Origin of the sequence: Acinetobacter sp. UBA3461 (assembly GCF_002381195.1) — a bacterium.
Lineage (GTDB): Bacteria > Pseudomonadota > Gammaproteobacteria > Pseudomonadales > Moraxellaceae > Acinetobacter > Acinetobacter schindleri.
Map to the genome: position 1 here is coordinate 1 of NZ_DFRO01000014.1, position 57,671 is coordinate 57,671.

At 43.3% G+C, this 57,671-nt stretch carries 44 protein-coding genes and 1 pseudogene (1 of these 45 running past the window's edge); 19 read left to right on the forward strand and 26 right to left on the reverse strand.

The genetic code is table 11. The features are described 5' to 3' along the window. The 5 genes and pseudogenes from rpoB to B3D47_RS02195 all read left to right on the forward strand — a co-directional run. Window positions 1-861 (forward strand): annotated as a pseudogene (gene rpoB / locus B3D47_RS02175) (DNA-directed RNA polymerase subunit beta); the annotation flags it as partial. Between the two features lie 158 nt (window positions 862-1,019). Continuing rightward, window positions 1,020-5,219, forward strand: coding sequence for a DNA-directed RNA polymerase subunit beta' (gene rpoC, locus B3D47_RS02180; RefSeq protein WP_004890573.1), 4,200 nt, complete (start codon window positions 1,020-1,022; stop codon window positions 5,217-5,219). A gap of 154 nt (window positions 5,220-5,373) precedes the next feature. Further along, entirely contained in the window at window positions 5,374-5,589 is a 216-nt protein-coding gene (locus B3D47_RS02185; protein ID WP_004890570.1) for a hypothetical protein, read from the forward strand. A gap of 128 nt (window positions 5,590-5,717) precedes the next feature. After that, window positions 5,718-6,260, forward strand: coding sequence for a hypothetical protein (locus B3D47_RS02190; protein WP_312442406.1), 543 nt, complete (start codon window positions 5,718-5,720; stop codon window positions 6,258-6,260). 140 nt (window positions 6,261-6,400) lie between these two features. Then, window positions 6,401-6,757: a DNA transfer protein p32 gene (locus tag B3D47_RS02195; protein ID WP_163172355.1), complete on the forward strand. Its 357-nt coding sequence runs from the start codon at window positions 6,401-6,403 to the stop codon at window positions 6,755-6,757. A 69-nt stretch (window positions 6,758-6,826) separates the two neighbouring features. Here the strand turns inward: B3D47_RS02195 and B3D47_RS02200 are convergent, their stop codons facing one another. Further along, on the reverse strand, window positions 6,827-7,318 hold the full coding sequence (locus B3D47_RS02200) for a DUF4442 domain-containing protein (protein WP_216073839.1): 492 nt from the start codon (window positions 7,316-7,318) through the stop codon (window positions 6,827-6,829). Window positions 7,319-7,434: 116 nt separating this feature from the next. On the opposite strand from B3D47_RS02200, the gene B3D47_RS02205 reads away from it, so the two are divergent. The 5 genes from B3D47_RS02205 to htpG all read left to right on the forward strand — a co-directional run bounded on the left by B3D47_RS02205 (window position 7,435) and on the right by htpG (window position 13,186). Beyond that, window positions 7,435-8,301 (forward strand): alpha/beta fold hydrolase, encoded by an 867-nt coding sequence (locus B3D47_RS02205; RefSeq protein WP_286859698.1) that lies wholly within the window; start codon window positions 7,435-7,437, stop codon window positions 8,299-8,301. 99 nt (window positions 8,302-8,400) lie between these two features. Beyond that, window positions 8,401-9,768 carry a Na+/H+ antiporter family protein gene (locus B3D47_RS02210; RefSeq protein ID WP_004813546.1) on the forward strand — a complete coding sequence of 456 codons (1,368 nt, stop codon included), beginning with the start codon at window positions 8,401-8,403 and terminating at the stop codon, window positions 9,766-9,768. Between the two features lie 272 nt (window positions 9,769-10,040). Continuing rightward, on the forward strand, window positions 10,041-10,643 hold the full coding sequence (locus tag B3D47_RS02215) for an OmpW/AlkL family protein (RefSeq protein WP_286859701.1): 603 nt from the start codon (window positions 10,041-10,043) through the stop codon (window positions 10,641-10,643). 166 nt (window positions 10,644-10,809) lie between these two features. Next, window positions 10,810-11,154 (forward strand): lysozyme inhibitor LprI family protein, encoded by a 345-nt coding sequence (locus tag B3D47_RS02220; protein WP_004890554.1) that lies wholly within the window; start codon window positions 10,810-10,812, stop codon window positions 11,152-11,154. 112 nt (window positions 11,155-11,266) lie between these two features. After that, window positions 11,267-13,186 (forward strand): molecular chaperone HtpG, encoded by a 1,920-nt coding sequence (gene htpG / locus B3D47_RS02225; RefSeq protein WP_286859702.1) that lies wholly within the window; start codon window positions 11,267-11,269, stop codon window positions 13,184-13,186. A gap of 529 nt (window positions 13,187-13,715) precedes the next feature. Here htpG and B3D47_RS02230 read toward each other — a convergent pair. The 4 genes from B3D47_RS02230 to B3D47_RS02245 all read right to left on the reverse strand — a co-directional run bounded on the left by B3D47_RS02230 (window position 13,716) and on the right by B3D47_RS02245 (window position 16,967). After that, window positions 13,716-14,831, reverse strand: coding sequence for a hypothetical protein (locus B3D47_RS02230; protein ID WP_376747622.1), 1,116 nt, complete (start codon window positions 14,829-14,831; stop codon window positions 13,716-13,718). A 98-nt stretch (window positions 14,832-14,929) separates the two neighbouring features. Beyond that, on the reverse strand, window positions 14,930-16,348 hold the full coding sequence (locus B3D47_RS02235) for a hypothetical protein (RefSeq protein WP_286859706.1): 1,419 nt from the start codon (window positions 16,346-16,348) through the stop codon (window positions 14,930-14,932). A gap of 9 nt (window positions 16,349-16,357) precedes the next feature. Further along, complete coding sequence (locus B3D47_RS02240) at window positions 16,358-16,537, reverse strand: hypothetical protein (protein WP_004813533.1); 180 nt, start codon at window positions 16,535-16,537, stop codon at window positions 16,358-16,360. Between the two features lie 274 nt (window positions 16,538-16,811). Beyond that, window positions 16,812-16,967: a hypothetical protein gene (locus tag B3D47_RS02245; RefSeq protein WP_004890542.1), complete on the reverse strand. Its 156-nt coding sequence runs from the start codon at window positions 16,965-16,967 to the stop codon at window positions 16,812-16,814. A gap of 404 nt (window positions 16,968-17,371) precedes the next feature. Here B3D47_RS02245 and B3D47_RS02250 point away from each other — a divergent pair, with 404 nt between their 5' ends. Further along, the gene (locus tag B3D47_RS02250; RefSeq protein WP_004813529.1) at window positions 17,372-17,572 is read left to right on the forward strand and encodes a dodecin family protein; all 201 of its coding nucleotides are present in this window, start codon (window positions 17,372-17,374) and stop codon (window positions 17,570-17,572) included. Window positions 17,573-17,626: 54 nt separating this feature from the next. Here the strand turns inward: B3D47_RS02250 and B3D47_RS02255 are convergent, their stop codons facing one another. Then, the gene (locus B3D47_RS02255) at window positions 17,627-18,313 is read right to left on the reverse strand and encodes a DsbA family oxidoreductase (RefSeq protein WP_004813526.1); all 687 of its coding nucleotides are present in this window, start codon (window positions 18,311-18,313) and stop codon (window positions 17,627-17,629) included. A 326-nt stretch (window positions 18,314-18,639) separates the two neighbouring features. On the opposite strand from B3D47_RS02255, the gene B3D47_RS02260 reads away from it, so the two are divergent. Then, entirely contained in the window at window positions 18,640-18,999 is a 360-nt protein-coding gene (locus tag B3D47_RS02260) for a hypothetical protein (protein ID WP_227499351.1), read from the forward strand. Window positions 19,000-19,047: 48 nt separating this feature from the next. On the opposite strand, the gene B3D47_RS02265 is transcribed toward B3D47_RS02260, so the two are convergent. The 3 genes from B3D47_RS02265 to ompR form a co-directional block, all read right to left on the reverse strand. Next, window positions 19,048-20,565: an acetyl-CoA hydrolase/transferase family protein gene (locus B3D47_RS02265; protein WP_048881201.1), complete on the reverse strand. Its 1,518-nt coding sequence runs from the start codon at window positions 20,563-20,565 to the stop codon at window positions 19,048-19,050. Between the two features lie 205 nt (window positions 20,566-20,770). Then, the gene (locus B3D47_RS02270) at window positions 20,771-22,231 is read right to left on the reverse strand and encodes an ATP-binding protein (RefSeq protein ID WP_004813519.1); all 1,461 of its coding nucleotides are present in this window, start codon (window positions 22,229-22,231) and stop codon (window positions 20,771-20,773) included. 242 nt (window positions 22,232-22,473) lie between these two features. Continuing rightward, a complete protein-coding gene (ompR, locus tag B3D47_RS02275) occupies window positions 22,474-23,238 on the reverse strand; it encodes a two-component system response regulator OmpR (RefSeq protein WP_004890528.1) in 765 nt (254 codons plus the stop codon). A 326-nt stretch (window positions 23,239-23,564) separates the two neighbouring features. On the opposite strand from ompR, the gene B3D47_RS02280 reads away from it, so the two are divergent. Continuing rightward, on the forward strand, window positions 23,565-25,919 hold the full coding sequence (locus tag B3D47_RS02280; RefSeq protein ID WP_286859708.1) for a Tex family protein: 2,355 nt from the start codon (window positions 23,565-23,567) through the stop codon (window positions 25,917-25,919). Window positions 25,920-25,981: 62 nt separating this feature from the next. Here the strand turns inward: B3D47_RS02280 and B3D47_RS02285 are convergent, their stop codons facing one another. From B3D47_RS02285 to B3D47_RS02325, 9 genes are all read right to left on the reverse strand, one after another. Continuing rightward, window positions 25,982-26,299: a hypothetical protein gene (locus B3D47_RS02285; protein ID WP_004890522.1), complete on the reverse strand. Its 318-nt coding sequence runs from the start codon at window positions 26,297-26,299 to the stop codon at window positions 25,982-25,984. 60 nt (window positions 26,300-26,359) lie between these two features. Beyond that, window positions 26,360-27,436, reverse strand: coding sequence for a patatin-like phospholipase family protein (locus B3D47_RS02290; protein WP_286859710.1), 1,077 nt, complete (start codon window positions 27,434-27,436; stop codon window positions 26,360-26,362). Between the two features lie 145 nt (window positions 27,437-27,581). Next, window positions 27,582-28,688 carry a hypothetical protein gene (locus B3D47_RS02295; RefSeq protein ID WP_286859712.1) on the reverse strand — a complete coding sequence of 369 codons (1,107 nt, stop codon included), beginning with the start codon at window positions 28,686-28,688 and terminating at the stop codon, window positions 27,582-27,584. 67 nt (window positions 28,689-28,755) lie between these two features. Continuing rightward, a complete protein-coding gene (locus B3D47_RS02300) occupies window positions 28,756-30,240 on the reverse strand; it encodes a hypothetical protein (RefSeq protein ID WP_286859714.1) in 1,485 nt (494 codons plus the stop codon). Between the two features lie 202 nt (window positions 30,241-30,442). After that, window positions 30,443-32,062, reverse strand: coding sequence for an ABC1 kinase family protein (locus tag B3D47_RS02305; protein ID WP_286859716.1), 1,620 nt, complete (start codon window positions 32,060-32,062; stop codon window positions 30,443-30,445). A gap of 12 nt (window positions 32,063-32,074) precedes the next feature. Beyond that, window positions 32,075-32,752, reverse strand: a complete 678-nt coding sequence (locus B3D47_RS02310; protein ID WP_286859718.1) for a ubiquinone biosynthesis accessory factor UbiJ — start codon at window positions 32,750-32,752, stop codon at window positions 32,075-32,077. Window positions 32,753-32,763: 11 nt separating this feature from the next. After that, complete coding sequence (gene ubiE, locus B3D47_RS02315; protein WP_004890506.1) at window positions 32,764-33,708, reverse strand: bifunctional demethylmenaquinone methyltransferase/2-methoxy-6-polyprenyl-1,4-benzoquinol methylase UbiE; 945 nt, start codon at window positions 33,706-33,708, stop codon at window positions 32,764-32,766. 483 nt (window positions 33,709-34,191) lie between these two features. Further along, window positions 34,192-34,515, reverse strand: coding sequence for a hypothetical protein (locus B3D47_RS02320; protein ID WP_004813497.1), 324 nt, complete (start codon window positions 34,513-34,515; stop codon window positions 34,192-34,194). Between the two features lie 338 nt (window positions 34,516-34,853). Further along, window positions 34,854-35,558 (reverse strand): FFLEELY motif protein, encoded by a 705-nt coding sequence (locus B3D47_RS02325; RefSeq protein WP_286859720.1) that lies wholly within the window; start codon window positions 35,556-35,558, stop codon window positions 34,854-34,856. Between the two features lie 207 nt (window positions 35,559-35,765). On the opposite strand from B3D47_RS02325, the gene B3D47_RS02330 reads away from it, so the two are divergent. Then, window positions 35,766-37,184: a polyphosphate:AMP phosphotransferase gene (locus tag B3D47_RS02330; protein WP_004890497.1), complete on the forward strand. Its 1,419-nt coding sequence runs from the start codon at window positions 35,766-35,768 to the stop codon at window positions 37,182-37,184. Window positions 37,185-37,226: 42 nt separating this feature from the next. On the opposite strand, the gene B3D47_RS02335 is transcribed toward B3D47_RS02330, so the two are convergent. Further along, window positions 37,227-37,730 (reverse strand): hypothetical protein, encoded by a 504-nt coding sequence (locus B3D47_RS02335; protein WP_004890494.1) that lies wholly within the window; start codon window positions 37,728-37,730, stop codon window positions 37,227-37,229. Window positions 37,731-37,906: 176 nt separating this feature from the next. On the opposite strand from B3D47_RS02335, the gene B3D47_RS02340 reads away from it, so the two are divergent. The 5 genes from B3D47_RS02340 to pnp all read left to right on the forward strand — a co-directional run bounded on the left by B3D47_RS02340 (window position 37,907) and on the right by pnp (window position 51,110). Continuing rightward, complete coding sequence (locus tag B3D47_RS02340) at window positions 37,907-41,614, forward strand: exodeoxyribonuclease V subunit gamma (protein WP_286859725.1); 3,708 nt, start codon at window positions 37,907-37,909, stop codon at window positions 41,612-41,614. Then, entirely contained in the window at window positions 41,615-45,733 is a 4,119-nt protein-coding gene (locus B3D47_RS02345) for a UvrD-helicase domain-containing protein (RefSeq protein WP_286859727.1), read from the forward strand. It begins immediately after the preceding gene. Window positions 45,734-45,804: 71 nt separating this feature from the next. Beyond that, window positions 45,805-47,577, forward strand: a complete 1,773-nt coding sequence (gene recD, locus B3D47_RS02350; RefSeq protein ID WP_286859731.1) for an exodeoxyribonuclease V subunit alpha — start codon at window positions 45,805-45,807, stop codon at window positions 47,575-47,577. A gap of 914 nt (window positions 47,578-48,491) precedes the next feature. Then, window positions 48,492-48,761: a 30S ribosomal protein S15 gene (rpsO, locus tag B3D47_RS02355; RefSeq protein ID WP_004637724.1), complete on the forward strand. Its 270-nt coding sequence runs from the start codon at window positions 48,492-48,494 to the stop codon at window positions 48,759-48,761. A gap of 261 nt (window positions 48,762-49,022) precedes the next feature. Next, window positions 49,023-51,110, forward strand: coding sequence for a polyribonucleotide nucleotidyltransferase (pnp, locus tag B3D47_RS02360; protein ID WP_171056640.1), 2,088 nt, complete (start codon window positions 49,023-49,025; stop codon window positions 51,108-51,110). Between the two features lie 444 nt (window positions 51,111-51,554). Here pnp and B3D47_RS02365 read toward each other — a convergent pair whose 3' ends face one another. The 7 genes from B3D47_RS02365 to B3D47_RS02395 all read right to left on the reverse strand — a co-directional run. Beyond that, on the reverse strand, window positions 51,555-51,818 hold the full coding sequence (locus B3D47_RS02365) for a YdcH family protein (RefSeq protein ID WP_008303905.1): 264 nt from the start codon (window positions 51,816-51,818) through the stop codon (window positions 51,555-51,557). Window positions 51,819-51,900: 82 nt separating this feature from the next. After that, window positions 51,901-52,230, reverse strand: coding sequence for a chaperone modulator CbpM (locus B3D47_RS02370; RefSeq protein WP_008303908.1), 330 nt, complete (start codon window positions 52,228-52,230; stop codon window positions 51,901-51,903). 506 nt (window positions 52,231-52,736) lie between these two features. Beyond that, on the reverse strand, window positions 52,737-53,198 hold the full coding sequence (locus tag B3D47_RS02375) for a DUF2147 domain-containing protein (RefSeq protein ID WP_286859734.1): 462 nt from the start codon (window positions 53,196-53,198) through the stop codon (window positions 52,737-52,739). Between the two features lie 193 nt (window positions 53,199-53,391). Then, on the reverse strand, window positions 53,392-53,856 hold the full coding sequence (locus tag B3D47_RS02380; protein ID WP_286859737.1) for a DUF2147 domain-containing protein: 465 nt from the start codon (window positions 53,854-53,856) through the stop codon (window positions 53,392-53,394). A 461-nt stretch (window positions 53,857-54,317) separates the two neighbouring features. Continuing rightward, the gene (hslO, locus tag B3D47_RS02385; RefSeq protein ID WP_004813475.1) at window positions 54,318-55,193 is read right to left on the reverse strand and encodes an Hsp33 family molecular chaperone HslO; all 876 of its coding nucleotides are present in this window, start codon (window positions 55,191-55,193) and stop codon (window positions 54,318-54,320) included. 50 nt (window positions 55,194-55,243) lie between these two features. Next, window positions 55,244-57,097: a cation:proton antiporter gene (locus B3D47_RS02390; protein ID WP_286859740.1), complete on the reverse strand. Its 1,854-nt coding sequence runs from the start codon at window positions 57,095-57,097 to the stop codon at window positions 55,244-55,246. Window positions 57,098-57,138: 41 nt separating this feature from the next. Further along, a protein-coding gene (locus B3D47_RS02395; RefSeq protein ID WP_414631720.1) for a primosomal protein N' crosses the window boundary here: on the reverse strand, window positions 57,139-57,671 show its final stretch. Its footprint extends 1,702 nt past the window's final position; the window shows 533 of its 2,235 coding nt (coding positions 1,703-2,235); the start codon falls outside the window, past its right edge; its stop codon occupies window positions 57,139-57,141.

Here is a 57,671-nt window from a genome sequence, read left to right on the forward strand (position 1 = left end):
GTTAAACGTCGTATCCAGCCTGGTGATAAGATGGCGGGTCGTCACGGTAACAAGGGTGTTGTATCTAACATCTTGCCGGTAGAAGACATGCCACACGATGCTAACGGTGTACCAGTTGATATCGTTCTTAACCCGCTAGGCGTACCGTCACGTATGAACGTGGGTCAGATTCTTGAAACTCACTTGGGTATGGCCGCCAAAGGTCTTGGCGACAAAATCGACAAGATGCTTCAAGAGCAACGTACGGTACTTGAGCTTCGTGAATTCTTAGACAAGATTTACAACAAAGTTGGTGGCGAGCAAGAAGATCTTGATAGCCTGACTGATGATGAAATCTTGGCATTGTCTGGTAACTTGCGTAAAGGTGTTCCTTTGGCAACTCCAGTATTCGACGGTGCTGAAGAATCGCAAATCAAAGAATTGTTAGAGCTTGGTGGCATTTCACGTACTGGTCAAACAGTATTGTATGATGGCCGTACTGGTGAACGTTTCGACCGTCCGGTAACTGTAGGTTACATGTACATGCTGAAACTGAACCACTTGGTTGACGACAAGATGCATGCGCGTTCTACTGGTTCTTACTCTCTAGTAACGCAACAGCCGCTTGGTGGTAAAGCACAATTCGGTGGTCAGCGTTTCGGTGAGATGGAAGTATGGGCACTGGAAGCATACGGTGCAGCATATACACTCCAGGAAATGCTTACTGTGAAATCGGATGACGTTGAAGGTCGTACCCGTATCTATAAGAATATTGTAGATGGTAACCATTACATGGACCCAGGTATGCCTGAATCGTTCAACGTATTGACCAAAGAGATCCGTTCTTTAGGTATCAACATTGAACTGAAAAATGGTGACTAAGAAATCTCCCCTGACCCCTCTTTGAGAAAGAGGGGAGAAGTCCCCCCTTTTTTAAAGGGGGATTTAGGGGGATTCTTAAAATTCCCAAATTTCAGTAAAAAACAATATTTGTGACCCAGTTGTTGAGTGAAAATCTCCACAACACACGGAGAAAAAAATTGAAAGACTTGCTCGATATCATGCGCAAAAAGACGGATTCAGACGGTCATGCTCCAGTAGAGTTTGATCGCATCCGTATTGGTCTTGCGTCACCAGAAATGATTAAGTCGTGGTCTCATGGTGAAGTTAAAAAGCCTGAAACCATCAACTACCGTACATTCAAGCCAGAACGTGATGGTTTATTCTGTGCCAAAATCTTTGGTCCAGTAAAAGATTACGAATGCTTGTGTGGTAAATATAAGCGTATGAAATACAAAGGCGTCATTTGTGAAAAATGTGGCGTTGAAGTAACAACTGCAAAAGTTCGTCGTGAGCGTATGGGTCACATCGAGCTGGCATCTCCAGTTGCACACATCTGGTTCCTGAAATCATTGCCTAGCCGTATCGGTCTTTTATTAGACATGACGCTACGTGATATCGAACGCGTATTGTATTTCGAATCTTATGTCGTTACCGATCCTGGTATGACTCCATTTGAGAAATACCAGCTTCTAAACGATGAAGAATACTTCAATGCCTTAGAAGAACACGGTGACGAATTCACAGCGAAAATGGGCGCGGAAGCAGTTCAGGACTTGTTGAAAGACATCGATCTTGAAGCCGAGATTTCTCGCCTGCGTGAAGAGATTCCTGTAACAACTTCTGAAACTAAGTTGAAAAAAGCGTCTAAGCGTTTGAAACTTATGGAAGCGTTCAAAGAATCGAACAACAAGCCAGAATGGATGGTAATGAACGTACTTCCAGTACTTCCACCAGATCTTCGCCCGCTTGTGCCACTTGAAGGTGGTCGTTTCGCGACTTCTGATTTGAACGACCTTTACCGTCGTGTGATCAACCGTAACAACCGTTTGAAGCGTCTTCTTGACCTTGCAGCGCCAGACATTATCGTACGTAACGAAAAACGTATGTTACAAGAGTCTGTAGATGCATTGTTAGACAACGGTCGTCGTGGTCGTGCAATTACCGGTTCGAACAAACGTCCTCTTAAATCTTTGGCAGACATGATCAAAGGTAAACAGGGTCGTTTCCGTCAAAACTTACTTGGTAAGCGTGTTGACTACTCAGGTCGTTCGGTAATTACTGTAGGTCCAAACTTACGTCTTCACCAATGTGGTCTTCCGAAGAAAATGGCACTTGAGTTATTCAAGCCGTTCATCTTTGCGAAACTACAAGCATCTGGCCAAGCAACCACCATTAAAGCTGCGAAGAAAATGGTTGAGCGCGAAACTCCAGAAGTTTGGGACGTACTTGCATCTGTGATCCGTCAGCATCCAGTCATGTTGAACCGTGCACCAACACTTCACCGTCTAGGTCTTCAAGCATTTGAACCTATTCTGATTGAAGGTAAAGCGATCCGTCTTCACCCGTTAGTTTGTGCGGCATTTAACGCTGACTTCGACGGTGACCAAATGGCGGTACACGTACCATTAACACTTGAAGCTCAGTTAGAAGCTCGTGCGTTAATGATGTCAACCAACAACATCTTGTCTCCAGCGAACGGTGAACCAATCATCGTACCGTCTCAGGACGTTGTGTTGGGCTTGTATTACATCACACGTGATGCAATCAATGCCAAAGGTGAAGGTATGGTGTTCGCGGATACTCACGAAGTAAACCGTGCACTTGCAACTGGTCAGGTTGATCTACACGCTCGCGTGAAAGCACGTGTACACCAAACTGTGATTGATGAAGATGGTAACCGTCGTCAAGAAACAATCATTGTTGATACAACCCCTGGTCGCTGCTTGCTTTGGGAAGTTGTTCCTGAAGGTATGGACTTCCAGCAAATTAACGTTGAGATGACCAAAAAGAACATCTCGAAGTTAATCAACTCTTGCTACCGTAAACTGGGTCTGAAAGATACTGTTATCTTCGCTGACCAGTTGATGTACCTAGGCTTCCGTCAAGCGACGCGTTCAGGTGTATCTGTTGGTATGGAAGACATGCTGATTCCACCAAACAAACAGGCAATTATTGGTAAAGCGGAAGCTGAAGTTCGTGAAATCGAACAACAGTTCGAACAAGGTTTCGTAACTGCCGGCGAACGTTATAACAAAGTTGTCGATATCTGGGCACGTACCAACGACCAGGTAGCGAAAGCGATGATGGACAACTTGTCTTACACGACTGTTAAGAACAAACAGGGTGAAGACGAGAAGCAAAAATCATTCAACAGCATCTACATGATGTCTGACTCCGGTGCCCGTGGTTCCGCAGCTCAGATTCGTCAGTTGGCTGGTATGCGTGGTCTGATGGCGAAACCGGATGGCTCGATCATTGAAACGCCAATTAAAGCGAACTTCCGTGAAGGTCTGACAGTACTTCAGTACTTCATTTCAACACACGGTGCGCGTAAAGGTTTGGCCGATACAGCACTGAAAACAGCGAACTCTGGTTACCTGACTCGTCGTCTGGTAGACGTTGCGCAAGACTTGGTCATCACTGAGCCAGATTGTGGTACTTATGATGGTCTTGTAATGACGCCGTTCATTCAAGGCGGTGACGTGATCGAGAACCTGGGTACTCGAGTACTGGGTCGTGTCGTTGCTGAAGACGTTAAGAAAGTGGGTACAGACGAAGTTCTTCTTCCTCGTAATACCTTAATTGACGAGAAACTGGCTACGTTTATTGAAAACGCGGGTATTGACGAAATCAAAGTACGTTCAGTTGTAAACTGTGCCTCTACTTTCGGTGTATGTGCGAAATGTTACGGTCGTGACTTGGCACGTGGTCATCAAGTGAACCCTGGTGAATCTGTGGGTGTAATGGCTGCTCAATCAATTGGTGAGCCAGGTACACAGTTAACCATGCGTACGTTCCACGTGGGTGGTGCTGCGAGCCGAACTTCTGCTGCAAACAGCGTACAAGTTCGTAACAAAGGTACTGTACGTTTCCACAATGTGAAAACTGTACAACACGCAAAAGGTCACTTGGTATCAACTTCACGTTCAGGTGAAATCGGTATTGCAGATGATCTAGGTCGTGAGCGTGAACGTTACAAGATCCCTTACGGTGCGTCTATTCTGCTGAAAGATGGCGAATCTGTAGAGGCTGGCGGTATCGTGGCGACTTGGGATCCGCATACACATCCACTGGTAACAGAAGTAGCTGGTAAAGTTCGCTTCAGCCAGATTGCTGATGGTGTAACTGCAACATCGAAAACTGATGATGCAACTGGTATGACGACTGTTGAGATCTTGCCTGTTACAGCGCGTCCTGCTTCTGGTAAAGATTTACGTCCTGCTGTTGTGCTTGACACAGTAGATGGTGGCGAACAGTTCTACTTCTTGCCACAAAACACAATTCTTTCTGTCCGTGATGGCGAAACAATTGGTGTGGGTGATGTAATCGGTCGTGTACCACAAGAATCTTCACGTACGCGTGATATTACCGGTGGTCTGCCGCGTGTAGCTGACTTGTTTGAAGCACGTAAGCCTAAAGAGCATGCGATCCTTGCAGAAGTTTCTGGTATCGTAAGCTTCGGTAAAGAGACCAAAGGTAAGAACCGTCTGGTAATTACTCCGGATGATGGTTCAGAGATCTACGAAGAACTGATTCCGAAATGGCGTACCATCAACGTGTTCGAAGGCGAACATGTGAACCGTGGTGAAACTATTTCTGATGGTCCACAGAACCCGCATGACATCTTACGTCTGAAAGGTGAAGTGGCGTTGACGAACTACATCGTGAATGAAGTTCAGGACGTTTACCGTCTGCAAGGTGTAAAAATCAACGATAAGCACATCGAAGTGATCGTACGTCAAATGTTGCGTAAAGTTGAAATCACTGATGGTGGTGATTCTAGCTTCATTAAAGGCGAACAGGTGGATTACATCCGCGTTGCTCAAGAGAACCAAGCATTGCTTGCTCAGAACAAGTTCCCTGCGAAGTTTGAACGTCAATTGATGGGTATTACCAAAGCGTCACTTTCTACTGACTCGTTCATCTCTGCTGCATCGTTCCAGGAAACAACTCGTGTGTTAACTGAAGCGGCTGTAACAGGTAAAGAAGATGATCTACGCGGTCTGAAAGAAAACGTAGTTGTAGGTCGTCTGATCCCAGCGGGTACAGGTCTGGCTTACCACTTGGAGCGTCGTCGTCAAGAAGCAGAAGCTGCAGAATTTGAACTGCACAATGACTTCTCTGATGTAGACCAAGCGCTTAGCCAAGCATTTAATGATGAGTTTAACGGTCTGTAATCAGACACTTTAAATCAGAAAAAGCCACCTTCGGGTGGCTTTTTTTATTGCTGCATGTTGTCAAGTCAGCGACTTTAAACAATGATTTGAAATCAGACCCTAAAATATGCCAGTATTTCTGAGGAAAACATAAACTTAAAATGGGAACAATAAGATGAAAAATTTAGTAATCTCAGTTGTACTACTGTTAGCACTCGGTTTGACAGCGTGTTCTAAAGATCAAGCAGAAAATACAGCACCTGGCGATACTACAGCCGCGAATGAAACTGAAGTTGTAGATCAAGCAGCTGCAAATGAAGAAGCTCAACCTTTGGATGCGGCACCATTAGAAACAGATGACGTTGCAACATCAGAAGCTGTTACTCAATAAAGTAAAACAAGCTTTACATCTATTTAGGCACTGATCATTGCTACTTATTAATCCTAATCCATACCGATGATCTGTAGTACAAGCGCCGCTTGTTAAGCTCGGTGCTTATTTTTTATTGAGAGGGAAAAATGCGTTCTATAAGTAAAAAATTAGCGGTTACCACATTATTCGTAGTCTCAACTGTTTCATTTGCAGCGCCCATGCCCAATACCATCATGGTTGAAGATACAGCTGTGGTTCCTGTACTAAAAACTGAAGTGCTGCGTCGGGTAGAAGGACAACAACCTGTACGTCATGTTGAAGCCACGATTCTGGAAATCACCAATAAAGGCAAGGATATTGTTGCTAAAGAAGTGGTATTTGATGACACTCTGGGGCAGTTCTCGGATAAAAAACTGTCAATTCCAGTGATTCAAAAGGGGGGTGTGATTGTTCCCACCTCTAAAATTGAATTCAATACGACATTGAAGCAGGACGGTGAAATCCTCCAGCAAACCAGAACTATTGATGCTGAAGGGATCGAGTTTAAAAAAGATCAGGCTGAACCTGTAAAACGTACTCTACAATTGCAGCAACATACTGGTACGGATAAAACCAAGGTAACGCATACTGTGATAACTGAAGATGGTGCAACCTCTCGTGATTTGCTTATGGTAGATACTGCGGAATAAACTTAAAAGATCCAATTTCATGTGCTATTTACAAAATAGCGTAGGGGAGTTTCAAGATTTAACATCTTGTTATAAATCGCTCCTTAAATTCCGGTTACTCTTAACTCATAAGACAGAGGAATCGAACAGGGAGCTGGATCATGAAAAAGTTAATTGGCGTACTGGCTGCGGTGACAGTTTCAACCTTTATGTTAGCAGGTTGTGAAAATATGTCTGCCCGTGATCAACGTGTAGGTGCTGCAGCACTTGGTGGCGCAGTTGGTGGTGGTGTGGGTAATAGTGTCGGCGGCGGCTGGGGTTCTGCTATTGGTGGTGGTGCTGGTGCCGCTGTCGGAAGTAAAACCCAAGGTGGCTCTAACCGCAATGCAACCTACAGTGGTGTAGGCGGCGCTGTTGGCTCAGCCGTTGGTAAGAGTATTTTTGGTGGTAACGCTGGTGCAGCAATCGGTGGTGCGATCGGTGGTGGTGCAGGCGCGGCGATTGAGCAACGCCGTTAATCACAGCACTATCTGGTATTAATAAATAAAAGCGCCTGTACAGGCGCTTTTATTTTGTTGATCTAATTTCTATTTATCTTGAAAGAGAGTCTTAGGTTTTTTACGACGGATATATACGGTCTTTTTTACTTCTGCAATACGCACACCTGAATCATCATAAATATCGATCTGATAGTTACGATAGACAGGAGCATGATCAGCCGCAAGATTCATAATAGTTTTCACTTCTTCAGCATCAATGCGTATGTCTGCATACACGGTTCCGCGGCCTGGAGAGAGAAATTGAATGGTCGCTTCTTTATCCCAGACAATATATTTTGGTCCCAGATGATGCATCAGGAGCAGCATATAAAAGGGATCGACCATGGAATACAGGCTACCCCCAAAATGTACGCCGACAATATTCTGGTTTTTACGAGTCAGTGGCATTTTCACGCGAATATGATAATTGGCATAATCCAGTTCATCAATTTCGATACCCGCTCCACGATAGGGTGCATAACGGTTTAAGATAAATTTAGTGACCAAAGGCAGGCTTTGAATTTTACGTAATAGGCTCATACTGACATTCTTTTTTCTTGTATAGCTATGCATACTAGAACAACAAAATTGTGATGGCATTGATAAATCATGCCGAGTTATAAAATAAACGGTCAATAACAATAAAGGAAGACCAGATGGAAACACAAAATCAATGGGTGGCAACCAGTGATCAGCAGCGTCTTGCAGTAAGAACCTTTGGTGATATCAGCAAGCCTGCTTTGGTTTTGGTGCATGGCTATCCGGATCATCAGGAGGTCTGGAAAAATGTAATTGTCTATCTGCCGGATTATTTTATCGTTACTTATGATGTGCGTGGCGCAGGGGATTCATCCATTCCCAAATATATCCGTGATTATCGTCTGGAGCGTCTGAGTATGGATCTGGAGGAAGTGGTGAATGCTGTTCTTCCAGGACAATCTTTTCATTTGGTCGCCCATGACTGGGGTTCGATTCAGTCCTGGGAATCGGTAACTGACCCAAGATTCGAAGGCCGTATTCTTTCCTTTACCACGATTTCAGGTCCCTGTCTGGACCATGCCGCCTTCTGGATGCGGAATCAGTTCAAGCACAACAGATCAAGATTTTTTAAACAATTAAGCAAGTCCTGGTATATCGCCATGTTTCAATTGCCTTGGCTGGCACCAACTGCATGGAATTTTTTCAATCCCGAGCGTTGGGGCAAAATTATTCGGGAACTGGAAGGCAAAGAAGGACTGCCATTGAACCAGAATATTGTCAAAGATGGAAAATATGGTGTTGGGCTGTATCGGGCCAATTTTATTCCAAGGTTGCTTAAACCCCGTGAACGCTATGCCATCTGTCCGGTACAGGCCATTGTGCTAAAGCGGGATAATTTCGTCAGTCCGCAACTAGTTGATGAAATGCCAAAATGGGTGCAAACCTTTTCCAGGGTAGAGCTAGATGCCAATCATTGGGCAATCTTAAGCCAGCCAAAACTTATTGCAGAGTCTATCCGTGAGTTTACTCAGCAGCATGCTTAAGCCAATCACAAAGATGGATTTGGATTGATAAAAATGTAGGGGAATTTTTATTCGCATTTTCTGATAAAATACCTCCCTTTCTCTCATTCCCAATTCATTATGTTTGCGATTCTTGCTGCTATCGGAGTCATGTGTGGACTCTCCTTGGCACGTGTACCTGTGGTTTTTGCCCTGGTCATTGGTGCTATTCTTGGTGGTTTGCTGGCGGGTCTAGGCCTCCAGGGAACTTTAGATGCATTTAACAATGGCCTGGGTGGTGGTGCTAAAATTGCCTTGGCTTACGGTATTTTAGGTGCATTTGCTTTAGCTTTGGCACGTTCAGGCCTGCCTGATCTTTTGGCTTATAAGATGATTAGTACCTTAAAAGGTGAGGCTGATATTAAAGCACAAAATCGTGTTAAATATATGATTTTTGCAACTGTTGCAATTGCAGCGGTCTTCTCTCAAAACGTGATTCCTGTGCATATTGCGTTTATACCTGTGTTGATTCCGCCTTTATTGATTGTATTTAATCACTTGCAGTTAGACCGCCGTCTGGTGGCCTGTTTGCTGACATTTGGTCTGGTTGCGACCTATATGCTGATTCCAGTTGGTTTTGGTGCAATCTTCCTTAATGATATTTTGGGTCAGAATATCAATACTTTTGGTAAAGCTTATGGCTTCCAGATCACCTATGACCAGATTCCAGCTGCCATGGCGCTTCCTGTATTTGGCATGTTTATCGGTTTGCTGGTTGCGATCTTTATCAGCTATCGTAAGCCACGTGTGTATAAAGATATCCAGGTCGAACAGCAGCAGAGTATTTCTGCCGAACTGGGCGTAGAACAGCAGGCAGCTCGACCTCAAATTGCCAAGTTCACCATCTGGATGGCAGTGATTGCAGTTGTAGCAACGCTGGCTGTGCAGCTGTATTCAGATTCTATGATTCTTGCAGGTTTGGTGGGCGTAGCAATTCTTAGCTGTGCCGGAATCTTTAAATGGAAAGAAGCAGATGATGTGATCATTACCGGTATGCGTATGATGGCACTGGTTGGTTTCATTATGATCGCTGCCCAAGGCTTCGCCTCAGTCATTGAAGCAACCAATCAGGTGCCAGCGCTGGTTCAGGCCTCTGTAGAATGGATTGGTCAAAGTAAAGCACTTGCAGCCTTCTTAATGCTCTTGATTGGTCTGCTGGTAACGCTTGGGATCGGTTCATCATTCTCGACTGTGCCAATTCTAGCCATCATTTATGTACCGTTATGCATTCAGTTTGGCTTTAGTCCTGAAGCAACTATTGCCATTATTGGTACTGCTGCGGCATTGGGGGATGCAGGTTCGCCAGCGTCAGATTCTACCCTTGGCCCAACCTCTGGCCTGAATATGGATGGTCAACATGACCATATGAAGGACAGTGTAATTCCAACTTTTATCCACTACAACATTCCATTGCTGATTTTTGGCTGGATTGCGGCAATGGTGCTTTGATTTTGTGATGTTTCACACATTTTATTTGAATCAGTGCCTATTAATTCTGACTTGTCTGCTTGGAATAAATAATAATTAAATCAGATTAACTTGGTTGGTATTTTAATCCAATCAGGTTGGTCGGATTAAAATAAATATATATTAATTACATATACTTAAATAATACTTATAATTTGATTTTATAATATCTATTGCATATTAATTTTAACCATGTTTATTATTAATTAAGGTATATTTTTCTTAATAATTATTCTTCCCGTGGGGTATTAAAAATGTTAAAGCAAGTTGCTCTAATTGCATTAATGGGTCTTTCAGTATCTGCGATGGCAGGCCAGTGGCAAGTTAAGGTAGGTGGCTCGGTTGTTTCTCCGACTGGTGAGTATCAGCTTGGCCCAGATGCTGAGCTAAAAGCTGCGGACGAATTAGCATTTACACCATCGGTTGAATATTTCTTTAATGACAACATCTCTGCAGAATTATTACTTGCAGCACCTATTAATCATGATGTTGAATTAAATGGTACGGATGTAGTGCGAATTAAACATTTACCACCAACACTGACTGCAAAGTATCATTTTAAAAACTCAACTCGCTTTACTCCATACATTGGTGTAGGTGGTACAGTATTTGTTGCTTGGGATGAACGTACAAAAGGTCTAGCCGATACTGACGTAGATGTAAAAGAAGATTTTGGCTTTGCTGGACAGGTAGGCTTCGGCTATCAACCAGCTGATGCGAAAAACTGGGGTGTTTACTTTGATGCACGTTATGCACAAATTAGCCCTGAAGTTACTTTGACTGGAGATGTACCAGCTAAATTTGATCTAGATATTGATCCTATGGTTTACACCATTGGCTATAGCTACAAATTCTAAGCTTTGAAATTATCCAAAAGCCTTATCTACGGATAGGGCTTTTTTTTGCAAAATAACAACGATTTATAACGTGATTTAATTGAGCAGATTCGCCCTGTTCAAATATATTGAATGCAATAAAGTTAAAGATAATCTGAATACAATAAAGAGAATAGGAAGATCAAGAATGAAGTGGTTGCTTAGAAGTGGATTGGTCTTCTTTATGGTCTGGACGACTCAAAGCTATGCGGCAAGTTTCGACTGCCAGAAGGCTCAGTCACAAACTGAAAAGGCGATTTGCCAGCATCGGACACTGAATGATGCCGATGTCAAAATGGCCACCAGTTACAATATTATCCGTCATCTTGTGCCCATGGGTACGCGCTCGGTCATTCAGCGAGATCAGGTCAAGTGGTTACAGTTTCGTGATCAGTGTCAGGAGTCTGTCGACTGTCTGATGCAGGTATATAAAATGCGCCAGCAGCAGATTGACTTGCAATTTGATCGGGTTTACCGTCAGGGACCATTTTGAATGATTAAATTTTTTGCATGAAAATCATTAGATACTATTGAAAATTAAACAACTCACTCCATTCATATAGGCATCAGCTTAAGTCTGTTTCCAATAATGAAAGGAGTGAAGAATGAGCGAGTCAAACGCACAAAAGCATAGTTTCCAGGCCGAGGTGGCGCAGTTACTGCACCTCGTGACACATTCGCTATACTCAAACCCTGAAATTTTCCTGCGTGAATTGATTTCAAATGCTTCAGATGCATGCGACAAGTTACGCTTTGAAGGGATCAATCATCCTGAATATTATGAAAATGAACCTGACCTGCATGTTCGGGTCAGCCTCGATCAAAACAATAAAACGATTACTATTTCTGATAATGGCATTGGCTTAAGCCAGCAAGAAGCTATTGATAACCTGGGGACAATTGCCAAATCAGGTACCAAAGACTTTATGTCAAAACTGACCGGGGATCAAAAAGCCGATGCCCAGTTGATCGGTCAATTTGGTGTCGGTTTCTATTCAGGCTTTATTGTCGCCGACAAGATCACTGTAGAGTCCCGTCGTGCAGGTGCGGACAAGTCTGAAGGCGTACGCTGGATCAGTGGTGGTACAGGTGATTTCGAAGTTGAACAGATCACTAAAGACGGCCGTGGTACGGACATTATCCTGCATTTGCGTGAAGATGCTTTGGATTATCTGCAAAGCTATAAAGTAAAGCAGATTATTAATAAATATTCTGACCATATCAGCCTGCCTATCCAAATGCAGAAAGAAGTCTGGCAGGAAGAAGAAGCTGCAGAGGGTGAAACACCAAAAGGTGGTCAATATGTGAAGACGGACGAGTGGGAAGCGATCAACTCTGCCAGTGCTTTATGGACCCGTAATAAATCTGAGATTACTGAAGAACAGTATGTCGAGTTTTATAAGAACCTGACTCATGACTTTGCTGCACCGCTGGCCTGGGCACATAATCGTGTGGAAGGTAGCACGGAATACACCCAGCTGCTTTATGTACCGAGCAAGGCTCCACAGGATATTTTCACCCGTGATGCTAAAGTAGGGATCAAGCTGTATGTGAAACGTGTCTTCATTATGGATGATGCGGATAACCTGATTCCAAACTATCTGCGCTTTGTACAAGGTGTGGTGGATAGTGCAGATTTACCATTAAATGTAAGTCGCGAATTACTACAGGAAAGCCGTGACGTCAAAACGATTCGTGAAGGCAATACCCGTCGTATCCTGACCATGCTGGATAATCTGGCCAAGTCTGAAGATGAAAAAGATCAGGAAAACTTCAAAACTTTCTACCGTGAATTTGGTGCTGTGCTGAAAGAAGGTTTGGGTGAAGATTTTAGTAACCGTGAACGCATCCTGAAATTACTGCGTTATGCAACCTCAACCAATGATGAAATCAGTACTTCATTGGCAGACTATAAAGCTCGCATGAAGGAAGGTCAAAAGGCTATTTATTATGTAACGGCTGACAGTCTGAATGCAGCGAAAAATTCCCCTCAGCTGGAACTGTTCAAGAAAAAAGGCATTGAAGTTCTACTGATGTCTGAGCGCGTAGATGAATGGGCAATGAACTTCGTACATGAGTTTGATGGTACGCCGTTGCAGAATGTATCTAAGGGTGCAGTAGATCTCGGTGATCTGCAAGATGCTGAAGAGAAGAAAGCGCTTGAAGCAGCTGCTGAGCAGTTTAAGCCTGTGGTCGATAAACTTACGGATTCCTTGAAGGATAAAACCAAGGAAGTGCGTGTAACAACTCGTCTGGTAGATTCACCAGCCTGTCTGGTGACAGGAGAAGGGGAGTTATCACCACAATTGATCCGTATGCTGAAAGATGCGGGCCAGCCTGTACCGGATATGAAACCGATTTTAGAGATCAACCCTGAACATCCATTAGTGAAAAAACTGGAAGGCTCTACCCAGTTTGACGACCTGGCCAATATCATCTTTGATCAGGCGGTGATTGCTGAAGGTGGTTTACCAGAGAATCCGGCCGAATATGTAAAGCGTATTAACAGTCTGTTATTAGCTTAAATTTTAAACTTGAAAAACCCTTCTACTAGAAGGGTTTTTTTATGATTATTTACTGGAAGTTTTTGATGATAAAGGAGGTTTGATCTGAAGCGGCCATCATCAAGATAAAAAAACACAGTAAAGTGTTTCATCAAATAAAAACATAATATTGTATTAAATAATCCATAGTAGTAATTATTAAGTTAATGGAGATATAAATCATAAAATCAGTAATCGTCATTAGTCTGTTAACTGCCTTACTGATATCCATGAGCCAGCTCACGATGGCGAACTAGTACTGAAAAAGTGGTATGTACTGATCGTATAAATTTTTATAAACCTATGAAAATGGAGACCCTACAGGTTGAACATGTACAGCGGAGCGATTGTATAGCCTTTAATCAAGCCAGCCTGGGGCAGCCATCTTGGCAAACTAAACGTATCATGCGTAAGGACCATATTGTGTTTAGGAAAATTTAATAAGTGAAAGCTTTACTGGTTTTAAAAGCCCATCTTTTATGGGCTTTTTGCATATATAGCACTATTGATTTTAGAAGATGGCCTCCAGACGGACTGCGGCACCTAGGTAATGACTCCGATCCTCACGATGGTCATTTAAATAATTGACATCAGTCTGCACAAAGAACCATTCACGAAGAAAAGGCTGACGCCAAGAGGCATAGGGTCCCCAAGTATTCAGGCGTAGATCGTTGTCATTCATATAACCCCCAGTATAGAGGCCGTAACTGAAGCGATGAGCATTAAAGAACTGGTGCTGTCGAAAGCTGTAATTATTCCAGCGTAAATCATCATCCTGTTCATCTGCATAGATCAGGCTGAACTGGTTGGAGAAAAAAGGTTGATTAGGGCGCGCATGGGTTAATTCCAGGTTGGTTCGCAGATAGTTTTCACTATCAATCCCGTAACGATAGATCTGTTCGGCATGAAATGAGAAGTCATTATGTAGTGCCCAATCTCGACTTGCTTTTACACGGACATAGATATCATCGCCAGAACGTATCCCCAGATCCAGATCAGTTTCAAAAGGAAGTTTTTTAGAAAGTTCCGACCAGCGCAATGCGAGAGAGCTGTTATTTTCTCGTGTCCGGCTACGGTCCAGCCGTCTGTCAGGCGCATTGCCTGGATTCTCATTGGTAATTGCGACATTGCCATTCAGTTCATTATCGAGGCTGTCATCACCAAAGACTACACTGAGTTTACGTTCTAATGTGGGAAGCTTCATTCTGCCGCGAATACGGGGTTTGACTTCATATTCATCATATTTATTCCAGCTATTATCCACGATCACTCTCAGGGTGGCACGTGCAGGTTCATTTTCATCGGGTTCACCAAACCAGTTGTCAATTTTATTTGCAGTACGGTTAGTCCAGTGACGAATCCCTTTTTGTTTTCGATCTACCCAGGTATTTTCCTCAGTCTCATGGGTACTGGGAACGATAGATTCACTCGACTGCTCCGGTAAAAAGGTAGGCGTGCTATCTATAAATCGCGGAATATAGTCAAGGAAACTAAAGCTTTTGGAAGGCTCTGCTTCCTGCTCATCAGCCTCGGCTGTTTGACTGGTATCAGAAGATTGATCAAGCCCGGCCCAAAGTATCGGGCTAACACTTGTTAAACTGATCACTAAGAAAGATGCGGGCAAAATCCGGCTTTTTTTCATAGGGCTATTCTTGCTCTTTTTCTTTATATTTCAAGAATAAGTTTGCAGAATTGCATCTAATAAAAGCAACCAGAACTACAAAATTACATCAATTTTTCCAAAGCCTTATCCAGGATGCTTGCATAAAGTTCTGCTACCGCCACAGGCTCTTTAATCTCCAGCAGAATCTGGTGGATCAGCTGCCAGTTAATTTGCTGATCACGTTTCAGAATCAAGCACGGATACATCTGTTCCGTGGAAGACAGCTTGAGACGTTGTTCCCCATGAATCACACGCAATTTTTGACGTTCTTGTAGTAACAGAAGGGGAGTATGAAAGTTGGCTGACTGCTCATCAAATAGAATAAATTTTTTGGTGGTAATCTGATGCAGAGGAATAAATGGGAAATAATCCTTTTGTTGCCAGATCAATCGGGCCTGTTCGGAATAAGTTTGATAGAGCGAATCAAGCTGCAAGAATTTAGTACTTAATTCAACAGCGCTAATCGTTTTAATAGCAGCAATATGATAATTCTGTTGTTGTCCCCAGAACTGCATTAACTGTATGGCTTGCTGCCATTCACTTGTCCCTAATAGCATACAATAGTGGCTAAAGCGTCCCGTGCTATCTATCTGCTCAGCCAGGTAAATTGGTTGAGAGTTCCAGTCTATATGTGCCTGATAATGCCAAGCCATTTTGAGATGTTGCAGGGATGAATCAGAAGCCAGTCTTAATTCAAAAAGATGATGATTACCTATTTCGACCAAGCTAACATCAGAAACCTGAAATAATAAATCCTGAAATTCTAGAGTTGCTGGAATATCGGGTACTGCGATGTTTTCCTTATTCTCTACTTGTGGTTCGTCTGGCTCTGAATGACTTAAATCTAATTCTGCTAGAGGTACGATTGTCTGAAGCACATTTGAAGCTTTTTGTTGAACGGGCAAAACTTGAGGATTCGCCCAAATCTCATGTTTGGAGATATAAGTATTTATAGACGATTCAGGAAGCTTTTCTTCAACCATCTCTAAAGACAATGGGGTTGCAGTAGCTTGTAATTCATGATCACTTTTCAAACATGAAGAAAGCTGTTGCTGGTGTAACAGCCAGCTAAAGCTCTGCTCTATATCAAGGTTCCATTCACTGATCAATGCAGTACGTTGAGGTGCTGGGATCAGCCAGATTTGCCAGCCACGTTTAGGATCATGCAAGAAAGCCCAACCTGAAAGCGGGTGAGCATACAGGGCTTCCTTTAGATGATCTGCATTGAGAAAAAAACCACGGAAGCTATGGTAATAATGGGTTTCTCGAGCAAATTCCTGTGCAGAAAGTTCAGGTTGAAGACGGGTTTTGAATGCCAGCAGCTGTTTCTTGAAAACAGGCTCATTGCACTGCTGGAAAATTTCTTGCACACGTTTTTTAGAGCGGACTACTTCATATAAGCTGAGACTACGATGATCCAGATCATGTCCTAATTCATGCAGTTCTTTAATCAGGCGTACTTTTTCAAGAGCATTCATCATCGTCATCTATTATAAATATTTAAGTGCTTTATCCAGGCTTTTGGCCAGAATGATATTGGCAGCCAGTTCAATCAGTTTATATTCAGTTGAGTTAGGGTCAGTATAACGTTCGGCTAACTGCAACAGATGATCAATCGGAATCGCCTGTGGCGAAATTTGACCTTGCACTAAAGCTTGCAATTCATTCATGGCAAAACTTGTCACATATAAAAAATGATCATTTTTTGATTATATGGAGGAAAAATATAAAAATGTTATTTTTTATCAATTATTTTCTAGAAATAAAGCGCGGTAAAATTTGGAATGGTGTCGAAGATCACCTGGATGAATCATGGATCAAAATATTTAGGTAATTGAAATAAGCTTGAATATAAATTTAATCGTTTTCTGTGATGTCGTACTGCAAAAATAAAAAACAGGCTGAATATTTCAGCCTGTTTTTTTTAAGAAAGAAGCTAGAAAATTAAGCTTCTTTTACAGTTTCAGCAGTATCCGCCGCAACAGTTTCAACTGCAGCCGCTTTTTTTGCTGGAAAGTCAGGTGTGTAGACAATTTGCGCAGTTGCAGTTACTGAAAGTGCCATTACCGTTGCAGCCAGAACAAATTTAATTGCGTTCATAATATGACCTTTATAAGCTGATGTTCAATATATTGAACTGGGAGAAAATAGAACCTTATTTGTGTGAAAATGATACCAAAGAGGCAGTATTAAAAAATGATTGATTCGGCAATTTTATAAAAAATAATAAAATTTTATTTATAAAAAACAATAAATTAGAACTTTTACTCTAATTTCAAGAAAACTCATTCTTTATAAGGCTCATTTAAAAAATAATAATTTAAATAAGAATAAAGATTTTTATATGAAAGATTTAAAAGGTGATGCCATGCTGATTAGACTGAGGTGAACACGGTATTGTAAAACACATGTAAGGATTTGCTGTCCGATGTTTAAGGAACGTTTGCTCAGGATTTAAATCCACTATGATGACGCTTCACTCACCATAAAAAGAGAGTTACATCATGGCGATTGCAAAAGTTGTTGAAGTTAATTCGAGTAGCAATAAGAGCTTTGAGGATGCGATTCAGACTGGCATTGCTAAGGTCACTGAAACCGTCAAGAATGTTCAGGGTGCCTGGATTAATGAACAAAAAGTTGTCATTAAAGACAATAAAATTACTGAATATCGGGTCAATCTTAAAATCAGTTTTCTGGTCGAATAAATACAGAATAAAAAAATCCCCATTTGAAATGGGGATTTTTTTATGTGTCTTATCTTATTCAGATTTAGGCAGATCACATTGATCATCAGTACATTGTTCTGCAGCAGCCTGCGGTGGCTCTAGCGCTTTTTCTAGAACCTGTACAAATACTTCCTTGGGTTGGGCACCCGCCAAGGCAATACGCTGGTCAAATACAAAGAACGGAACACCTGTAACTTTCAACTGGTCGCGTGCAATTTCCTGATCGAATTTAACGAAATCAGCATATTCTTCTGAATTCAGTACATCATCGACTTCAACAGGATTCAAGCCTATACGGGCTGCAACATCTTCTAAGGTTTCACGCTCTCCAATGGCTAGACCTTGGGTCATATAACTATAGAAGAAAGCTTCTTCAGCTTCGTTACCTAAACCTTTGCTCTGGGCAAGATGGATAATACGGTGAGCATTAAAGGTATTACCTGAGTTGGCACCTTCCCAGTTAAACTCGATACCTTCTGCCTTGGCCATCTCGGCAATATTACGTTGCATTTCTTCGACTTCTGCCACAGTACGGCCGTATTTCTGCGCAAGTCGTTCAGAATTAGAAATTTCCTGACGTACAGGTGCTTCAGGATCAAGCTGGAAGCTATGCCAGTGAACTTCAAGTTCTACACCTGCCTGTTCTGCAGCAGCTTCTAAACGTTTTTTACCGATATAACAAAAAGGGCAGACCACATCCGACCAGATATCTACGCGCATGAAATTTCCTAAATATTTCTATTAGGAGAAGTATGAGGGCATATAGCCAGAATTTAAAGGTTGAATAGGTCGAAAGAACTAGGGAGAAGATTAAAGAATTTTAAATTTTAGACATTCTTTATTACTTAACTTGTCTTTGGTTATTCGTCTGAATATTCATGTTTTTTGTGAAATAGTTCAATGAATAGCATAGATCTGTTGGGGATATTTCATAAAATAATGATAAGTGATTGATCTTATTGTGAATTAAAATGCTATTTTGATATTGCTGAAATTTAGGAGGCAGTGCTATGAATAGGGTCTGTAGCTATACATGCGCTATGTTAATGGCAGGGATACAGCTTCCAGCAATTGCAAGTTTTTTTGATTCATCTGATTTTGAACATTTGGATGATGATTTACTTGCGCTGGTGTCAGGACAGGATCGTTCATTTCAAACAAAAACAGATTTATATCGGGCTGATACATTGCAAAGAATGACGCCGCAGGGTTTCCCAGTAGCTGCACAGAGTAATCAGGAGAGTTTGAGTTTATTTAATAGTGTATTTCAGTTTAATGAAAAAGGGCAGTTAACCTTACAGATCAATCAGGATGTAGTATCGATTGGTGTGATTGAATGTTCTTTAAGTATTCACGGTCTCTCAGAAGTCAGAAGAATCCTTGGTGATCAAATCAAGTTTAATTAAGTTTTGCCGATAAAAAAACGCCCCGAAGGACGTTTTTTATCAACTCAATTATGCAGATTTAGCTTCTTTTACAGAGACTAACATCGAACCAGTTTCTTCAAAGTTTGCATGCCAGCTCAGCGCTTCATTTAGAAGGTGAGGTGTCTGACCACCACGTACACATGCACGATCAAAGTAGTCATTTAATGCATCTTTGTACATTGGGTGTACACAGTTGTCGATGATGGCACGAGCACGCTCACGTGGCGCTAAACCACGAAGATCTGCCAGACCCTGTTCAGTTACAAGCACATCTACGTCATGGCCAGTATGGTCAACATGAGATGCCATTGGAACAACAGATGAGATGTCACCGCCTTTGGCAATTGACTTGGTTACGAAGATCGCAATGTGCGCATTACGCGCGAAGTCACCTGAACCACCGATACCGTTCATCATTTTGCTACCACATACGTGAGTAGAGTTCACGTTACCGTAGATATCAAACTCAAGTGCAGTGTTAATACCGATAATACCTAAACGACGTACCAGTTCAGGATGGTTAGAAATTTCTTGCGGACGTAATACAAGTTTATCTTTGTATTGCTCAAGATTGTTAAATACTTTCTCGCCGTATTTTGCAGAGAGGGTAATTGATGAGCCTGAAGCAAATTTCATTTTACCCGCATCGATTAATTCGAAAGTACAGTCTTGCAGTACTTCTGAGTACATGATCAGGTCTTCAAAATTAGAGTCTTTCAGACCAGTCAATACGGCATTTGCAATTGAACCGATACCGGCCTGAAGTGGACCTAAGTTTTTCGGTAAACGCTCTGCTGCTACTTCTTTTTCGAAGAAAGCAATCAGGTGATTTGCGATAGATTGAGTCTCATCATCCGGAGCTGTTACTGTAGATGGAGAATCATGGTATTCACTATTAATTACGATACCAACAATTTTCGCCGGATCGATATTGATTGCATGTGTACCGATACGCTCATCTACTTTAGTCAATGGAATCGCTTGACGTGTTGGACGATAAGTCGGGATATAGATATCGTGTAAGCCTTCAAATGCTGGGCTTAAGTTTGTATTGATTTCTACAATCACTTTTTCTGCAAAAATTGCAAAGCTTGCAGAGTTACCAACTGAAGTTGTAGGAATAATGCCGCCGTCTTCAGTAATCGCAACCGCTTCAATCACTGCTACATCTGGTTTTTTCAGCTGCTGGTTACGCATCTGTTCAACAGTTTCAGACAAATGCTGATCGATGAACATCACTTCACCCTTGTTGATTGCTTTACGCAGGGTGTTGTCCACCTGGAATGGCAAACGACGTGCCAATACACCAGCTTCTGTTAATTGCTTGTCTAGGTCATTCCCTAGAGAAGCCCCAGTGATGAGGGTGATCTTTAATGGGTTCGCTTTCGCTTGCTGTACCAGAGCCAGTGGAACCGCTTTTGCTTCACCTGCACGAGTGAAGCCACTCATACCTACAGTCATGCCATCTTCGATGAACTGAGCTGCCTGTTCTGCACTCATTACCTTATTGTGTAGGGATGCTAAACGGATACGGTCTAAAGACATTTGAACTCTCTTAAATTCCTGAATACTGATACGGATTGTACCGATCAAAAAAAGTATTTTGCATAGGTGTTAGGCTAAGGTCTAATTTTTTAGCCAAATAGTGGTATAAAAATAAATGATGATTTTTAACATATTGAATAATATATTATTTATATAAATAAGAAATTAAATCCTAAAAATAAAATGTATAAATATTAATCTATTCTTAAAAGTGACCAGTGATACTTTGTCGGATTTTGTCGAGCGTGGTCGGGGTCGCAGTCTGTTCTGGTTCCGCTTGATGAATTGGTAGTGAAATGATGGCTTCCAATCCACCTTCAGGTCCATTATGAATGTATAGTTCACCAGAATGAATATCGACAATCCGTTTTACAATGGCCAGTCCCAAGCCACTACCCTGAACAGTACGAGCCGAATTACCTCGTACAAAAGGCTGCATGAGATCTTCAATTTGATCCTCTGGAATGCCTTCACCATGATCGGCCACTTTGATCAACAGTCGATCCTGTTCAATCTGGGCAGAGAGTTCGACTGGTTCGGCACCATAGCGTTTTGAATTATTAATCAAGTTACCAATCAATCGTTTAAGCGACATACTGCGGGCTTGGATTAGCGGTAATTCCTGAGGCGTAAAGCGGATATCAAGCGGCTTAAACTGGGTAACCAGTTCTTGTAGTAGTGTATTGACATTGGTTTCTTGTGGCTCTTCATCGGAACCATCGCGCATAAAGGAAATAAACTGATTTAAAATTGCATCCATGTCTTCGACATCATAAATCAGACCTTCTTTGAGGAAATCTTCGTCTGGCATCATCTCGGCACTCAGGCGGATACGGGTCAGAGGCGTGCGCAAATCATGTGAAATACCAGCAAGCATAATCCGGCGTTCACGCTCGGTCTGTTCTAGTGTATAGATCATGTGGTTAAAGGCATTGTTCACTTGACGGATTTCAAGAGGCCCATGATTGGTATCCAGATAGGGTGCAGAACCAGTTGCACTATAGCTATTCGCAGCTTCCTGTAAGCGACGTAGTGGACGATTCAGCTGACGGACCAAAGTCAGAATAATAATGCCAGCAATCAATGGCGTACCCAGTAACCAGCCAAAAATCAGTTCAGGGCTATAGTTAGCATAGGTTTTTAAAGGTTCACGAACCCAATGACCATTCATTTCAGGCGTTTGAATCCAGATCTGGGGGCTAGGCTTAAACTGGAAATATACAGTTGCCCGGTCAATACGTAATTCTTTTGCCAGCTTTTCCTCAATTTTACTGGTAAAAAATTCGGCAATCACTTTTTCACGAATATTGGGATACTGTGCAGGGTCGGTAATATACTCAATCCCAATACGGCTTTTTAAATAATCATCGATATCTACTTCCTGATCATGGTGATACAGGCGCAGGCTAGGATTATTCAGGATTTCCAGTTCAACAGCGAGATAGCGGGCATGTTGCTGAATTTCCGGCAAATAAAGAGTTCGCCAGAAAAACCAAATCGACATCACCAGACTGAACAGGACCACAAAAACCACAAGTACCGCGGTTCGCATTGCAGCTGAACGTGGCTTGATTTTGTCGAGAAAACGTTCCATACGGGTACGTTTCTTTTCCGAGTAATGGACAAAATCAGTAAATTCTTGTGGGTCGATGGGGTCAAGTTTCACACCAGCATCCTGTGGGCGTTTTCCAGATTTTACAGAAATATTCTTGGGATAGAATCTTAACTGCCTGTGTCTTTAATAAAAGACTTTTCAATAAATAAAATACTGTTATTCCAGTAAAACTGTGCCATTCGCTGAACTTGTAAAGTTCCATGCCAGCCAGGAATGCAAGTTTGGCTCAGACAGCAGCGAATGGCATTTAGAGACAATAGACGAAGGTAATCCTTATCCCTTTATAGTTTTTCTTATTCAGCACCATCTGGAACAAAGACATAACCCACACCCCATACGGTCTGGATATAACGCGCACGAGCCGGATTTTCCTCTACCAGACGACGCAGACGAGACACTTGCACATCAATCGAACGTTCCATTGCCCCCCATTCACGACCACGTGCCAAATTCATCAGCTTGTCACGTGTTAACGGTTCACGTGGATGCTGTACTAAGGCTTTTAATACAGCAAATTCACCTGTTGTGAGGGTTACCACCTGACCTTCGCGAGTCAATGTGCGGGTAGAAAGATCAAGTGACCATGGACCGAAGCTGACCACTTCCATTTGCTGGCTTGGCGCACCTGGTACTTCACGCACCTGGCGACGTAATATGGCACGGATACGTGCTAATAACTCATTTGGATTGAATGGCTTTGGTAGATAGTCATCTGCACCGGCTTCAAGTCCTGCGATACGATCCGAGTCGCTACCACGTGCTGTCAGCATGATGATTGGTGTATCGATATTGGACTGGCGTAAACGACGACAGATACTCAGACCATCCTCAACAGGGAGCATAAAGTCGAGCACGATCAGAGAAAACAGTTCTCGCTGTAGCAGTCGGTCCATTTGAGTAGCATCATGCGCAGTCTTGACCACAAAACCCTTATCTTCTAAAAAGCGTTGCAGCAAGGTACGTAAACGGACATCGTCATCGACAACCAGAATGCGTTCTACCCGATCGGTTTCGGTATGTACTGCATCGGTTTTTTCAGCGGGTACAACTAAACTCATAAGGTGCTCCTTTATTCTTTATTGTCGTCTTAAACAAAAACTAATAGATGTCTTGAGTATACGATTCATTTATAGCGATTGACTATGCTCTAAAGCAACAAAAATTGCAGTTAAAATCAAGGGATGGATACCAAATATATACAGGTAAATGATAAAAGTTTCGCAAATATGAGGGAGTCATTGCCTGGATCTAAACGTCATTCTTCAAATATTGAACAACACTGTCATAATTCATAAAGATAAATTAATAAAAACAATTGTGGATTTTATAGGCCTGGTCTTTATAATCATGCCATTTAGTACTTATCCTTGTGGGATCAAACACGATGACTGACTTAGTTCAGCAGTTGGCAAAAGAACTTGCCGTACGTCCAACTCAAGTAGAAGCTGCCATCAAACTTATTGATGAAGGTGCCAGTGTTCCATTTATTGCACGTTACCGTAAAGAAGTAACGCAGGGCTTAGACGATACGCAACTACGCCAGCTCGATACGCGTTTATCATACTTGCGTGATTTGTATGAGCGCCGTGAAAAGGTGATTGAATCACTCAAAGAACAAGATAAATTATCTGATGATTTATTGGTGCGGGTAAATGCGGCAGAAACCAAAAATGCATTAGAAGAAATTTACGCGCCGTACCGTCCAAAACGTACCAGTAAATCATTCAAAGCCAAAGAAGCTGGTCTTGGTCCGATTGCAGAAAAAATCTTTGCTGAAGCGGTTGATCCTGCCGAAGCACTTGCGGGCTTTAGCCATGAAGATTATCCAGATCAAGAAAGCCAATTGGATGCGATCCAGCACATCCTGATTGATGATTGGGCACAGAACATTGCGCTGACCACTGAGCTGAAAGCCACATTTGCAAAAACTGCCATTTTAAAAAGTTTGGTTGCTTCTGATGAGAAAAAAGAAGTTGGCAAAAAATTCCGTGATTACTTCGATTTCTCTGAAAACTTGAACAAAGTTCCTTCGCATCGTTTGTTGGCAATGCTGCGTGGCCGTCAGGAAAATGTCCTGGGCCTGAAAGTGGATGGCGAAGACGATGCTCCATTGGCACGTATTGAAACAGAATATAATCTGGATGCCATTCAGCCCCAGTCTCGTCAGGATTTCCTGAAACAGACTGCGAAACTGTTCTGGCTGGGTAAAGTCCGCCCGACGATTGAGCATTCTTTATTGACTGAAAAACGTCTGGCTGCTGAATCTGAAGCAATGAACGTATTTGCGGAAAACTTACGTCACTTACTGCTTTCTGCACCTGCTGGCGCGCGTACGACGCTGGGCGTTGACCCAGGTATCCGTACCGGTGTGAAACTGGCAGTCGTGAATGAATCTGGCGATGTTCTGGCACATAGCACCATTTATCCATTTGCTCCAAAAGATGATAAAGAAGGTTCACTGACCGAGCTAGCGCGTTTATGCCGTGAGTTTAATGTTGACCTGATTGCGATTGGTAATGGTACGGCAAGCCGTGAAACTGAAGCGCTAGTAGCTGAAATGATGGCAGCAAACAGTGACCTGAAACTGACCCGTGTTTCTGTGTCTGAAGCAGGCGCTTCTGTTTATTCTGCTTCTGAATTGGCTTCTCAAGAACTTCCAGAGCTGGATGTATCGATCCGTGGTGCGGTTTCGATTGCACGCCGTCTGCAAGATCCACTGGCTGAGCTGGTGAAAATCGATCCAAAATCGATTGGTGTAGGTCAGTATCAACATGATGTGAATCAGACTGGCCTGGCGAAAACCCTTGAAGCAGTGGTAGAAGACTGCGTGAACTCGGTGGGTGTTGATGTCAATACTGCATCTTCTGCAATTTTGGGTTATATCGCCGGTCTGAATAAATCGATTGCACAGCAGATCGTAGATTTCCGTAAGGAAAATGGCCGTTTTGATAACCGTCAGTCGTTGAAAAAAGTGCCACGTTTAGGCGAACGTACTTTTGAACAGGCTGCGGGCTTCTTGCGTATTCTAGATGGCTCTGAGCCACTGGATGCTTCTGCAGTGCATCCTGAATCATATGCTTTGGTCAGCAAAATTGTTGAAGCGAAAGCCACGACTGTAAAAGACATTATTGGCAATACTGAAATCATTCGTCAGGTAAATCCTGAAGAGTTTGTAGATGAGCAATTCGGTCTGCCGACGATTCAAGACGTATTGGCAGAGCTGGAAAAACCGGGTCGTGACCCGCGTCCAGAATTCCGTACCGCCAAGTTCCGTGATGATATCACTGAAGTTGCACAATTGACTGAAGGCATGCAACTGGAAGGTGTAGTGACCAACGTGACTAACTTCGGCGCATTTGTCGATGTCGGTGTCCATCAAGATGGCTTAGTGCATATTTCTGAACTTGCCAATGAATTTGTCGCTGATCCACATAAAGTGGTGAAACCTGGTCAAATCGTGCAAGTTCGTGTTTTGAATGTGGATGCTGAACGTAACCGCGTGAATTTGTCGATGCGTCCTGAAGGTTCTGCAGCTCCGGCAAAAGCCCCACGTCAACCACGCCGTGAAAACAATGAAGCACGTGGTGAACGTAAGCCTCAAGGCAAACGTCCACAGCAAGCACGTCCGCAAGGTGAGCGTCCTCAGGGCAAGAAACCGCAAGTGGCTAAACCACAAGAGCAAAAAATTGGTGGTTTGGGTGCGTTATTATTACAAGCTGGGATTAAAGGTTCTAAATAATTTTCAGATATCTTTAATTTAAAAAAACCTCCCAATCGGGAGGTTTTTTTATTTGAACACTCTTATGAGTTAATCATCGGCACAATCCAGCTAGTGATGATCAGCAAAATACCCAGATGCCCCAGTTTTCGTGTCACATAAACCAGTTTCGACGGTGGCTGTTCCAGTCGTTTTGCATATTCTTCCATGCTAATTCCAGACTTACCTTTACTGGTATATAAAAACACCCCCAAGTCGATACAGATCAGAATCGTACCAATATCGGCCACCAGTTCCATCAGCTCAAATTGCTGGGTATATAGCGACATGCCAACGCTATAAATCAGATAAAGACCAAAGGCAATACAGGCATATTGCAAGACCACTAAAAACTTCTGCATAAATCTCAACAGCTCAAAAAATTAAGGCAATTATACAAATAATCGGGCAGCTGCGGCCAATTACAAGGCTTGCATCAGGTCGGCAAAATTCTGTTTCTCGACCAGTTCCAGAAATTCATCACCCAGACGCTGGCTTTCAGCAATACATTGCTTCCAGAGCTGAATCCGCTGGGTTTGATCTAAACCTTTTAAAGTAAAGTCCTTGCGGTCCGGTAAACGTCCCAAAGGCAAACTTTGTAGATATTCCCGAGAAGGAGAGATGAGCAAAGTGCGTGCCTGATTTTCCGGATTTGAGGTGCGTTTAAATAACTTGTCAAACCAGCCCGGCGTAATGCTGTCAGTAAAATGCGGATACAGTACAATGCCTTTGCTCTGGAAGGGTAGGTCAATGTGATAGTCAATTAAACCACCATCGCGGTAATAACCTTGCGGTGCATCCGGAATATTATTTACTGCCGCCATCACCCCCGGAATAGAGGCAGATGCCATTAGCCAGGACAGGACACTCTGTTCAGTCAGGGTATGGTAATGCGTGGTAAATCGATCTTCAGCGATTTTAAACTGTTCACCCATATTCGGTTGGCTGATGACCCGTTGCATAAAATGACGGCTGTGCTTGCGTGCAACTGCAGTCGCCCCGACAATTCCGGCTACAGAAGCCAGTAAAGGTAAGGCTTTGTCACTCTGGAAAATGTGTTGGGCTTTAATCGACAACACGGTCAGATGATAATCTGGATGATTAACTAGCTCATTCTCTTTGCCTTGGACCAAGTCGAATAACATGCCGCGGCAGACTTCGCTCACTTCCAAACGTGACATTTTCTTATGGAAGTAAAGGTTGGTATACAGTTCAGCTAGGCGTTCGGTTCCTTGTTTAGCACCATGAGCAGCAATACTGGCAAAACGCCAGCTGCCAATGGAAGAACCCACCAGGGTTCTACGCTGAGGAGCACGTAGAAAAAAATCACCAAAAATTGCCTGATCCAACCCCTGAATACCGATACCTTTCGGGCCCCCTGCAGCCCCAGGAACAATATCCACCTGTTCGGGTTGTAAACCTTGTTGCAGAATCAGCTCACGTGCCAGGTGCCCGGCACGGATTTTCAGGGCAGGGGCATGTTTTTGTAAAATCTGCATAGAGGTTTAACCCATATTCGACCAGTGAGGGCTTATTTTAAGCGTTGTGCCTTTGGACCCAATGGCAAGATGTGCCCTAAGGTGACTTTAGAGTCATATGACATTCAGCAAATAAAAAAGCCTGAACAAATCAGGCTTTTTGGAACTAGAAACCGTGGTATTGAATTCCGATAGATGCCAGTCCATAGCGTTTATCTAAACGAGATGCTGTGACACCGTTATACAGAAAAGGTACATAGCCAACGAGGTTGTTTTGGAACAGTTGACCTTGCAGATAGCCTGTCAGCTTTGGAGTAAAATCATAACTAAACTTGGCACCAAAAGTATGGTTATCCTTGATCGGTGAGTTTCCAAAATTGCTGATTCGGTCATCAATATCCTTGCGCCATAAACGTTGGTATTGATAAGCGAGCTGGCTTTCGAATTGACGGTAACGCCAATTCCATGAGCCACCTAGAGAAGCATAGTAACTGTCGTAATTAAGGTCTTTTTGAATATCAACTCCGAAGTCTCGGGCATTACCTTCTACAATGATTGTAAAAAGATCATCACATTGTGGAGTACTGATCGCAGTATATTGATTATTAGAAGATACGGTGACATTTGCTGAGCACCCATTCATCCCTAATTTTTCATGGGTTGCCTGAAATTTGAGTTGTTCTACACTGACTTTGCTATAACCAATACCTGTGAATAAATTGATTTGATTCATAAAGTCAATTTGATGGGAAAAAATGCCATCTAGCTGGAACTGTAAATCTTTAATATCTTCAACCTGAATATCTTGCAAAGGGGTACTAATATTACCGACTTGGGTTGATCCAGATTTCTTAATATTGTCTGATATATTACTCCAAGCACTAAGCTTTAAATCAAATGCGGACTTAGAAGTTTGTAACGTTTCGGGGCTAAAAGTTAAAGCTAAATATGGAGTTTGAATCTCATTATTATCTTTTCCATATTCAATCTCACGATGCCAGTAAGCACCTTCTATATTAAATAGAGGCGAAATTTGGTAATCAGCTTTAATATGGAAACCTTTATAGTCTCCAGCATCACCCTTAACTCCTTCTGAATCCCGAATATCAAAAATATCAACAGTATCATTAACCATGTCAATACCTAGACTAATAGATGCTTTGGTATCAGTCTTTGCTAATGACTTTGCTTGAGTAAATAAATAATCTGTTGTCGCTAAAGCAGGAATACTAAAAGCAGATGTACATACAAAAGTACAAAATATTTTTTTCACTATTTTAATCACCAAGTGAATTTGTTAAAAAAGCCAGTGTGTAACACTGGCTTTATGCTTTATGTCATTAAGGAGTCGTTACAGGGTTAAATTTGAAATAGCCTTCTACATAATAAGCATTTGTAAATACGGTACCTAAAACATTTGCAGACGGTACTTGATTAATACCCAGGTTAGGACTTGCCGTATAGCTACTTAATTTAACATAAGTTTTCACTTGAGCGGCCCCTACTGTTACAACTTCATTGTAATAAGTATTAAAAGCTGATTGAAGAGAATCGCTCTTATCTGAGAATGATCCTAAGTCAATTACACCATTGTTTACTGTTAATTCAATATCTGTATTTGGAGTAATTGTAAAATTGTTATAACTGCCAAGTTTAGTAACATTAGATTGAACTTTTACAGAAGAACCTGCAGGCAGTACAGCTTTAGTAGCTAGTCCCACTCCATTGAAGTAAATTTTTACTGAATCCAAAACCAGACTAAGATATTTTGGCCCGGCATTAACCTCTAGACCAATTTTGGCTGTTTCAGGTACATTAACATTAGGACGTGCAAGAGTTAAATTAATTGTTGGAATACCAGAAAATTCTTCTTTTGCTAATAACATAGGAGTTGCTTCAGAAGAATTTTTGAATTCTGCTAAAGAACGTCCACCAATTTCAAGTTGGGTAAACTCAGAAGATGGAATTACAGGTGCTGCTGGAATACTTTCTTGAATAACCTCAAGCAGGGCAGAATTTGTAGGACTAGTAAGCGCATCCACAAGCGCAGACCCATTTCCACTTAATCCAACTGTTGATATTGCAGTAGAGATAGCTGTCACATTATTCGCGATACTTGTAGTATCAATTGTAAATGGAACAAGCTCTTCTGCTTCAGCAACAATATCAGCAAATAAACTGGTGTCATAAACGCCATTACTTATCAGTGGTTCATTTTTAAGAACTTCTCCAAGCGCTTCTGCAGCGATTAAGGTTGCTGCATCTGCAGATGCTCCAGATTCTTCAATTGCGTCTTCAATTTGTGTTAATAATTGTTGAACTAAGAAAACAGTAGCTAATTGTTCTGCTGAGCCTTGCGTAACTGGGTTAAATGAACTGACGTCTGTTGTTTCTAAGAAACCAAGGTTTTTTAGAACTTCTTTAAAGTCTTCTTCTGGTAAAATTGCTTCTAAAGTTGTAAGTGGGCTAGCAACCGCATTATTAATATTTTCTAAATTACGACTTTTGACTTTTAATGTACCTGTAAATTCTTTTTTGGTAACAGTATCTATACCACCAGTAATTGTAATTGCTGATGCAGTACAACCTGTAGGTAATGTAAACTTAAATTTACCATTATTATCTGTAGCATTTGTAATAGTATAGTTGTTGCAATCATCAAGTCGAACTGTTGCATTTTCTAAATAGAAGTCGACTGCGACACCAGAAAAAGTTTTTCCAGATGGTGTTGATGAACCACCTCCACTACCTCCACCACCGCCACAAGCAGCGAGTAAGGAGGTTGTAAGTGCTAATGCAGTTAATTTGAATGTGTGATTCATCATGATGATATTTCCCTAAACCTGAAAATGTGATGTTTATATATTATGCTGTACGTTATACAAATAATTGCTTAAAAAATAAATAAAAATGTGAATTAAATCTAGAGCTATTAAATATCTTTTACAAAATAACTATTAAATAATTTATATATTGATAAAGCAAAAAATAAGCCCATTTAAAAATGGACTTATTCAAATACAATAATTATTTAATTATCCGCCAGACAGCAAGTATGCTTGCCAGCACAATCAGAATCACTGACACAAACCATGGTGAAATAATTGCAATTGAAAGCAAAATGGCCATGATGCTGCCAAAAATCCAGCTACGTTTTTGCTGATGTTCCATTTGCAGGCGCATACTTTGCAATTCATTGAGCTGTTTGGCATGCCAGGCCGACTGGTTTTTTAGACCGTTCAGGCTGTCGATCATCAAGGTTGGTAAATCCTGCGCCCCTAAAAGCAGATCCGGGATTTTCTGTCCCAGTTCTTTCAGATTTTTCTGCGGATTCATCTGTGCCTTGATCCAGTCGGTCAGGATCGGTTTGGCCAGAATCCAGATATCCAGTTCCGGATATAGGTCAGTGCCTAGGCCCTCCACATGGACTAATGTTTTCAATAACAACATCAGTTGCGGTGGAATTTCCAGATGAAAGCGACGGGCAATGTCCATGACCTGAATCAGAATGCCGGCAAAGTCGAGTTCATGCATTGGTTTTGAGACCATTGGCCCTACAGTACGGCGCATTTCGCGTGCCAGCGCATCCTGATCGGTACCTGGTGGAATCCAACCCGCCTGATGTACAATCTGGATCAGCTGCATAAAGTCGCTGTTCATGACCGCCAGCAGCATGCGCGCCACAGTCATCTGATCATGTTTGGATAGCTCGCCCATAATCGCACAGTCCAGTGCGATAAAGCGCGGATTGGCCGGATTAATGGTTTCTACAAAGACATTGCCTGGATGCATGTCGGCATGGAAGAAGTTATCCCGGAATACTTGGGTAAAGAAGATGGTGAGACCTTTACGTGCCAGGTCAGCACGATCCATACCCAGTTCATCAAAGGTGGCAATATCCGAGATCGGTACACCGGTAATCCGTTCTGCGACCAGTACATCCTTGCTGTCCATGTAGACTTCAGGCACATACATCATGCTGGAGCCGGTGAAATAATGACGCATCCGGCGGGTATTATCCGCTTCCAGAGTCAGGTCCAGCTCATTCAGAATGATCTGACGATAATCCTGAATAATTTCCGATAAATGTAAGGCACGCGCTGCTTCCAGACGTTTTTCCAGAAAATCACCCAGCCAGCTCAGGATCTCGAAATCCTGCAAAATCTGATTACGGATATTTGGGCGGGTCACTTTCACTACCACTTCCCGGCCATCATGCAGAGCAGCAGTATGCACCTGTGCAATTGATGCAGCAGCAAGTGGCTGAGCATCAAAACGGGCGAACAGGGTGTTTACATCGGCTTTCAGCGATTCCTGAATACGCATTTTAGCCACGTCATTGTCGAATGGCTTGACGCGATCCTGTAGCAAGACCAGTTGTTGCAATACTTCAGGTGGAATCAGGTCACGACGCGTAGATAGCAATTGGCCCAGTTTGATTGCCAGTGGCCCCATTTCCTCTAAAGCTTCTTTCAGCTTGAGAGGATTTTTACGCTCTCGGCTGGACCATGCAGCCGGATGCATACGAATCAGGGACAGGATATGACGGCTTTTTTCTGGGAGTTCTTCCGCAGGAAACAACGTATCGAGTCGATAATGCGCGGCAATGCACCAGAGTTCGAGTAAACGTGAAACATGCGGAATCATAAAGTGGTGTACCTAGTTTTGAGTTGAATCTTGTTGATTTTCAATCTGTATCTGAAGCTGACGAATCTTGGCTTCTACACGATCAATATTTTGATTGAGTATACGCGTATCTTGCTGTAAATCATCCATTTGCCAACGTGCAGCAAATAGATCGCTGTCTTCTTTAAGCGTATCTTCCATAAAGAACAGACCGCTTTGCAGACTGCGTTTGAGATGTTTGGGTGCCAGTTGCAATTTGCCAATTTCATGCGCAAGGGTTGGTCCGATCCATGGGCTTAAATGAGTCGCCAGATCAGGTTCAGCCTGTTGCATAATGCGCTGGATTTCCTGCAATAACTTATAATCACCTTGCAGCGGAATATTGCCTATTTCATCTGAAAGCAGCAGTTTCAGCAGGCTAATGACATTATCGACTTGTAAAGTCGCAGTGGCTTCGGAAATCTGTGTAGTACCGGTTTCATAAGGCCGCTGTTCAAAAATCGAAGCAGCTTCAGTATGCCCAGTGGCTGTTGGTTCCAGGCGAACCTTGCCATCATCAAAGAATACATCTACAGAAAGCTGCGGTGAGGTAATTACTACACGTAGCATTTTGCCAGCCAATGCATTTAACTGGATGCGGGTAATCGCATCCAGATCAATGAAATGGTGAATCACACGTTCAACGGCACCAAGTGCCAGAATTGACCACATGAATGGGAACCTTAAAGTTTAAAACCACGGTGAACGGCAACGATACCACCCGTCAGGTTATGGTAATCACAGTTCTGGAAGCCGGCATTTTCCATCATGCCTTTTAGGGTGCGCTGATCTGGGTGCATACGAATCGATTCTGCCAGATATTTATAGCTTTCAGAATCATTGGCAATGATTTTACCCATGATTGGCAATGCCGTGAACGAATACAGGTCATACAGTTTCGAGAATGGCTCAAAGACTGGTTTAGAAAATTCTAAAACAAGAAGACGGCCACCTGGCTTAAGCACACGGTACATCGAAGCAAGTGCAGCATCTTTATCAGTGACGTTACGTAGACCAAATGAAATGGTTAACAGGTCAAAACTGTTATCTGCAAATGGCTCTAAAGTTTCGGCATTAGCAAGTACGAAATCAACATTGGTACAGCCCGCATCAATCAAGCGATCACGACCCACATTTAGCATGGATTCGTTGATGTCAGATAACACTACATGACCGGTTGGACCAACTTCACGGCTGAATACTTTGGCCAGGTCACCCGTACCACCGGCGATATCCAGCACATGCTGACCACGGCGCACGCCTGACATGTTAATGGCAAAACGTTTCCATAGACGGTGAATACCAAAAGACATCAGGTCATTCATGATGTCGTATTTGCTGGCTACAGAATGGAATACTTCCGCGACTTTTTGCGCCTTTTCTTCACTGCTGACAGTCTGATAGCCGAAGTGAGTGGTTGGACCGACATTACCGGTATTCGCCCCACGTGGCAGATTATATTTCGGTATGCTACCTGTGACAGGTGTATCAGTCAGACGTTGTTCTAGAGACTGTTGCTGACCTTGTGGGGCACCTTGTGGTAACGGTGCAGTTAAGAATGGGCTCACTTTGTCTGTTTGTTGTGCCGACTCAGCTGTAGGGGTAGGCGTAGTATTTTCATTGGACATTGGAGTCACTCCTAACAGATCAATGGGGTTAATCTTGCATGCGTGCATGGACTGCATAATGACAGATTCTAAGATGTTATACAGCAATCATCATGCAATTGTTATGAATAATATACAGAAAAATGCGTCTTTAGCTGAAATCTCAGCCGAAAAATCGATCTTAATTGATGATAAAAAGTCATGATATACGTTCTGAATTTTTATATCTTCCTGCTGATGCGGTGCACCATAGCTTAATTAAATGGCGAGTCAAAACCTACTCAATTCTTTGTAGGTTTTTGCTTACATTGATTCAGGTTTTTAGCAACTATTTTATAGTGGTAGAAATTTCATATGATAAGTTCATCAGGAACAGGATGTTCCCTCTAAGAATAAAAATAGATAAATACAAGGAAAGTAAGGTACGACAGGAGTTATACCAAGCGAACCAATACGAAAAACCCCGGCAGGATGCCGGGGTTTTTCATTTTGTATCCAGAATTTTTAAGATTCGTCCAGTTTATGGATGAACTGGTTTTTACCATAGCGAATGGACAGTTGATCCAGTTCATAATAAAGACCATCTCCGAGTGCATAATCCCCACGTTCAACAGAGATAATCCGTTGTTTATCTGTAGTAATCACAATATGAAAATAGCCTATCTTTAACTTGCATTTCAGATCATGAACAAGCATCGCCTGACCGTAAATATCTAAAGACTTATGGCTTTCAATCTGTATATCTTGAGCATCAATTTTATAACTGTTTATTGAAGGTCTCAGGTTTATTTGTACAGTGCCGCGAATAGATAACTGTTTGTACCCCATTACATTTTTCCTAAAATTCATTGACATGGGTACATCTATAAAGAATCAAGATATACGGAGGCTTAGATAACACGTAAGCCGATCAAGTACGTTGACCATAAACAGATTAATTTCTGTAAATTTTGCATAATTTTTATAACTTTATTAAAGACTATAACTGATTGATACGATTAGGGATTTGGAACCATTATTTTGTCTATTTATTGAGACGTGATTTTTTTGTATCGATGAAATTACTACGATTTAAAATAGCTGGTTGATTGGGTTAAGAGAATAAGGCAAGCAGATGCCAGCCTTATCCTGAGGTGATATTTTCAGATTTTTTAAGCTGTCGGGAATTAACGGAAAGGCTGTGGATCGCCAGCATGCACGCGATCAATGATATTACGCTCAGTTGCCGTAAATTCACGTACAAACTTTTCTGCGGACTTAAGTGGTTTCATCGCCAGAAATCCATCCTGCATAAACTCATACATGACTTCAAAACGGTATTTTTCTGCGGCACCTTTACACATTTTAAATGCTGCCTGCACAATGAAAGACCGCATATATTTATCCAGATGAGTACCAAGCTGATCCAGCATAGCTAACTGTTTAAGGCGATCCTGGCTCTGATCCAGCTTTAAATAGGTCAGACGCATAATTTCATCAGTCAGTGATTCGGCTGGATGATAATCTTCCAATAACTGTTGTGCCACCTGCTCATCAAGCTGTACCGCAAGAATGGCCAGCTCTACTCCGTGAGTGCCGGTCTTGATCGCATTATCCGGAATCAGCTTTTCTGCCTTATGTGCATAGCGCGTCAAGCGGGCAATCTGTTCTGCCAGCGCATCGAAGTCCGGTCCACCATAGAGACGGTTCAGGAAATATTCTGACATCAGCACATTTTGCTTTTCTGCAAACTGCTTGGCATGAGTGCGTTGCATACGCTCTTTTTGCCAGAGCTGGACATCTTGCAGACGTTGTTGCAGTTCCGGTTGCTTGTGATAGTTCAGCTGATAATAACGTTCCAGAAGATCGTCTAAAACCGCAAGTTTGGACATGGGAAGTTCAAATATGATTATGGATGTGGGAATCTTAGAACGAGTTAGGATGGCGCGCTATGACAAATTGACCGGTTGCACAGGATTTGAAGTCAATTTGTTGAAAAGTTCGACAAAAAAGATCGTTTAAAAATCGTAGCGATCGCTATTCACCAGGCAAGAAGCCTGTCTATACTGTATTCAGGAACAAGAAAAACAGAACAGGTTATGTCTACAGAACAGCAACAATTTCAATTGATTGAAGAAAATGAATTATCGTTACAGCTTATCGATGCGCAATATGCCCTGAAAGATACACGCGGACAGAAGAATGCTAAAAGTGTAGTCGTACTGGTCAATGGAATTGAACTGGCCGGCAAAGGGGAAGCGGTTAAGCAATTACGGGAATGGGTTGACCCGCGTTATTTGCGGGTAAAAGCAGACCAGCCAAGGCCCCTGAATGAAAGACAGACTTTCTGGCAGCCTTATGCACGATTTATCCCGGCTGAAGGACAGATCATGGTGTTGTTTGGTAACTGGTACACAGATTTGCTAAGTACCGCCATGCATGTAGCGAATCCTATAGATGAAAGCATGTTTGATCATTATATTGAACAGATGCGTGCCTTTGAGCAGGATCTGAAAAATAACCATGTTGATGTGATCAAGATCTGGTTTGATCTGCCCTGGAAGTCTTTACAAAAACGTTTAGATGATATTGATCCAAGTGAGATGCATTGGCATCGTTTACACGGTCTGGATTGGCGCAGTCGTAAGCAATATGACGCGATCCAGCGTTTGCGTCAGCGCTTTACCAATGACTGGATCATCATTGATGGTGAAGATGAAACCCTGCGTGACCAGCAGTTTGCCCAGACTATTCTTGCGGCCTTGAAACACTGTCCGGATCATCCTGCTAAAGGAAGTAAGACATGGTCCCCGGCATTTATTCCTGAAGCATTGCTGCAGCCTTCGCGGGAGCCGGTGGATCAGAATACCTATAAGGACGAACTCAAGAAACTGACCCGCAAGGTAGCCAGTGCAATGCGTATGGATCAACGTAATGTGGTGATTGTATTCGAGGGGATGGATGCAGCCGGTAAAGGGGGAGCAATCAAGCGGCTGGTGAAAAAGCTTGATCCACGCGAATATGAAATTCATACCATTGGTGCACCGGAAAAATATGAATTGCGCCGTCCTTATTTGTGGCGTTTCTGGACTAGGTTACAGCCGGAAGACAAGATTACGATTTTTGACCGGTCCTGGTATGGACGGGTACTGGTAGAACGGATTGAAGAACTGATTAGTCCTGCGCAATGGCAGGCATCTTATGCAGAAATTAACCGGTTTGAAAATGACCTGATTGAGGCGCAAACCGTGATTATCAAGTTCTGGCTAGCGATTTCCAAGGACGAACAGGCTGAACGTTTTAAGGCGCGTGAACAGACGCCGCATAAGCGTTTCAAGATCACTGATGAAGACTGGCGTAACCGTGAACGCTGGGAGGATTATTTGCAGGCAGCGGCAGATATGTTTGAGCATACCAGCACCGATCAGGCGCCATGGCATGTGATTGCTACCGATGATAAAGATAGCGCGCGTTTACAAATCTTGAAGACTATACTGAAACAGCTTGGCGTAAGTTAATACGACCAAGCTGCGTTTAAATAAGATGATTCTAAATCAAAATTATACTGTTTTAGCTTGCTGTTTTTGCTGGATATTTTTGGCTAGTTTATAAGAGTCTTCCACATGTGCCTCGGCAACTTTTTTCATTACGAAGTAGCCTAAACTTGCAGCAATTAACTGACCACCGAGCGGGATAAATTTGGTCACTTGCTTGGTGATATATTTTGCGGCAACATTATTGATGGATTTTTTTACCGCCGTACGTGCCACTACAAAACCAGAAAATTGTACGCCGCGTTTACGTAATTCATCCCATTGAACCTGTTTGGTTTTTGGATCAAATACGCTGACCTGCTCTGGTGCCAAGCCGAATCGGGCATTGATTTCAGGAATCAGCTGTGACAGGATGCCGACGTCAATCAAGACATCAAGAAACGGTACCGGAATCACGGCTGCACCTGCAGACATATAGGCACGCTTCTTAATCAGCTCCAGGCATTCTTCACGGATCTGTTCTAGATTTAAACTTGGATCAATTTGATCGGGAAATTTGTCTAATTTCATGGGCGATTACCTAAAGCTTCCTGTTGTTGTTTTTCTAAAAAAGTATCCATAAGATGCTTTTTTAAAAGAAATTTTTCTACTTAAGTGTAGATTAAAAGTGACATAGACAGAACAGGGTGTATAGTAAATAATCTTTATTGTTTTGTAGTGCTGCTTTCTTTTAATTTGGGGAATTCATGGCTATTCATGTTATTCAAAGTCAGAAAATTGATGTGCTTTTGGATAGCATGCTGCTGGTTACGAGTCAGCAGAAAAGAACTGCTTTTCAGGTGCTTGAGCCGCAGCATTTCATTGTGCCTTCGCCCGCAGTTGAAGCTTGGCTCACCCAGAAAATTGCCGAGAAAAAGGGCATCAGTGCCAATACACAATTTCACCACCGAATTCGTGCTTTTCAATGGACTTCTTATCAATGGGTGCTAAATAGCCAGAAAGAGCTGGAGCAGGTCCGTGAAGCCAATATTCCACGTATCATCATTAAGTGGCGAGTCTTTCAGGCGCTGCGTAAGACCATTCTGGCGGATGAAATTCCACTCAAATCCCAGCATCCGCTGTATTCGATTGTAAAGCGAATTTATGACAGCGCTGACCGTCTGGAACAGCCGAATGAGCGCCTGCTTAAAAAGCAAAGCATGCTGTACTGGGTCTGTGAACAGGTATCGCGCCTGTTTAGCCACTATATGGACTATCGCGGCTATTGCGCACGCAATTGTCCGCCGCAACAATGTAGTTGCCCGACCAACTGGCTGAACAACTGGGGACAGAATCTGCCTTTAGAAATAGAGCAGATGCTATATATCCCCAAAGATGAAAATGGCCAGGAAATTCCGGTAGCAGATTTCGTCAAAATTCAGGCGCGGGAACTGGAAGCCTGGCAGCGCTGGCTGTGGCAAAACGTATTTCAGGATGACTATGCCAAAATCCTGGAAATTGAAAAGCTGTACTGGGAACGCATTGAAAATCCGGAAACCCGAACGCAGGCCTTAAAGCAGCTGCCATCCCAGGTGGTGGTCTTTAGCATGCTGGAATTGCCACCGGCCCAGCTGGATTTCTTACGCCGTCTGGGTCAGTACATCGAGATTTATATTTTCCATTTTAACCCGTCACAGGAATACTGGGCGGATAGTGTCGATCCGAGCTGGAAGGCGCGCTATGACCTGGGTGTACAGGAACGCTTTATCCGCAAATATGAACAGTCGCGTGGAGCCAAGCCGAGTGATGAGGAAATTGCTGCATTCTGGAAAAAGTTCCAGCTGAACTTTAATGCTGAAGACCGTGAATCACGTCATCCTTTACTGACCCGTTTTGGTAAGCAGGCACGGGATCACTTTTCTCTATTATCCAAACTGTCTTCGGGTGAGGAAGGACATTGGGCGGATGCCTTTGTGGATGACTATCAGGACCATCTGCTGGCAAAAATCCAGTCGGATATTCTGTATCTGGTAGAACCGGAGCGGCATACTTATCCCTTGAAGCCAGACGATAGCTCGGTACAGATCCATGTCTGTCATTCTTCATTACGCCAACTGGAAGTACTGCGCGAACAAATCATTCACTGGCTGGCTCAGGGCACAAAAGAAGTACCGCGTCAGCCAAGTGATATCCTGGTATTGAGTCCAAACCTGAAAGAACTGGAACCGGCGATTCGTAGTGTCTTTGCCCCACCACCACGTGAACGAGAAGGCGGCCAGACCCGTCTGCGCAAAAACAATATTTATCTGCCGATCCAGATATCCGGGGTATCCCGTCTGGATGTCAGCAATGCCTGGCGTGCCGTGCTGGGCCGCATACAGTTGATGCATCGCCGTTTTAGTATTGAAGATTTTGCCGATTGGCTGAGTTTAAGTGCGACCCAGCAGTACTATGCATTGGACTATGCACAAGTGGAACGCATCATCCAGCTGCTCAGTGATGCCGGCTTTAAACGCGGCTTGGATCAGCAGCATTTACAGCAACAGTTATATGAAGGTGATGAAGATTACCGCTTTAGCTTCCGCTTTGCTCTGGATCGCTTGGTACTGGGCATGGCGGTGCCAGAACATCAGCTGTTTGAAGATACTCTCAGTTATGCCAAAGTGCTCAGCAGTGATTTTCCGCTGATTGTTATCCTGATCCAGATTTATGAGGATTTCAATGAACGTCGCGGCTGGCTGAATGCGCATGAGCAGGGACAGCGTACACCGGTAAAAACCTGGCTGGAATATCTAAATCGGGACGTGAATGAATTCCGCAGCAATGGGGTTGAGTCATTAAAAACCGTAGCAGAAATCATTGAAAAGCAGATGCGTATGCTGACGCTGGCCGATTATCATGATCAGGATGATCCAAATGCGATTCAGGAACTGGTGGCATTGAGCTTACCATTGCCTTATGTCTTGGAAGAAATCCAGAATAGCCTGGACATGCAGCTGGATCAGGCCGAACCGACCGGGCAAATTACCTTTAGCCAGATTGGCCAGATTCGTCCACTGCCTTATAAGCTGGTGGTGATGCTGAATCTGGATACTGGCAAATTCCCGAGCCGAAATCAGAAGCTACCGTTTGACTTGATGAGCATTCTCAAGCCACAGCTCGGTGACCGCTCCCGTCTGGATGATGATCAGGGTGCATTTCTGGATGCCTTGCTGTTAGCACAGGAAAATCTGTGGCTATTCTACAACGGCTTTGATGTGAATGATGGAGAAGTGCGTGATCCATCCACGTCATTACAGGAATTGATCCAGCATATTGCCCTGATCTGCCAGTCCGAGCATCCAGATGCAGATGTCGATGTGATGACCGAGATGAATAGCTTGCCAGTCGCGGCGCATATCCAGCAGCTTTATCATGTGCATCCTCTACAGCCTTTTGATCCAGTTGGTTTTAGTACATTGCGTACCCCACGTTTTCAGGATCAGTGGCATGATGTGGCTTCTTTTCTTTGCAAGGCTGAAGGGCAGCGTCGCAGCTGGATTAATACCCATTGTCCGCCAGTACAGCAGGAGCAGATTCGGATTCTGCATGGCGATGAATGGATTCGGGACATGATCTTCCCGGCACGTCTGTTCCTGAAAAGTGTTGGCATTTCCAGTGTGAAATATAAAGACTTGCCCGCGGCACAGGAACCGTTATTGCTGGATAAATTGCAGCAATATCAGGTACGGGATTTTCTACAGCAGCAGGAACAGGAAATAGATACCCGGTTGATGCTGGATCGTCTGCCAGTCGGAAAAACCCAGGAAGCAACCTGGCTGAGTACCCAGCAGGAACAGGAATTGCTGCAACAGCGCCTACAGCAACTGGACAAACAGATTACTCGTACCACGCAGCAAAACTATCGTTATTCATCTGATCTGATGTTGCAGATTACTGTGCCGCAGCAACCGAATGCGTCGTACTGGCTGAGTATGCAGTCCGCTTCAGCCTCAGAGCGCCGTCGCGCGCATGTCTGGCTGGAATATCTGCTCTGGCTGGCCTATTTAAATGATGACAGTTATAGCGCAGAGCTGGAACGAATTGTGCTGTTCAGTAACAAGACCGTAAAATTCTGCAAGGTGACATCTTCTCAGGCTAAAGAATATTTGACTCACTGGTTTAAGGCTTGGGAAGCAGGTCAGCAGCAACCGGTAGTGTTACCGGCTGAGCTCATTCTGAAAAAAGACTGGCAATGGGAAACCAATGAGCAGGGTCAAATGATTATTGGTGATCTGGATAAGCTGTTGGCGGCCTGGAACAACACTTATGAAAGTACCCGCCCACTGAGTTCGGATGAGTCCTGTGTATTGCATCAGGACTGGCAGTTCATTTTGCAGGATCAGGATCCAGAGCAGGCGTTGCAGCATAGTCTGCTAAAATTTGCCTATGACTTGTATGCTCCGATTCAACAACATTTAGAGTGGGTAAAATAAATGACCATGGCCCCTCAACAGCAGCATAAAATTTCAACCAATCCAATTCAGGACATGGCCTTTACTGGTCTGCACTGGATCGAGGCTTCTGCAGGAACCGGCAAAACCTATACCCTATCTAGCCTGATGGTACGGATTTTTCTGGATAAATACTATCCACATCAGGTCATTGCGACCACATTTACCCGTAAGGCAACAGCTGAACTGAAAAGTCGGGTACGCGCACGTGTGGAAGAAACTTTGCGTTATATCCAGCGCTATCAGCATCTCAATTCGGTAGAAATGGCCCAAAAAATCGAGCAGGAATCTGATCCGTTGTTGCAGAAAGTGCTGCAAGATTATGGCGGTCGTATGGACTACGCTCGCCGTCGTCTGGGATTGGTACTAAACCAACTGGATGAACTGTTTGTCGGCACGCTGGACAGTTTTAGCCAGAAGCTGCTGCGTGAATTTGCCTTTGAAAGTGGTCGGATTGAACGTGCTGAGCTGACTGAAGATCAGGACCTGTATATTCAGCAGCTGATTCATGATGTATTACGGGAATGGATCCAGCAGCAGCCGCAGTATGTCATTAACCAGATGTATTTACAGAACCAGCTTAAATCCCCTGAGCACTATGTGGGACTGGTACGTGATGCACTCAATTTTAGCGCCAATCATTTCCAGTCAGTCCGCCAGGTAGAATGGGATTTGGGTGAACTAGATGCCTGTATTGAGCAGCTGGTCAATATCAGTCCGGCAGAGCTGCTCAAGATGCAGACTTACTGCACCGAAACCCCGAAATATTTTCATAAAAACTTTCATGCAAAACTGTCGGAAATCTGCAGCAATTTTTCTGATTGGACGGTACAGCTGAGTGAACAGAAGGGGATGTGCTTCTTTGATCCTGAGCTGTGCAAGCTGGTGCTGAAGTTATGTTATCTGCTGCGTAATAAAACTGATTTTCAGCCAGGCAAGCAGCGTTTTACCAAAAGCTGTAGCGAAGAAGAGCAGCAGTATTTCCTCAGCCATCCGCTGATCTGTGCCATCGAAGCCCTGTGCAATGTGAAACAGGCACTGGATGAGAAATTCAAACAGCTCACGGCTTATCTGGAATATCACCTGATTCGCAGTGTGCAGCATCGTCTGCCACAAACTTTACAGAAGCAGGGAGAGACTACCTTCTCGCAACAGATCCGTACCCTGACTGAAGCCTTACAAGGTAAGCAGGGGCGCCGTTTTGCCCAGTTTGTGCAGTCACGTTATCCCTTAATTCTGGTAGATGAATTTCAGGACACCAACCAGGATCAGGACGATCTGCTGGCACGAATCTGGCGAGATGCTGCGCGGGTACAGCTCGGCTGTATGATCATGGTTGGTGATCCAAAACAGGCGATTTACGGTTTCCGTGGCGGCGACATGCTGACCTATAACAAGGCACATGCTGATGTCCGTTTAAAGCAGGGCCATGAATATACCCTGACCCAGAACCACCGCTCGGTCAAAGCTCTGGTGGAAGTGGTTGATGCCCTGTTTCAGCGGCAGATGGATTTTGGTGAAAGTGTTAATTATAGTTTGATTCAGGCTGGTAGTCGTCCCCATCCGGACCTGATTGATTCCGCACAAGCTAATCCTTATCCATTACGCTGGATGCAGCTGGGTGAGCAGGAGCATGAAGCCGATCAGGTGGCCTGGAAAATCCGCGAATTACTGAACCAATCTGCACAGCAACAACTGTATTTCCAGCAGCAGGACAGTTCTGCTCCTCTAACTGAGGATGATATTGCCGTACTGTCCTTTGGACATTATGCGCTGGAACAGGTCAAACAGCGTCTGCAACGCATGGGAATTGCCTGTTATAAGGAGTCAAAACAGAGTGTCTTTGCCAGTAATGTGGCACAGGATGTCGCCGCGGTGCTGACCGCGATCATGGACCCGTTTAATGAGGCCAAGGTTCGTCGTGCTTTAGTGACCCGTCTGCTCGGCTTTGACCTGAAAAAGCTGCTGGAGCTGCAACAGCAGCCAGTTGGCCTAAGTACTTTTATTGCCGATTTTGAGGTGATCCGGGAAATGTGGTTCGACAAGGGCTTCCTGAGTGCTTGGAACTATGCCCTGAACCTGTTTGACGTCTGGACTAATCTGGTATCGAGCCAGAGCATTGATAATGAGCGTGTTGTGGTCAATCTGCGTCATCTGACCGAAATTCTGTCGCAGCAAAGCGAATATTATCAGGGTTCACAGAAACTGTATTACTGGTATCTGCGCCAGCTACAGTCTCCTTCTGGCAAGGACAGCGAAAAAGAGCGCAAGCTCTCTGGCGATCGTGGCGTACAGTTGCTGACAATCCATGCCTCCAAAGGTCTTGAATTCAAAATCGTATTCCTGATGGGCGCTGATGCGCCGTTTGACGTCAACAAAGGTAACCTTAACTTCTCGCTGGCCGGTCATGAGCAGGACGATATTCTGAATCAGTCACGAGTGATTGCGGTAAATCGTGAGGATCTGCATGAACAGGCACAGCTGCAGAATGCAGCACGGAATGCTGCAGAGAATCACCGTCTCTGGTATGTGGCGCTAACGCGTGCCAGCCATCGGGTTTACGCCATGCTGCAGGATCAGAGTGGTCAATCAGATTCGTGTCTGGCCTACTGGCGTGGGCAGGGTGAGCAGGTCTTCCAGCACCCGCTCAGCTGTATGGAAAATACCTTAACAGCAGCGCCACCGCGTATTGCGGTAGAACGGACGCAAACAGCACCGGAATTAGTTGCTCATCCTTTACCGGAACAGCAGTTCTATCCACGGACCAAAACCAGCTTCACCGCTTTATCGAGACATCAGCTGCATGTAACCGTACTGCAAGATGATCTGGTCAGTCTATATGAACACCCAGAAAGTGCTGCCGATGAAATCCATCTGCAGACAGAAGCAGAAGTGCTGCAACAGCCATTGGACTGGATCAAGCTGAATTTTCCTAAAGGTACTGTGGCCGGAACTTTCTTGCACAGTATTTTCGAGCATCTGGATTTTCAGGATAGCAGTTACTGGAATCTGGAAATCCGCCGTCGTTTCAAGAATACCGCGCCACATATCTGGATGGAATTGAAAGACCGGTTCCAGCAGGATTTTCAGATTCTAGAGCTACTGCAGCAGGCCTTCCAGCAGTATTATCTGCAGGCCACGATTAACCTGAATACTCTGTTTAAACGGGTAGCCAGTAATGCCAGCTTAAAAGCAGGAGCGCTAGCTGAGGCTATTTTGCATGTTATGGCCAGCGTCAACTACAAACTGTTGACCGGTATCCGCTTGCATGACCAAAGTGTTGCCTATCGCCATACATGGCACAGCTTTTTCCAGCAGCCATCTTTAGATGTCACTCATTTTCTACAGTTTATGACGCAGTTTGAGCGTTATTTTCTGGAACTGGATGATGATGCCTTTATTCAGCAGTTTGAGCAGGAAATGGGGCAGCTGCCTAAAGCAAGCACGCATGAAAATCTTGATGTGACTGGACTAATGCAGCAGTCAGCGGATCTATTCTTTGAAGAATTATCCGAAGATATTCTGCTGAATCTAATGCATGATTGGGTCGGGGAAATCCTGAACACACCGATTCAGAGCGAGTTTCGTTTAAGCCAGCTGGATCAGCACAGCTTTTTGTCGGAATTCCTGTTTTATCTGGCTTTGAATGATGCCCCGTTACAGATTCGCCAGATTCAGCAGCTGTTTGCGGATTATGGCCTGATCATGCCGGACTTTAATGAGGCCAAATCGGCACGTTACCTGACCGGGGCAATTGACCTGGTATATTTTGATGGTCAGCGCTATCACATCGCTGATTATAAGAGTAACTATCTCGGTGCCAATCAGCAGGATTATCTGCCGGAAGCAATTCATGACAGCATGACGCATTCCAGTTACTGGTTGCAGGCTGCCCTGTATCTGGTCGCCATGCACCGCTATTTAAGCGCTAATTTGCAGGGTTATGACATCCGGCAGCATCTGGGTGGAGCGACCTATTTGTATCTGCGTGGCATGAATGGGCAGGCCGGACAGGGGCTATATCACTGGCAGCCTGAAGTTGAATTTATCCAAAAATTGGATCATATTCTGGGCTATTATGCGGTGAATAAGTCAGCATAAAATGGCGAAACTAAGAAATATATACAATAGAAACAGAAAATTATCCTGTGGATAAGTTTGAGGATAACTGTGTGGAAAATGAGCAAAATCACATATCACAGCTGGCTTCGCCATTGATGCCCTGGATCGAGCATATATGTCAGCCGCCATTCAGTTCAGCTAACTTTGGCGATGAGGCCAAGCTGCTCATGCATGCCGTACTGGAAGCCATGCAAAATGGTAACAGCTGTATTGACGCTGCAGAGGATCAAGTCGCCTTGCTGCACAATCTAGTGCGCCGTGGTGAGTCTGATCAGCATGCGATTGCACCCTTTATTTTTCAGGACCAGCAGTTGTACCTGTACCGTTACTGGAAACTGGAACAGGCAATCGCTGCGCATGTGGTTCGCATCAAATCCCAGCAGTTAAAAGCTGTTCAGTTGAATGACCGTCATCGTAGTCTGCTTGCTGATCCGCAACAGCAGAAAGCGCTGGAAATGGTGGCCAGTCAAGGTTTAAGTATCATTACGGGTGGCCCGGGAACCGGGAAAACCTATACGCTGGCACATATTATTGCGGTGCTGAATGAAAGTTTGCCGGATATCCGGATTGCCATGGCAGCACCAACCGGCAAAGCGGCACAGCGTATGAAGGAAGCGTTGCAGAATGCCTTGAGCAGTCCGGCACTGGCCCAGTTTGACTTGGAAACCTTAAAACAGTTACAACCTGTGACCTTACACCGACTCTTGGGTCTGGGAATAACTGCACAGCCAAGATTCCATGCCCGACAGCCACTACCTTATGACGTGATTGTGGTCGATGAAGCCTCTATGCTTGATCTGAGCCTGGCACAGATGCTGCTGGCAGCGGTGCCAGATGGGGCGCGTTTGATTCTACTGGGCGATGCGAATCAGCTGGCTTCTGTCGATGTTGGCACCGTATTGGCTGATTTGCAGCAGGTTCCGGCCCTGGCCAATAACCGGATCAATCTGATGAAAACTCGACGGTTTAGTGAAGGTGCACGGATTGGTGCATTGGCACATTTTATTCAGAAAGCACATCCTGATCAGGATCTGTTAACCGAATTTGAACAGCAAGTGATAACTGCATCCGAGCTGCAGACCATTGATCTGGAGCAGATTGAAATTGACCATCTACAGCTGCAATACCTGCCGGAAAATGTATTGCTCAATGATGCTCAACCTTATTATGACCAGCTGATGTATGGTTATCAGGGCTATGTACAGGCTCTCAAAACAGGGGGAGGCAGTCAAGATTTTAATAGGTTTGTAGAGCAGATTATCCGTCATTTTGATGATTACCGTATCCTGACGGCAATCCGCCATGGGGTTTTGGGTCTGACCCGACTTAATCAGCAGATTGAACAGCGCCTGCTCACTGCAACCGGGCAGATTAAGCAGGGCGACTGGTATATCGGTCGTCCGGTGATGATGACTTATAACGATTACCAGCTGGGACTATCAAATGGGGATATTGGGATCTGTTTCCTGCGGGAGCATCTTGGACAGCGCCAGTTTGAAGTCTATTTTCCGAGTCTGGAAAAATGGGTTTTGGCAACACGTTTGCCAAAAAGTATTGAAACTGCCTTTGCTCTAACCATTCACAAATCCCAAGGTTCAGAGTTTAGGCACACTGCAGTCGTACTGGATCATAAAGCCAGTAACCTGTTAAGTAAGGAACTGATTTACACAGCGATTACACGTGCAAAAAAAGCAGTCACACTATTGGTAGATCGTGAAGCATTTATACAATCATTAAGCCTGAAAACTACCCGTCGTAGTGGCTTAAGCAAAAAAATCATTGAACAGTGTCATAAATTTTCAGGTGATAGTGAAACTGATTAATGTAAGCATATGCTTACAGCGATTCAGGAGATTTGCGGATAGAGCTTCACTGCCCTTTTTGAGAAGATGGGCCCTACAAAGAACTCAACAAGGAAAGTTGAGTATAATCGCATAATTATTATAAGAAAGTCGTGAGACAGCGAACTTACATTGATGTAGGTGAAAAAAGAGGAAACTTACAGCCGCTAAGCCTTGTAGTTTTGGGAGAGACTACAAGGCTTTTTTATATCTTGAGTTTATGGAAAGGTAGCATAATTTTATAAATTATTTAATTTATCTAAATCATCCATATAAGATGAACAAGATGGGTTAAAAATGAGATTTGTGTAATATTAATCACAATTTAGGTTAATTAATGTAAGAAAATACTTACATATAGATACGAAAAATGCGTCTATGAGTAGCCCGGCTTTATGGCAGAATCTACTACACAGGGATGTTGTAGTAAGAGCATGGAAAGTTTTTATTAACAATAATAACTATAAAGCGCGATGCAGCGTAATAAAAACAATAAATAATAAAAAAATAATGAAAAAGAAGAAACTACAGCGCACAAGAAGCCCGAGTCCTCTCGGGCTTTTTTTTATAGCTAAATAAAATTACCCATGTATCTAGCTAATGAGGCGAAAGATCAGCTGTTCTATATTTGTCTGAAATAATTAAGGCGTTTTTCATAATTTTTCGTTCAATCTCTAACCCAGTTCAACAAGCTTTATTTTGCAGATAAATGATATGCTTCCAGTGAATTGAGTGGATTTCTTTAAATCTATCTATCGTCGCATGATCTATTTTTGCAATCTAACGTAATTTCCCTTAAAATATGCAACTTGCTGTAGTGATGCACGGCAGTCAATGTTCTGAATTCTCATTACTTTGATTTTTATCAAGATATATAAGCATCTCGGAGAAATCGAATGGCTTTAACAAACGCAGATCGCGCAGAGATCATCGCTAAATTCGCTCGCGCTGAAAACGACACTGGTTCACCAGAAGTTCAAGTAGCTCTTTTAACTGCTCAAATCAATGACTTACAAGGTCACTTCAAAGAGCATAAACACGACCACCATAGCCGTCGCGGTCTAATCCGTATGGTTAACCAACGTCGTAAGCTTCTTGACTACCTAAATGGTAAAGACCACGGTCGTTATGTTGCTTTGATCGGTGCTTTAGGTTTACGTCGTTAATTCGATTTAAGCTTTATTTTCGGGTTTATTGCATGCATTGTGCTTTACAGCTGAAAACTAAAGTCAGCTTGGCTTTTTAGTCAGGCCTAGGAAGGGGCGAATGTTTCGCTCCTTCTTTGTGTTTAAAATTAGTGTTTCTTTCTGGTGAGGTCGGCTTCTAAGCTTTGTCATTTACTCGTTCAAATGGACGTGAATGCCAAACCTTAGGGGTCTCCACTAGAATAATTGTTCACAAGAACTAGGAAAAAATAAAACATGTCGATGTTTAATATTGTTCGTAAAGAATTCCAGTTTGGTCAGCACCAAGTGGTTCTTGAAACTGGTCGTGTTGCACGCCAGGCCAATACTGTTGTGATTACTATGGGCGGCGTAACCGTACTAGTTGCTGTTGTAGCCCAACCGACTGCTAAAGCGGGTCAAGACTTCTTCCCGTTAACCGTAAACTATCAAGAAAAGCAATATGCTGCAGGCCGTATCCCGGGTGGTTATGGTAAACGTGAAGGCCGTGCGTCTGAAGCTGAAACTTTAATTTCACGTCTGATTGACCGTCCAATCCGTCCATTATTCCCAGAAGGTTATTACAATGAAATCCAGGTGACTGCGACTGTAATTTCTTCTGATAAGACTATGGAAGCTGACATCGCTGCGATGTTAGGTACTTCTGCTGCACTTGCGATTGCGGGTACACCATTCCGTGGTCCAATCGGTGGCGCACGTGTTGGTTTGATCAACGGTGAATATGTTCTTAACCCGAACTATGAACAAATGGCTCAGTCTGACCTTGACTTGGTGGTTGCAGGGACAGAATCTGCAGTATTGATGGTTGAATCTGAAGCGAAAGAACTTTCAGAAGACCAGATGCTGGGCGCTGTATTGTTCGGTCATGACGAAATGCAAATCGCGATTCAAGCAATTAAAGAATTTGCTGCTGCAGCTGGCGCAAAAGAATCAACTTGGGTTGCTCCAACTAAAAACGAAGATCTTCAGGCAAAACTGAAAGAAGCGTTTGAAGCGAAAATCTCTGAAGCATATACCATTGCAATTAAGCAAGACCGTTATGCGGCACTTGATGCAATTCAAGCTGAAGCAGTTGCTCAATTCGTTCCTGAAAATGACGAAACTGGTATTGCAGACGACTTGAACGAATTGTTTGAAGATCTGAAATACCGCACAGTACGTGACAACATCCTGTCTGGTAAGCCACGTATCGACGGTCGTGACACGAAAACAGTTCGTGCACTTGACGTACAAGTTGGCGTGTTAGACCGTGCTCACGGTTCAGCATTGTTTACCCGTGGTGAAACTCAGGCGTTGGTAACAACAACTTTAGGTAACACACGTGATGCCTTGATGGTTGATACATTGTCAGGTACTAAAACTGACAACTTCATGCTTCACTATAATTTCCCTGCATACTCTGTAGGTGAAACTGGTCGTGAATCTGGTCCTAAACGTCGTGAAATTGGTCATGGTCGTTTGGCACGTCGTGGTGTGCAAGCTGTTCTTCCAGCAGCTGATCGCTTCCCGTATGTAATCCGCATCGTATCTGATATCACTGAATCGAACGGTTCATCTTCAATGGCTTCTGTATGTGGTGCTTCTCTGTCACTTATGGATGCAGGTGTACCAATTAAAGCACCAGTGGCTGGTATCGCGATGGGTCTTGTGAAAGAAGGCGAACGTTTCGCAGTTCTTTCTGACATCCTGGGTGACGAAGATCACCTTGGTGATATGGACTTTAAAGTAGCCGGTTCTGCCAACGGTATTACTGCACTTCAGATGGATATCAAAATCGAAGGTATCACTGAAGAAATCATGGAAGTTGCTTTGAACCAGGCGTATGCAGGTCGTATGCACATCCTGAATGCAATGAACCAGGTGATTTCACGTGCTCGTCCAGAAATTTCTATGCACGCGCCGACTTTCCAGGTAATTACCATTAATCCTGATAAAATCCGTGACGTCATTGGTAAAGGTGGTGCGACTATTCGTCAAATCACTGAAGAAACCAAAGCTGCGATTGATATTGAAGACAATGGTACAGTACGCGTATTTGGTGAAACTAAAGCTGCTGCACAAGCTGCGATTGCAAAAATCCAGGCGCTGACTGCTGAAGTTGAACCAGGTACGATCTATACAGGTAAAGTGATTCGTATCGTTGAATTCGGTGCGTTCGTTAATATTCTGCCAGGTACTGACGGTCTGCTACACATTTCTCAAATTTCTAACGAACGTATTGCCAATGTTGCAGACGTATTGAAAGAAGGTCAGGAAGTGAAAGTACAGGTTGCTGATGTTGACAACCGTGGCCGTATCAAATTGACAATGAAAGACATTGAACAAGCTTAATTGTGAGATGACTTTTAAAGTCTGAAAAAAGCCTGCTTTATGCAGGCTTTTTTACATCTGAAGTTTATAAAATCAAAAAATACCGGCTGATAAATGAGAGAAATCCGTTAAATCCGGTCAATATTTGAATTACATCGCTTGCGATGATGTTGCTGGAGGATTATGTCTTGATCATATTTTTAGATTTTATTTTGACCAGAGCGCTGGCAGCAAATTAAAGTTAATTGAATTTGCTGTCAGCGGAGATGTGATCTAAACAATACTGAATTGATTATTTCGCTTATGAACAAAATATCATCCACTAAATTATTTAGACCACCTTAGGTTTCTGGCATTTTTATAGAGGCAGGAAGTAAGATACTAATAATTCTCCTGCTTATGCTTAAAATCACTTTTGGATTCTTATAACATGAGTTGCCTGCTTTTAGTCTTAACTATCCTGAATCAGGTCAAAGGATCTGCCTCTGAATTCTTGAGTAGTCTGTAAATCTCATCTTTTAGCTTTAATTTTTTTCGCTTGATTGCTTCGATGTCTGTATTAACAAGATTTACCGGGTCTAATGCCAGCTGTGCAATCTGTCGATCCAATTCATCATGTTCCTCAAAAATACGGGCGAAATACGGATTTTCATCCCGGAGCTGGGTAATAAGGTCGCGATATTCGGGGAACATGTACTTTAATTTTTTATTGCAATCTCTGGTTTTCATAATCAGTTATAAACTCAAAAAAATAATGTAAGAATCCCCGAACCATCTCAGTTTCAGCCGAGATAGACCAGGGAGGGGGAGGTTATTTGAAGTGCAGATGCTTCACTTCACGACGTAGCTGTTGAACTTCATCAATCAGATCCAGCATCATGGCGACAGCACTAAAAGATGCATCAAAATCACGTTGTAAGCGATATGCCCGTTGTGCTCGGGTAACATCTTCACCAATGAAATGATAGGAAGTGTTACGACTACGGTTAGGTAAAATGCCATGTTCCATCAGCTGCATTACCCATTCCGGGCTTTGCCCGCATGCTTCTGCAAAATGGCTGAGATCAAATTGATGGTCATCCATGATTTCTGAGGGGATAAAACCCTGAGAAAAATTTTCTTTATATTGAATGGTGGTCATGGCCTGCTCCTTAAATATCCAGACTAAAGTCATTGCTGTGAATCAGATCGGGGGCATGTAGTAATAGATAGGATTGGAGATAATGCCTGAGATCAGATTTCCCATGATTCAATATATGCGTGGCAGTCGTGCAAAAACTGCTGGAGGTACAAAACCTGTTTAAATTTAAGTTAGGCAAGTGATGAGCTAAAAGTGGCTGATATCTGCCACGCCATAGCAACTGTTTTGCCGAACATTGGTCAAAAATAGTTTCAGATGCATCACCATATTGCTTATTTTTATTTTTGGACATCCCTGTGCCGTGACCCGCTTTTAATAAAGAGTCAGGTAATCGTTGGAGCATATAGGTATATGATCTGAACATAGTAAATGGATAAAAAATAACCGTGTTCGATCCATTATTCTGAGTTTTAGTGCACTACAACAGTGAAGATTTGTACCTTATTGTTTCAAATCATGACAATAAAAAAGCCTCTGAGTAAAGGCTTTTTAAAATACTAACTAAATTAGTGTTTTATCCAAGTTACGCTGCGTCCAATTACGGAAACGCCTACATAACCACGCAGAGTTAAGCGTTTACCATTAGCGTTCAAACGTGCTTTACCTTTATAGATCTTGCCCCCAATTGGATCTAAGACTTGACCATCGATGTATTCATTTGGCTTATTTGGATTTTGTTTAAAATTCCAAATAAAAGGTAAGCCAATGAACGGTTTACCTTTGAGCTTGCCAGGGCAGTTATGGCAAATAACTTGTTTTTCGGCACTTGGTAGACTCCGGGTTTCGACAATAATCCCTTCATAGGTGCCATCAGGTTTTTTGCGGATTTCGACATCTGCACGTGAATAGCCACTTTGGTCATCTACAGTCTTCCATATTCCAATCAATGGATCTACATTGGCTAAACTGCATACTGACACGGTTGCTAAAGAAATCCCCATACATAAAGCGCGTACTAATTGTTTCATATCCATCCTAGGAAATTATCGTGTTTTAAAATAGATTTATTGCTCTAATTTATAAATAATAACTTTATAAATCAATTTATTATTTTGTGATGAAAGTTGTTTTAATACGGGTTAAATGAACGAAGAATCATATTTTATCGAAAATGTTTGAAGCTTGTCCAAGTCATATCGCATAACTTGGACAACGCAATTTTCAATTTTTGATCCAAGTCATATTACGCCCGACTGGAGATCCTTCAGTTCGGCTATGAATTGCCAGATGTCGACCATTATTTTTCAGACGTGCACGTGCCTGATATAATTTTCCCGAGATGGGGTCGAGCAGAGTGCCATTAATAAATTCGTTGGTATTTTCTGGATGACTGCTCAGACCCTTAAGCATGGTCAGTCCAACCAGAGGCTGATCCTTGAGAGAGCCGGTGCATTGAGTACATTTTTGTTGTGGAACCGCCCCCGGAACCTCGCGTACATTTACAATCTCGGCCATATAACGATCTTTAGCATCCTTGCTGATGATGACATCTGCCAGAGAATAACCGGTACGGTCATCAATGGTTTTCCATTGTCCAAGCAGTGGATCATTGTTGGCAGATACTGACAGGCTAATCGTGCTTGCTGCTGCAAAAATCATGGAACAGAACAGTTTAAATTTCATCATCACACATTCCCCAAGTATTAAAAATGCTTCTAAAATCTTAAAAGCATAAAAATATTATGGGATTAATATAGCGTGAAAAATCTACTAATTACCAGTGAATAATCAAATATCTTCAAGAAAAATTAAAACCTAAATTGATGAACAATCACATTAATTGAGGAATGTGGGACGTGGTGAGTATTTGCTGGATCAGCAGATTAAAAAGCGAAAGAGACAGAAAGCTGGTTAAATAATTAGCTCAGACAGCTTTGGAAGTCAGGATTAATCAATAGCGGATTGAGTTTATATTCATTAAGAATAGAGTGGGGCCAAGTATTGCTATTTCCATATAGCTGTGTAGAGCTGAATGATATGGTAAGTTTGAGATTAAAAATATTTATTTTTCATAGAAAAGAAAGCTCTGGATTTATAAAAATAAAAGCACTCCTATTGAGTGCTTTTATTAACAAAGATACCTGTAATTAACTAAGGTGCTCACCGAACAGACCTAAAGCTTCTTCAGCAGTAAAGGTGTATTGGCTGTTACAGAACTGACAATCCATTTCAATTGGATTCTGGAATTCTAAAGTTTCACGAACAGATTCAACCCCGATCTGTTGCAAGGCAATGGCACAGCGTTCTTTAGAACAGGTACAACCGAATTTCAGCTGTTCTGCTTCAGGCAAACGAACTTGTTCTTCGTTATATAAACGATAGAGGATTTCATTGGTATCCAGGCTAACCAGTTCTTCTGCTTTCAAGGTTTCAGTCAACATGGTCACGCGTGGCCACAAATCCTCATCCACATAGCGTTGTTCTTCTTCACTATTACGTGGTAGAAGCTGGATCAGCAGACCACCTGAACGCTTCTGGTCACTTGCCAGCACAATACGGGTTGGAATCTGTGCAGACAGATCATAATACTGCATCAGACAGCCCGCCAGATTATGTTTATCCAGTGGTACGATACCTTGGTAGCGCTCACCGACTTCAGGCTCAATATTGATAAACAGTACAGGACTGATCAGGGCTTTTAGAACGGTACTGCTGTCTTCTGCCACCTGAAAACGGGGATCTTCTTCATAATCAGCCAACGCACGCACTTCACCACGATGGTTACATTCCGCCATCGCCCATTTAAACGTGCCAGTAGCCTGAATCTGCAGACTGATGCGTCCCTTGATTTTTAACGTACTTGCCAATAGGGCAGTCGCACTGAGCATCTCGCCCAAAAGGATTTGTACGGCAGGAGCATAGTCGCGCTGCGCTAAAATTGTTTGTAAAGCTTCTTGAAGATGCACTACTTCACCACGAACAGGGCTATCCTCAATAAAAAAGCGTTGGCGTAAATCAGACATAAAATTCTCCATAACCCTGCTTTAATGGTGACACTATTGTAAAACACAAGTTATGACAGATCATCTGTTATGGTATCAATTCCTGTGCCGTTGACATTCTGTTGCTTCTGTATTGGATTTATTACACTTTTACGATGTTGGTCCTGCTCGAATAGGTAGCTTAACTCTGCCATGCTGCTGTGGTGTTGAGCATATAATGACTCAGAACCAGATTCCGCCTGCTGTTCTGCTTTTAATAAAGTTTCATCATACTGACGGAACTGTAGAATTGTCTGCTCAGCGAGTTCTACAGATTGATGGGTTGCTGCCAGTAATGACTGTGTCAGTGCTAAAGCAGAAAGATAAGTTTCACGGAAAACATTTTCTACACCCAGTTCATGCAGCAAATGTGCATGATGGCGATCACGCGCGCGTACCCACAATTTTAGATCCGGGTAATTCCAGCACAAATGACGTACGACCAGCAAAGAATCCTCAATATCATCAATCGCGACAATCACCTGATCTTTGGAAGCAATATCTGTCAGTTGTAGCGCCGTGGTTTCAGTTGCATCTGCCTGAAAGAAAGGAATAGCCTGATCTTTGAGTAGGTCACTTGCTTCAACCGTATTGTCCATCACACTAAAGCTCAGACCTTGCTGATGGAGTACACGCGCTACGATTTGCCCAAAGCGACCAAAACCAATCAGTAAAATCGGTGTAGTGGCTAAAGGCTCTACCTGGGTATCAAAGTCTGCGACCAGATGATGTGAGCGATTTAATCGCGGTAAGATTTGTTGATCAAGCAACCAGTAGAGCGCTGGTGTCATTAACATGGATAGCGCCAGCATACATAGCAGTGGCGATAACAAGCTGATATCTAAGATGGTATGGGTAACTGCAATAGTGAGTAACACAAAAGCGAACTCACCGCCTTGGGCCAGGCTAACCGCGGTTAAGGTGCTGGTACGCCAGCTATTTTGATAATAACGGGCAATTGCCAGACTGAGCACAAATTTACTCAATATGATCAGCACGGCGCCACCAATAATCAGTCCAAGCATCTGCAAGACATCACTTAGCTGAATCGCTAGGCCAATACTGATAAAACACAAACCGATCAATATGCCATGAAAAGGCTGAATGGCATTTTCGACGTGTGGTCTGAAATCGGAATCTGCCAGCAGAATTCCGGCAAATAAGGCTCCTAAATATAGTGTTAGTCCCAGTGTCTGCATCAGTACCAACAAGCCGAGGATTACAAAAAATGCCACCAGGGCATGCAGGTCATGGCTGCTGCTTCTGGCAATCCAGCGATACAGGGGTTGCATCAAATAGCGGTTACACAGGAACAGTCCGGTAAAGGTTGCCATAATGGCAGCAAAATAAGCCACGCCATGTTCAGTCGAACTTACTCCGGAAAATAGTGGAATAATGGCAATTAGTGGAATCAGCAACAGGGCTTGAATTAATAAACTGATATAACTGAGCTGACCATGGGAAGTCGCGAGCTGCTCCTGTCGCATCAGATGTTGAATACTCAGTGTCATCGCAGACAGGCTGCCAGCCAGCCCAATGACGACACTGGTGATGAGACTTTGCTGTAAAAAAATGGCAGAACATAAGCTCAGAATGGCGCCTGACCCCAAGACCAGTGCAGCAGTTGAGATCCAGGCAGAATGAGGCATCTGGATGAAGCGTTGTGGCCGTAGTTGTAAACCTACCCAGAACAGCAGAGACAGGATACTGATTTGCATTAGCATCGAACGAAGTTGGGGATCAGTAACGAGATTCAGGGTTTCAGAACCGAGCACAAGGCCCGTCAATAAATAACCCAGCACTGCTGGCAGTTTCAAATAGCGGGTGATTGGCACAATCAGCAATGCTGCCACCAGAATTAATGTAATTTGCAACAGTATCGACATGTTCAACCTTAAATCTTATTTCCGTATTGCAGCTTGCAGGACTAGCTCAGTTCTTGTGGATCGACATCCAGGCTTAACTTCATTGAGGAAGGTTTGTCTTGCAGCATGGCTTGCCACCATGCCCTGACATAATAGTGCAAACGTGGACGGTCTGCAGACAGTAGTACCATATGTGATTGGTAACGGCCCGCCTTGCGTTCCATTGGTGCTGGAATAGGTCCCCAGATCTCCAGTTGCAGGTCCTGATACTGCCTTAAGAAGGCAGCATGTTTCTGTAAGAACTCTGTATTTAATGCCTGATCACGTGATTCGCAACGGATCATCACCGCATAGCGATAGGGTGGCATGCGGGCAATCTTACGCTGCTCTAAGGTCTGTTTGGCAAAAGCCCGGTAATTATCTGTCACCAAGGTATTTAGCAAAGCATGATCAGGACGTAAGGTCTGTAGATAGACATCACCCTTGTGCTCGCCACGACCGGCACGACCAGCCACCTGTACAATCAGTTGGGCAGTGCGTTCGGTGGCACGGAAGTCTACACTGAGCAGACCAGAATCAATATCTAAAATAGCGA

Bases quoted from the DNA above. Each gene is read 5' to 3' on its own strand.
- B3D47_RS02330 (WP_004890497.1), top strand. From the start codon at position 35,766: ATGTCTACAGAACAGCAACAATTTCAATTGATTGAAGAAAATGAATTA.
- htpG (WP_286859702.1), top strand. From the start codon at position 11,267: ATGAGCGAGTCAAACGCACAAAAGCATAGTTTCCAGGCCGAGGTGGCG.
- ompR (WP_004890528.1), bottom strand. From the start codon at position 23,238: ATGAGTTTAGTTGTACCCGCTGAAAAAACCGATGCAGTACATACCGAA.
- B3D47_RS02210 (WP_004813546.1), top strand. From the start codon at position 8,401: ATGTTTGCGATTCTTGCTGCTATCGGAGTCATGTGTGGACTCTCCTTG.
- B3D47_RS02235 (WP_286859706.1), bottom strand. From the start codon at position 16,348: ATGATGAATGCTCTTGAAAAAGTACGCCTGATTAAAGAACTGCATGAA.
- B3D47_RS02280 (WP_286859708.1), top strand. From the start codon at position 23,565: ATGACTGACTTAGTTCAGCAGTTGGCAAAAGAACTTGCCGTACGTCCA.
- B3D47_RS02200 (WP_216073839.1), bottom strand. From the start codon at position 7,318: ATGAGCCTATTACGTAAAATTCAAAGCCTGCCTTTGGTCACTAAATTT.
- B3D47_RS02185 (WP_004890570.1), top strand. From the start codon at position 5,374: ATGAAAAATTTAGTAATCTCAGTTGTACTACTGTTAGCACTCGGTTTG.
- B3D47_RS02195 (WP_163172355.1), top strand. From the start codon at position 6,401: ATGAAAAAGTTAATTGGCGTACTGGCTGCGGTGACAGTTTCAACCTTT.
- B3D47_RS02310 (WP_286859718.1), bottom strand. From the start codon at position 32,752: ATGTGGTCAATTCTGGCACTTGGTGCCGTTGAACGTGTGATTCACCAT.
- B3D47_RS02215 (WP_286859701.1), top strand. From the start codon at position 10,041: ATGTTAAAGCAAGTTGCTCTAATTGCATTAATGGGTCTTTCAGTATCT.
- B3D47_RS02265 (WP_048881201.1), bottom strand. From the start codon at position 20,565: ATGTCTTTAGACCGTATCCGTTTAGCATCCCTACACAATAAGGTAATG.
- B3D47_RS02335 (WP_004890494.1), bottom strand. From the start codon at position 37,730: ATGAAATTAGACAAATTTCCCGATCAAATTGATCCAAGTTTAAATCTA.
- B3D47_RS02220 (WP_004890554.1), top strand. From the start codon at position 10,810: ATGAAGTGGTTGCTTAGAAGTGGATTGGTCTTCTTTATGGTCTGGACG.
- rpsO (WP_004637724.1), top strand. From the start codon at position 48,492: ATGGCTTTAACAAACGCAGATCGCGCAGAGATCATCGCTAAATTCGCT.
- hslO (WP_004813475.1), bottom strand. From the start codon at position 55,193: ATGTCTGATTTACGCCAACGCTTTTTTATTGAGGATAGCCCTGTTCGT.
- B3D47_RS02250 (WP_004813529.1), top strand. From the start codon at position 17,372: ATGGCGATTGCAAAAGTTGTTGAAGTTAATTCGAGTAGCAATAAGAGC.
- B3D47_RS02320 (WP_004813497.1), bottom strand. From the start codon at position 34,515: ATGGGGTACAAACAGTTATCTATTCGCGGCACTGTACAAATAAACCTG.
- B3D47_RS02345 (WP_286859727.1), top strand. From the start codon at position 41,615: ATGACCATGGCCCCTCAACAGCAGCATAAAATTTCAACCAATCCAATT.
- B3D47_RS02375 (WP_286859734.1), bottom strand. From the start codon at position 53,198: ATGAAACAATTAGTACGCGCTTTATGTATGGGGATTTCTTTAGCAACC.
- B3D47_RS02300 (WP_286859714.1), bottom strand. From the start codon at position 30,240: ATGATGAATCACACATTCAAATTAACTGCATTAGCACTTACAACCTCC.
- B3D47_RS02285 (WP_004890522.1), bottom strand. From the start codon at position 26,299: ATGCAGAAGTTTTTAGTGGTCTTGCAATATGCCTGTATTGCCTTTGGT.
- B3D47_RS02245 (WP_004890542.1), bottom strand. From the start codon at position 16,967: ATGAACGCAATTAAATTTGTTCTGGCTGCAACGGTAATGGCACTTTCA.
- pnp (WP_171056640.1), top strand. From the start codon at position 49,023: ATGTTTAATATTGTTCGTAAAGAATTCCAGTTTGGTCAGCACCAAGTG.
- B3D47_RS02260 (WP_227499351.1), top strand. From the start codon at position 18,640: ATGGCAGGGATACAGCTTCCAGCAATTGCAAGTTTTTTTGATTCATCT.
- B3D47_RS02325 (WP_286859720.1), bottom strand. From the start codon at position 35,558: ATGTCCAAACTTGCGGTTTTAGACGATCTTCTGGAACGTTATTATCAG.
- B3D47_RS02370 (WP_008303908.1), bottom strand. From the start codon at position 52,230: ATGACCACCATTCAATATAAAGAAAATTTTTCTCAGGGTTTTATCCCC.
- B3D47_RS02390 (WP_286859740.1), bottom strand. From the start codon at position 57,097: ATGTCGATACTGTTGCAAATTACATTAATTCTGGTGGCAGCATTGCTG.
- B3D47_RS02290 (WP_286859710.1), bottom strand. From the start codon at position 27,436: ATGCAGATTTTACAAAAACATGCCCCTGCCCTGAAAATCCGTGCCGGG.
- B3D47_RS02365 (WP_008303905.1), bottom strand. From the start codon at position 51,818: ATGAAAACCAGAGATTGCAATAAAAAATTAAAGTACATGTTCCCCGAA.
- B3D47_RS02305 (WP_286859716.1), bottom strand. From the start codon at position 32,062: ATGATTCCGCATGTTTCACGTTTACTCGAACTCTGGTGCATTGCCGCG.
- B3D47_RS02255 (WP_004813526.1), bottom strand. From the start codon at position 18,313: ATGCGCGTAGATATCTGGTCGGATGTGGTCTGCCCTTTTTGTTATATC.
- B3D47_RS02340 (WP_286859725.1), top strand. From the start codon at position 37,907: ATGGCTATTCATGTTATTCAAAGTCAGAAAATTGATGTGCTTTTGGAT.
- B3D47_RS02205 (WP_286859698.1), top strand. From the start codon at position 7,435: ATGGAAACACAAAATCAATGGGTGGCAACCAGTGATCAGCAGCGTCTT.
- B3D47_RS02190 (WP_312442406.1), top strand. From the start codon at position 5,718: ATGCGTTCTATAAGTAAAAAATTAGCGGTTACCACATTATTCGTAGTC.
- B3D47_RS02380 (WP_286859737.1), bottom strand. From the start codon at position 53,856: ATGATGAAATTTAAACTGTTCTGTTCCATGATTTTTGCAGCAGCAAGC.
- ubiE (WP_004890506.1), bottom strand. From the start codon at position 33,708: ATGTCCAATGAAAATACTACGCCTACCCCTACAGCTGAGTCGGCACAA.
- B3D47_RS02240 (WP_004813533.1), bottom strand. From the start codon at position 16,537: ATGAATGAATTGCAAGCTTTAGTGCAAGGTCAAATTTCGCCACAGGCG.